Here is a 54,023-nt window from a genome sequence, read left to right as displayed (position 1 = left end):
TCACCTCGGCACCGCCATGCCTGAGATGCCGGTCGAGGACCGCGCCGCCGACACCTGGGAGCCCCTGATCGCCCTGGCCGACCTCGCCGGAGGTGTCTGGCCCGACATTGCCCGAGACGCGTGCATCACGTTGACCGAGACCCGCGACGCCAACGCCCAGACCACCCTGCAGACCCGTCTCCTGACCGACTGCAAGGCCGCGTTCGGTGACGCTGAGGCACTGCCGACCACGGTTCTTCTCGAACGGCTCCACGCGGACCCTGAGGCCCCCTGGGCGACCTACCAGAACGGCGGTCTGACCGCGATGAAGCTCGGATTCCTGCTGCGTGACTTCGACATCCGCTCCGACACCATCCGGTTCGCGGGCACTCAGGCCAAGGGGTACCGCCGCACCACGTTCGCCGACGCCTGGGCTCGCTACTGCACCACCCCAACCTGCGTCGTGTGCCACCTGCCGATGACCCACGACGACGGCACCCAAACCCACCCGACCTGTGACCCGGAGGAGGCCCACCGATGAGCACCGCAACGACGGGTATGGGGGCACAAGCCGTACCAGCCGTACCAGCCGTACCACGACGGTGTTTCCCCAGGTCGGACCGCGATTTCAGGTGGTACGGCTTGAAAAATCGGCCCGTACCAAAGCCGTACCAAATTTCCCAAGCCGTACCAGCCGTACCAAAGCCGTACCACCCCAAAACAGCATCTGACCAGCCTAAACACGTGTTCGGTACGGCTGGTACGGCTGGTACGACTTACCCCCTCCCAACCCGCTCGACCGACCGGAAGGACTCGAACCGATGAGTGGCAAGAAGGCTGTCGAGAAGCTCGAAAGGCTCTGGACGATCAGCGATGTGAGCGAGTACCTCGGCGTACCCGTCGCCACGCTCTACGCCTGGCGCTCTGCCGGGCGAGGCCCGGCCAGCCGCCGAGTCGGAAAGTACGTGCGCTACGTGCCGGACGAGGTCCGGGCGTGGGTGGAGGCCCTGCCGATCGGAGTTGCGTCTTGAGTAGGTACGAACGACTTGAGCCGGGGGAGCGCGCCGAGGTCTCGGCCACCCAGCAGGAGGACGGGCGCTGGCTGGCGATCCAGTACTACCGGGATCACTCGGGCGCTCCCCGGCGAGGAAAGGCGACCCGCAAGACGGAGACGGCCGCGAAGAAGGCCGCGCGGGCCAATGTCGATAAGGCCCTCGCGGTCGGTGGTGGGGTGTACAAGCCGAGCACTCGCTTCGAGGTCGCGGTGAGCGATTACCTCGAAGAGGTCAAGGACCTGGTCGAGCGTGGTTCGCGGTCGCCGACGACATACGACGCCTACGTGACCCACGCGGAGAAGCACGTCATTCCTGCCATCGGCGATCTGCGCCTCTCAGAGCTGACGACAGGACGGCTCGACGCATTCCTGACCAAGACCCACCGGACCAAGGGCTACTCAACGGCGAAGACCTGCCGGACCGTGCTCTCAGGAACATGCGGGCTGCTGATGCGCCGCGACGTCCTGCGGGTGAACCCCGTGCGCGACGTCGGCCGCATCGAGCAGGGCCGCAAGAAGGCCGCCCGGGCTTTGAGCGAGGAGGAGGTACACACCTTCCTCGACATGCTCGATGAGAGCGAGTACGCCACGCGGAAGGATCTGCCCGACCTGCTGCGCCTGCTGTTCGCGACCGGTGTCCGGATCGGTGAGGCGCTCGCGCTCCGCTGGTGTGACGTCAACCTGGCGACCGGCGTCATCGTCTTCGACGGGACGATCGTCTACGTGAAGGGCGTCGGCCTGGTCCGCAAGACGACCAAGTCGGTGACGTCCGATCGCATCCTCCAAGTGCCCGAGTGGTGTCGGTCGATGTTGGCTGACCGGTACGTCGGACAGGACCTCTCCGCGCCCGTCTTCCCGAACGCCGTTGGCACCTGGCGTGACCGGAGCAACGTCGGCCGCGATATCAGGAAGGTGCGGGGGAAGGTGTTCGGCTGGCTCACCTCTCACACCGCCCGGAAGACGGTGGCGACCGTGCTGGACGAGCGCGGGATGACGGCTCGCCAGATTGCCGACCAGCTCGGCCACGCGCGGCCCTCGATGACCCAGGACGTCTACATGGGTCGCAAGGTTGTGAATGGTGCCGTGCTGCACCTCGACGGCTTGTACCGGTCACAGTCGGAAGACGCTGTCTAATCTCCACTTCCAGTGGTCTCGGGAGCCGCGCCCTCGTTGGGACGCGGCTTCCGTATTGAGTCAACAAACTTGTTTATATCGCACTCGCCCTGAACTGGAGAATTCTTCTCTTGGTGGACCTCGGCGTTCGGGTATTTCTCGATGATGTTGCCGTATTTCTCATACTCGCTAGCGCACTGAATTGGGGCAGTTTCGTTGGGAATGGCCCAGTCGGTGATCGCGCCGCCAGCGCCGGTAGCTAGCGTGATCGCGCCTCCAGCGACCAATAATGCAATCGAGCGTTTGAATTCGCCCAAGCTATACCAGGCCACGGCTATCGCCACGCTCCCAACGCAATGCCGTCAGCTCTCGGTGAGTCATATCTCGTGCGGACTGCACGTTTGGAGGAATTGACACTTCGAGAAGTTCGGCCTCCGAGAATGCGCCGAGGTATCTCAGGAGGGTTACCGCTTCAATTAGCAGTTCTCCGTGCCTGGCCAGTGTGTGGGCGTCGCCGATCTCTACAAGGGTCCGGGCAAGTTCCTTGCTATGCACGGCGACGGAGATCGTTTGGTTCAGCCGCTCGCGAGTCAAGCGCTTCTTTCGAATATCTGCAAAGACGTAGTCGAAATACCCGAGGAGAGTGAGAAGTATTCCTGCTGCGGCGCCGAACCTAACCATCGGATTGTCCGCATAGGTTGATTGAAAGAAGACTCCAACAGCGGCAATCAAAATGGCGATCAGAACGACTCCTGGAAGATTAGCGGAGTTAGAAGATTCCCGCCGCTCGCGGATGTCGTCGCTTCCCCAATATTCGAGCCACGTCAACGCAGGGGAAAACAAGAAATGGAGCCACAGGCCCAGTGTAACTGCGGCTGTTATAGACCCGACCCCAATGGTGCTCGTGAATTCAAGGGCCGGGTCTATGACGCGGATCGTTGCTCCTGTTGACAGGACAGCAAGGATCGCAAGCAAGGCGAAGAGTACGCCGACGAATATGGCACGTCTGACCCGTCGAATTTTTCGAGGGGATTCGACTGGCGCTTCCGTGCCCCGATAGGCGTCGGAGTCTCTATGAAGGGCGTCGTAGAGGGATGTTGCTGGCGGTCGCGGCAGATCGACTGACATGAGAGCGCGCAACTTGGCCGCTTGGGCAGCGGCATTGGCCAGCGCGGCAGTTTGGGTTGACTCGCGATCCATGGTGGTCAGCATAGGACTGGGCAGCGGGCCTCGCTGGGGATCAGGCGAGGCGGTAGGAGTGGCGCCAGCGAGTCCGCAGGTTGTGGCCCCCGCGGTCAACATTGCTGCGGAGCGGATTGAGTGCCCGATTGAATGCCCGCGTCAAATCCAACGAATCGGCCCCCCACCTGTTTGTGCAGGTGAGGGGCCGATTTCCTGTACGCCATGTAGGACTTGAACCTACAACCCGCTGATTAAGAGTCAGCTGCTCTACCAATTGAGCTAATGGCGCATGTCATCCGGCCCGTCAGGCGCGCTCGGCGACGAGAAGAACATTAGCAGCGGGCTCGGATGCGCCCCAAATCGAGGCTGCGCTGGATCAACGGGGTCAGCGGAGCTCCAGGACGGCTTGGGCGGCGTTGTGGCCGCCGAGGCCGGAGACGGCGCCGCCGCGCACGGCACCCGAGCCGCACACGAGCACAGTGCCGACGTCGGTGGCGACGCCCCAGCGGGCGGCGGGAGTGGTCAGGTCGGCGTCGTCGGGGGCCCAGGGCCAGGCGAGGTCGCCGTGGAAGATGTGGCCGCCGGGCATGGCCAGGTCGGCCTCGATCTCCTGGGGGATCTTGGCCTCGATGCACGGCTCGCCATCCACAGTCCGGGCGACGACGGAGGAGATCGGGTCGAGCAGGTGGCGGTCCAGGGAGGCGATGGCGCGCTCGACCGCCTGGGCCTTGCGCTCCTCGCGCGTGGCCGGGTCCTCGAAGAGGGTCGCGGGTGCGTGCAGGCCGAAGTAGGTGAGGGTCTGGGTGCCGGGCGGGACGTCACCGAGGATGGAGGGGTCGGTCAGCGAGTGGCAGTAGACCTCGCCCGGCATCTCGGTCGGCACCGAGCCGGCGGCTGCTTCGGCGTACGCCTTCTCGAGTTCCGAGTAGGACTCGCCGAGGTGGAGGGTGCCGGCGAAGGCGACCTTCGGGTCCTCGCCGGAGCGCAGCCGGGGGAGGCGCTCGAGGAGCATGTTGATCTTGAGCTGGGCACCCACCGGCTTGTCGGAGGCGGAAGGGGTGCGGCCGAGGAGGCCGTCGAGGACGTACGGAGCCAGGCCGGAGAGGACGTAGTCGGTCGCCACGGTGTGGGAGCCGGAGGCGTCGGTCCAGGTGACCTCGGCGCCCTCGCCGACGGCACCACCGCGGATCGAGGTGACGGTCGCGCCGGTGAGGACCTGCGCGCCACCTGCGTACGCCGCCTTGGCGATCGCCCCGGTGACCGCGCCCATGCCGCCGACCGGGACCCGCCACTCGCCGGTCCCGTTGCCGATCAGGTGGTAGAGGAAGCAGCGGTTCTGGATCAGGCTCTCCTCGCCGAGGCCCGCGAAGGTGCCGATCAGGGCGTCGGTGGCGACCACGCCGCGGACCAGGTCGTTGCCGAAGCGGCGCTCGATCGCCTCTCCGAGCGGCCGCTCGACGATGTCACGCCAGATCGGCGCACCCACCTCCGAGCGGATCGCGGCACCGGTGGGAAGCGGAGAGGTGAGCGTGGGCGCGACGGCCCGGGCGAGGTCGGAGACCTCGTCGTAGAACGACTGCCACGCGGCGTACTCCTCGTCCGACCCGGTCACCGCGCGGAAGCTCGCCGCGGTCGCCTCGCCCTCGGGCGTCTCCACGAGGAGGCCGGTGGCCCGCGAACCGTCGAGGTAGGGGGAGTACGACGCGGTCTGCCGTGACGCGAGCTCGATGTCGAGCCCGAGGTCGGTGCGGATCTGCTCGGGGAGCAGCGAGACCAGGTAGGAGTAGCGCGAGAGCCGGGTCGGGAAGCCCTCGAACGCCTGCGCCGAGATCGCGGCACCCCCGACGTGGTCGAGCCGCTCGAGCACCAGGACCGAGAGGCCCGCCCGGCTGAGATAGGCCGCGGCGGTGAGGCCGTTGTGACCGCCGCCGGCTACCACTACGTCGTACTTCTCCTGTGCCATGGCCCCGATACTAGGAGGTGGCCAGAGCGGCGTTGGCCCGTTCGGTGAGGGTGGCCAGGACGCGCGCGGTCACGACCAGGTCCTCGGCCGGGATGTCGGCGAAGAACGACCTGGTCAGCGGCTGGACACGCTCGGTGATCTGCTGCTGGAGACGGTCACCCTCCTCGGTCAGGGTGAGGCCGTCGGCGATCAGGCCGCGGGCGATCGCGGCATCGAGATGCGACTCGACCTCGGCCGCGGAGATCTTGATGTTGTCGGCCGTCGCCGCGACCAGATCGGCACGCGAGGCGTCGCCCTGGCGCAGGTAGTTGAGCAGGAGCGACTGCTCGAAGGTCAGGTCGTGGTCGTCGAGCACGTTGAGGAGGTTCTTGCGCAGGGCGAAGTAGGCGACGCCCAGGTTGGCGCCGGTGAGTGGGGGCGTGGCAACGGTCATGATCAGTCTCCAGGTGTGGGATCGGTGTCGATGGGTGCGGCGAGCATCGCTTCGAGCGCTGCTTGCGCCTCGGCGGCGCGACGGCTGTTGCGGCCGCCGAGCGGTGCGGTGAGCTGGTCGAGCAGCCGCCCGGTCACCGCGATCGCCTTGCGGGTCACCGCGGTGCCCTCGGGCGTGATGACGAGGCGTACGGCTCGGGTGTCCTTGGTGTCGCGGACGCGCTCGATCCAGCCCCTCGTCTCGAGCTGTCGGGCGAGCTTGGAGACGTACATCGGCTCGAGCCCGGTGAGGTCGGCCAGCTGCTTCTGGGTCGGCGCCTCCGAGGCGCTGAGGCCGTGGAGGGAGGCGATGAGCGTGTACTGCGCATGGGTCAGCCCCAGGGGCGCGAGCGCTCTGTCCATCGACACCCGCAGACGCATGGCGAGGCGCCACGCGACGTATCCGATCGTCTGCTTCTTCATGAGAGAAACCGTACATGTTGATCATAAACATGTATAGCAATTAACGCTGTCGGTGGTGCCTGGCAGGATCGGGAGCATGGCTGAGCGTCCTGATGTCCCCGAGGCGATGGTGGTGCGGCTGAGGGAGATCCTCACCGCGTTCCCGAAGTGCCTCGAGGACGACGCCTGGGTCGGGGTGCGCTGGCGGGTCGGCCAGGCGACGATCGCGCACGTCTTCGGCGGGGAGGACCAGCTCTTCCGGATCGTGTTCCGGGGCGAGCCCGATGAGGTGGTGGCCTTCGAGCACCTCGGCCACCCCTACTTCAAGGCCGGCTGGGGCGGCAACGTGGTCGGGATGATCCTCGACGACGACACCGACTGGGACGAGGTCGCCGAGCTGCTGACCGACTCCTACTGCATCCAGGCTCCGGTCAAGCTGGCCGCTCTCGTCGAGCGTCCGGCCGTGACGACGGAGTAGGGTCCGCTCGTGCATGTCGAGCAGGTCAAGAGGTACGTCGCTTCCTCGCTGCTCTGCTCCGTCGTGATGCTGCACTCCCTGGCGATGGCCGCGCTCGGTGCGACCGGCGCCGACAAAGGTGGCGCGCGCGAGGGTCTTTTCGTGATCTCGGTGCTGCTCGGAGCGGGTGCAGTGGCCGGCGTACGTCTGATCAACAAGCTTCCGCTGGTCACGCCTTGGTTTCTCGTGGCGCCGGTGATTCCGGTCCTGGTCTACTACTTCGTGCTCTGGAAATAAACCCCGGGAGATATCGCCTGATTGGGACTTTAGACCCTAGGCCTTCGGCTGGGACTCCGGCATGTTGCCATGGTAAATCTGAAGCAACAGATTTACTCATGTCGGGAACAAGTTCATATGAAGGAGTTCGTGTGCGTCGTATGGCCATGCTGATCCTCGGGGGAGCCGTCGCGGCGGCCGGGGTCGGCTGCGGTTCGGACAGTTCCATCGACTACGGGTTCTACAGCAACAACCACGCTGAGAACCCCGCGATGGAGAAGAAGGTGATCACCGTCGACAGCACCGAGAGGATCCAGCAGAACCAGCAGCTCGGGTTGACGGCTGAGGGCACCATCAAGGGCGAGGCACCCGGAATCCTGTTGAGGGTGATCGTGCAGGACGTCTTCGAGACGTCGTTCACAGACGGCACCCCGACCCCGCCGGGGTCGCGTGTGATGGCCGTCGAGATCCAGGTCATCAACGCCGGGTCGAGGGTCTTCAACGACACTCCGGCCACCGGCACGACGGTCATCGATGCCTCGGGCAAGAAGTACAAGAGCCAGCCCAGCACGGTGACGGTCGACGGCGGCGAGGTGTTCCCGAATCCGTTCGGGCTGCAGCCGCGGGACCAGCGCACGGCCTTGGTGCCGTTCGTCGTTCCGGTCGGGGTGAACATCAAGCAGGTCGGGTTCCAGATCGACAAGGGCGGCGAGAGCGGCCTGTGGCGGGTTCCGTAAACCAGAACCTTTAAATCTGGATTCAGCACCAGCCTCCAGGCAACCTTCTGGCGGCATTACGCGTCACCATCTCTGTGGTGATGAGACGATGTGTCTTCTCGGACGTAATGCTGCGTGGTCAATTGGAGGTGTGGTGCGGGTCCGGGTCCTAGGCGCCGTCGAGTTGGTCTGTGACGACGGCACGGTGCAGAAACTGTCGCGTACGCGGCGGACTCTGCTCGCCCTGCTGGCGTCCGCGCGTGGGGCGCCGGTCTCGTCAGACCTCCTGGTCGATGAGCTGTGGAGAGGTTCACCCCCGGCAACGGGGGTGAACCTGCTTCACCAGCGCGTCCGTGACCTGCGCCGGGCGCTTGGCGAGGACCGCCGCCACCTGCAGAGCCGGGCGAACGGCTATGCGCTGGTCGGCGCGGACATCGACCAAGTTCGTTTCGAAGACCTGGTCGAGCAGGGCCGTGCCTCGATCGAGGCCGGAGACCACGAGCGGGCCAGCATGCTCTTCGATGCTGCGCTGGCGCTGTGGACCGGCGGTGCGTACGGCGCGGTCGGTGAGTCGCCGATGATCGCGACCGAGGCCGCGCGGCTCGAGGAGCTGCGGCTGGTCGCCGTCGAGTCCAGGGCCGCCGCTGACCTGGCGCTCGGCCGGCAGGCCGCCGTGGTCGGTGACCTGGGACCGGTCGTCCGGGCCAACCCGCTCCGCGAGGGCCTGTGGCTGCTGCTGATGACGGCGCTGTGGCATTCCGGCCGTACGGCGGAAGCCCTGGACGCCTACCAGCGACTCTTCCGCGTCCTGCGCGAGGAGCTCGGGGTCGAGCCGTCCAAGGACGTACGCGACCTGCAGCTGCGGATCCTCGAGGGAGACGATCCCGAGCCCGCGCCGGCACGGACGTACGAGGAGATCGTGCCGCGCCAGCTGCCGCCGGTCGTCTCCGCCTTCGCCGGCCGCGAGGACCATCTGACGATGCTGGACGAGCTGGTGGCGAAGGACGATGGCGGGGCTGTCGTGATCTCGGCGATCGCGGGCACGGCGGGGATCGGCAAGACGACCCTGGCGCTCTACTGGTCGCATCGGACCGCTACCCGTTTCCCGGACGGACAGGTGTTCGTGAACCTGCGCGGCTTCGACCCGTGCGACGCCCTCGATCCGCTGGATGCGCTCGGCGTGGTGCTCGAGGCGTTCGGGGTGGAGCGCTCCCGTCAGCCCCAGGACATCGACGGCCGGGCAGGGCTGCTCCGCAGCAAGCTCGCCGGCAAGCGGGTGCTGCTCGTGCTCGACAACGCCCGCGACAGCGAGCAGGTACGCAGCCTGATCCCCGGCAGCCCGGGGTGCGTGACCCTGGTGACCAGCCGAAACAGGCTCTCCGGCCTGGTCGCGGAGGCCGGCGCGAGACCGATGGAGCTGGGCCTGCTCGACGACGCCGAGGCCTATGAGCTGCTGGCCGGGCGGCTCGGCAAGGACCGACTCCTGGCCGAGCCGGAGGCCGTGGAGCGGATCATCGAGCTGTGCGCCTCGCTGCCCTTGACCCTGTCGGTCGTAGCCGCCCGGGCGGCGATCCGTCCGGCCTACTCCCTCGCCGACCTGGCCGAGGAGCTCGGCGAGTCCCGCCTCGACGGGTTCGGCGGCGGGCGGGGTGACCTCCGGGCGACCTTCTCGTGGTCGGTCCAGCACCTGCCCGATGCCGCGGCCGAGCTGTTCCGGCTGATCGGCCTGCATCCCGGGCCGACGCTCACCTGCGTGGCCGCGGCCAGCCTGGCCGGGATCTCCCGCGTGCGGGCCCGACGCCTGCTCGACGAGCTCACCGAGGCCAACCTGCTGACCGAGGTCGCGCCCGGTCGGTTCGTGCTGCACGACCTGCTCCGGGAGTACGCCGCCGACCTCGCCACCCACGAGCCCGACGAGGTCCGCGAGGCCGCCGAGCTGCGCATGATCGACCACTACGTCTTCAGCGCCCGGGCGGTGCACAGCGCCTACGACCCGCACCAGCGCCACCTCGATGCGCTGGAGCCGATGCTCGAGGGGGTCACCCCCGAGATCGTCGGAGACAGCGTCGAGGCACTGGCCTGGATCGGCAGCCAGCTGCCGGTGATCTCCCGGGTGATCGACGTCGCCGTCGCCCGCGGGATCGCACCCGATCGGATCGTGCTGCTCGTCGGCGCCCTCGAGCGCCTGCTCGACCTCCAGGGACGCTGGATCGAGCTCGCCGCGCTGGCCGAGGCCGCGCTCCCGGGTGTGCGCCGCAGCGTCTCCCAGGGCGGCGACCCTGCGGGGCTCGGAGTCATGCATCGCGCCGCCGGGGCGGCCTGCGGGCGGCTGGGCCGGGTCGACGACGCTCTCGAACACCTGGGCCGGGCCCTCGACCTGGCCATGGAGTCCGCCGACCTGGTGGGCGAAGGAAAGACCCTGCACCGGCTGGCCACGGTGGCCACGGCCTCCGGCGATCATGCCGGGGCTGCCGTGTACGCGGCTCGGGCGGCGGAGGTCTTCGCTCGCGCGGGCGACCCGATCCGGGCGGCCTGGACGACCGGGCGGCTGGGTCTCTACGAGGCCCTCAACGGTGCCTACGAGGCCGGGCTCCGCCACTGCGAGGCGGCGCTCGCGGAGCTGCGCCGGGTGGCGCCCGGCTACCGCAGCGAGGGCAACGTCATCGCCACCATCGGCTGGATCCACCAGCAGCTCGGCTCTGTCGACGAGGCTGCCGGTCACTTCGAGGAGGCCGTGACCAAGCTCCGTGCCGCCGGTGACCTGCCTGGTCTGGCCGACGCGCTCGGCCACCTGGCCGAAGCCCGCGCCGCCCTCGGCAAGGACGAGGACGCCCGCTGCGCGAGGGTCGAGTCGGCCTCGATCCTCGCGCAGCTGGGCTGATCGTTCTGGCTACGCGGTGGGCAGCTTGTAGTCGGCGTACTCCTCGCGCAGGGTCTTCTTGGAGAACTTCCCGACCGAGGTCTTGGGCACCTCGTCGATGAAGACCACGTCGTCGGGGACCTGCCATTTGCCCAGGTTGTCGGCCAGGTAGCCGAGCAGCTCCTCCTTGGTCACCGACTCGCCGTCCTTGACCACCGCGAAGGCCAACGGCCGCTCGCCCCACTTCGGGTGCGCAACCGCCACGACGGCAGCCTCGGCGATGCTCGGGTGGCCCATGATGAGGTTCTCGATCGCGACGGTCGAGATCCACTCGCCACCGGACTTCACCAGGTCCTTGGTGCGGTCGACGATGCGTACGTAGCCCAGCGGGTCGATCGCGGCGATGTCACCGGTGCGCAGCCAGCCGTCGGGGGAGAAGGAGGTCGGTGCGTCGACCTTGTAGTAGCCCGACGCGATCCACGGGCCGCGGCACTCGAGCTCGCCGGTCGTCTCGCCGTCCCAGGGAAGCTCGTCGGTCGTCCCGGGCTCCACGATGCGGAGCTCCACGCCGACGGCGGGGATGCCAGGAGACGTACGGTAGTCGGCCTTCTCCTCCTCGGAGAGGTCGGTGATCTCGGCGCGCTCGTTGTACACGCTGCCGAGCGGCGACATCTCGGTCATGCCCCAGGCCTGGGTGATCGGCAGGCCGATCGCCTCGCGCCAGGCCTCGGAGAGCGACTTCGGCACCGCGGAGCCCCCGCAGATGACCACGCGCAGCGAGGAGAGGTCGGCGTCCTTCAGGAGCGGGACCATGCCCATCCAGATCGTGGGTACGCCGGCCGCGATCGTCACCTTCTCGGCCTCGAGGAGCTTGATGATGCCGGCGGGCGAGAGGTCGGGGCCGGGCAGGATCAGGTTGGCGCCGGCCAGCAGCGAGGAGTGGGCGAAGCCCCAGCCGTTGGCGTGGAAGAACGGCACCACCGGCAGCACCCGGTCGCGGTCGTTGGTGCCGAACAGCGTGCCGGCCAGGGAGGCCAGCGCGTGCAGGTACTGCGAGCGATGGGTGTAGACGACGCCCTTCGGGTTGCCGGTGGTGCCGGAGGTGTAGCAGATCCCGGCGGCGGTGCGCTCGTCGGTGACGCGGCCCTCGATCACCGCCTCCTCGGCGTCGGCCATCAGCTCCTCGTAGGAGACGACTCGCGGGTCGTCGGGGAGCGGGGTCGGCGCCCCGTCGTCCATCACGACGACGTGCTTGAGCGTGGTCAGCTGGGGGAGGAGCGGAGCCAGCAGACCGAGCAGCGACCGGTCCACGAAGACGGCCTCGTCCTCGGCGTGGTTGAAGGTGTAGACGAGCTGCTCGGGGAAGTAGCGGATGTTTCCGGTGTGCAGCACCCTGCCGGTGCAGGGGACGGAGTAGTAGAGCGCGAGGTGGCGCAGGGTGTTCCACGCGAAGCTCGCCACCCGGCCGTCCTCGGAGATGCCGAGCCGGTCGAGGACAGTGGCCTGCTTGCGTACCTCCACGGCCAGGTCCTTGAACGTGTTGCGCTCCAGACCTGTGGCGGTCTTGGTGACGATCTCCCGCGTCGGGAAGACGCGCTCGGCGCGCCGGATGATCGTGTCGATGGTCAGCGGTGCGTCTTGGATCAGTCCTTGCATGCTGCACATCGTTACCCAACGTGGCGTGGGTCACAACGAGTTCGCGCGAACTTCTTGCCAGGCGATGCGGTCGACCTGTGGCGCGCCGGATGCGCAGCGGTCAGAATCGACTGCGTGAGCACTCTCTTCGTCGCGGCCGGTGGTGGGGGTGATGCGCTCGGCGTGCTTCTGGCGCGCCGGGTCCTCGAGCCCGAGATGGACGACGGCGACGTGCTCGTCTCGACCTGCGCCTGGGAACGGCTTCGCATCGACCCGGTCCCGGGCCCGCGCTCGCGGGGCGACTTCGTCGGACTCCGCCTGGTCGACGGCGTCCGGGCAGAGATATCGACCACGACCGACACCCTTCCTCCGGGCCGGTCCGTCCTGCCGCGGCTGGCCGGTGACGTCGCCGCGCGCCTCTTCCTGCACGACCTCTCCGACGGTGCGGTCGGGCTCGCTCAGCAGCTCCAGCATCTCGCCCGGGCCCTCGGCGCCGACTCGCTCACGGTCGTCGATGTCGGTGGCGACGTGGTCGGGCGAGGCGACGAGCCCGGCCTGCTGAGCCCGTTGGCCGACTCGCTGACGCTGGCCGCTGCGTTGCGCAGCGATCTGCCGGTGCGGCTCGCCGTCGTCGGCCCCGGTGTGGACGGAGAGATCCCCGGAGAGCAGGTGATCGCCATCCTCGGCGGGCTCGGCGCGCGTCATGCGGGAACGCTGGGAACCGCGGATGTGGACCTGGTCAGCGACTCGCTCGCCTGGCACCCCACCGAGGCGACGACGCTGGCCGCGGCCGCCGCGCGCGGCCTTCGAGGTGCCGTGGAGATGAGGCGAGGACAGACTCCGGTCCCGGTGAGCGAGATGAGTGCCACCGTGTGGCGCCTCGATGTCGTCGAGACGTACGCCTTCCCGCTCGCCGAGGCGCTGATCAACACCCGCTCCCTGGGGAGCGCCGAGACGATCATCCGCGGCATCACCGTCGACGAGCTCGACTACGAGCGGCGACGGGCGAGGGAGCGTCGCGAGATCCCGTCGCGGACCGTGACCGCTGCCGACATCGCGAACGCGAGCCTCGCCCGCGGGGCTTCACACATCACCACCCGCCGCCTTCTGGAGGCGACGAGCGGGGACGTACCCAGCTACGAGACGGCGCGCTTCGACGGGCTCGGGCTGTGGGCCTTGGAAGCGCTCGCGCGGGGCTGAGACCGCTCAGACGACGGCCTCGGAGGTGGTGAGGGCCAGGGCGGGCGTGGAGGCGGCGCGCGGCCAGACCTCGGCGAGGATCTCGACTCCGCGGCGGACGAGCTCGGGCCGGGGCGTGATCGCCAGCCGCAGGTGACGCTCGTACGCGCCATCGACCCCGAACCGGGGCCCGGCGGTGACGAGCAGCCCGTGGGGTCTGGCGGCGAGGGTGAGCTGGGAGCTGACCGGCGCGGGCAGGCCGACCCAGGCGGAGAGACCACCGTCAATGCGCGGCGGCAGCTCCCAGTCAGGAAGGTGCTCCCGCATCGCGTGGTAGAGCGCCGCACGGCCGGCGGCGAGCTGGTCGGCTCGCTCGCGCAGGATCTCGGGGAGGTGCCGGAACAGGATCGTGGTGACCAGCTGCTCCCAGATCGGGGTGCCGAGGTCGGTGGCGGAGCGTCCGCTGGCGATCTGGGTCAGCAGCACCGGGTCGGCGCGGATCCAGCCGACCCGCAGCCCGCCCCACAGCATCTTGCTCGCCGAGCCGATGTGGACGACGCGGGCCCCGTGCTCGCCGGCCATCGCGGCCAGCGGCGGGAAGGTGTGAGGTCGGTCGATGTTCAGCTCGGCGGTGGTGTCGTCGGCCACGAGGAGGGTGTCGACCTTCGCCGCGGCGTGCAGCAGTCGGAGCCGGTCCTCGGTCGACATCGAGCGAGACGTCGGGTTGTGGAAGTCGGGCATGACGTACGCCATCACGGGGGTGGTCCGGGAGATGGCCGCCTCCATCGCGGGCATGTCCCAGCCGGCGTCGGTGGTTACCGGACTCGTGATGATCCGGGCGCCGGCGAGGCTCAGGGCGTCGTACGCGTTGGGGTAGGACGGGCTCTCCGCGTAGGCCCGGTCGCCGCGGCTGATCACGGTGCGGGCGAGCAGCGCGATCGCGCTCTGGCCGCCGGTGGTCACCATGATCTGGTCGGGATCGGTCGGCAGACCGCGATCGGTGTAGCGAGCCGCGATCTCGGCGCGGAGCTCCTCGATGCCCCACAACGTGTAGCCGGGTCCGGTCATGTGGTCGGCCAGCCGTCGGGTCGCCTCGACGGCGGCCTCCGGCAGCCGCCGGGTGGCCGGCAGAGTGGCTCTGACCAGGTCGATCTCGCCGCCTTCGGTGAACGAGTCAGGTGCTGTGGGTGGGAGCTTCGTCGTCGTACCCGACCCCTGGACGCTCAGCGCGTAGCCGTGCTCGCGCAGTCGCCGGTAGGCGGCCGTGATCGTGGTGCGGCTCAGCGTCAGCCGCTCGGAGAGCTCGCGCTCGGAGGGGAGACGTACGTCGGCGGAGAGTCGTCCGTCGATCAGCAGCAGCTGGATCCGTTCGGCGAGGTTCTCGTACGCCGGGCCTTCACCTTGCCACTGACCGAGCAGGCCAGCGAGCGCAGTGGCACCGATTCTTCCGCGAGGCATGAGGCCACCTTACCGCGATTGGCTTCTTTACCTTCGATTGGACCCGTGATTGGCTTTGCCATCGTGAAGGATCTCTCTGTGAAGTCGCTCTCCTGGTTGATAACTGGACTCTTCCTCTACGGCATCGCACTCGCCATGCTCGTGCAGGGCTCGCTGGGCCTGGCGCCCTGGAACACGCTGGCATCGGGACTCGTCGAGATCACCGGGATCTCCTTCGGGATGATGACCAACCTGATCGGGCTGGTCGTCCTGCTGCTCTGGATCCCGCTGCGGCAACGGCCCGGCGTCGGCACCGTGCTGAACGTCCTGCTCGTCGGCACCTCGGCGGAGATCGGCCTCTGGCTGCTTCCCCAACCGACGGAGCTGATGCCCCAGGTCGCGCTCTTCACCGGCGGCCTGCTCCTGCTGGCCGCGGCGACCGGGATCTACATCGCGCCCGGCCTCGGCCCGGGCCCGCGCGACGGCCTGATGACCGGCCTGCACGAGCGGACCGGCGCCCCGGTCTGGCTCTGCCGTGCGGGCGTCGAGATCACCGTCCTGGCGATCGGCTGGCTCCTCGGCGGAATGGTCGGCATCGGCACGGTCGCCGAGGCGCTGCTCATCGGTCCGATGGTGCACCGCACGCTGCCGTTCTTCCGGACGATGTACGCCGGGCGGGCGGCCGCCGCGGCGGTCGCCGCCGAAACACGCGCGAGTGCATGATTTAACCCACACGAATTTCCTGTGGCGCCCCCGACAGGATTCGAACCTGTGACCGTCGGATTAGAAGGCCGATGCTCTATCCAGCTGAGCTACGGAGGCGTGGCCCGAGTGAGCACCCCGCTGGAAGGGGGTTTGCGCAGGCCGCGCACGATCTTACCGGTGCCCGTATCCCCTGTGTGCATCGGAATCCGAAACGCTGGCCGGAGTGTTACCAAGGTGTGGGGGGTATTTGGGTGCACTGTCCCCACACTGTCGACGTGAGTGTCCGATTGGCGGACCACGAGGGTTCGAGACTGGACCCGATCATCGGTAAGGTCCCCGGACATGACTATGGAGTCCATGTGCACCTCGTGCGGTGCAGCCGTCACCGGTATGCGCTTCTGCACAGGTTGTGGGACCCCCGTCAGAAGCGCTCATCAGCCGCCGTCGCAGGGTGCACCGGAGCCGGTCGCACCCCCGCGACTGCCGCAGCGGGGTGCCGATCCTGAGCAGGGTGGTCTGTCGTTGCCGAGGCGTGGGCAGGAAGTCGCTACGCCCGCGCCCGAGGCCGACACGGAGCCGGCCCCGTTGCCGCTCGAGCAGGTCAGGCGTACGCCGGGGGCCTCGATGGCGCCCCAGCTGAGCATGACCGCGCCCAGCGGTGAGCAGCCGGCCTTCGGTGGTGGCATGGCGCCGCCGCCGGCGGGTTCGGACGGTGGGGGCCTGTTCGGGCTGGCGGCGCGTACGCCGAAGTTCGAGCCGGAGCTCGCCTCCCAGTCGCAGTCGCTCTTCCTGCCCAAGCGCAAGAAGGTCGAGGAAGAGCCCGAGCCGACCCCGGAGCCGATCCCGGAGCCGGAGCCGCAGGCACAGGCGGCCGCACCGACGCCGCTCCCTGATCTGCCGACACGGCCGCCGGCACAGGAGCGCGCACCCGAGCCGCCCGCGCCCGCGCCTGCCCCCGCCCCGCAGATGCCGGAACCGCAGGCGCCCCCGACCCCGGAGCCGATGGCCGCGCCTCCGCTGCCCGAGCGCCCGGCCGCGGCGTACCACCAGAGCGCGGAGCACCCGACCTTCGTCGAGCCGGCTCCGCAGTTCGGTAGCCCGGTTCCCGAGGCGACCTACGAAGCGACCCACGAGGCGATGCCGCCGGTCGAGCGACGCCAGCCCGAGCCGCTCCGTCCCGACGAGACCCAGGTCGCGATGAGCCCTCGGTTCGACGCCGTCGACGAGGAGGCCGGCGGGGGCACCCGTCCGCGTGACGAGTTCGAGCAGTTCGCGCCGCCGCAGCCGCAGTTCGACGCCCCGGCGCCCGAGTCGCGCTATGACGACGGCCAGCCCGATCTCGGCCAGCCCGACCAGGGCCAGCAGGCCCCGGCGTACGGCGACCCTGCCTACGCCCCGCTCGCGCCGCAGCTGGAGCCGGACCAGGCCCAGTGGTCCCCGGGCTACGACCAGCCCTATGGCCAGCCCTACGACCAGCCGTACGACCAGGGCTACGAGCAGTCCTTCGGACAGCCGCAGGACCGGTCCCAGGACGAGTTCGGCCAGCCGTACGGTGACCCCTACGGCCAGAACCCCTACACCGACGCCACCCTCGTGGGGCAGCCGCCGGTCGGCGGTGGGCCCAACACCCCGGCGCCGCCACCGATGGCGCCGCAGGGCTACGACCCGTACGGGAACGGCTACGACGCCCGCTACGAGCCGCAGCGCGGTCAGGGCGGTCAGGGCAAGGGACCTGGTGGTCTCGACCTGAAGCGCTGGGGCCTGATCGTCCTCGCGCTGGCCGTCGTGGTCGCGATCATCGCCTTCGTCATCGGCCTGATCAACAGCAACGGCGACGACGCCAACGCCGAGACCGGCTCCGCCACGGGCGCCACCACGGCCGAGGGCGGTGCCGCGGCCGAGGCCAAGAAGATCGATGACCTCATCAAGACCTCGGCCAAGGACAAGGCGGCCATCGGTGCCGCTCAGGCCGACCTCAAGGCGTGCGAGAACATCGACGAGGCGATCCAGACCTTCCAGGACGCCGCGGCCTCCCGCGAGAAGCTGGCCGCGGATGTCGCCAAGATCGACACCGCCGTCCTCCCGGGGTCGCGGAAGCTCGTCAAGAACCTCGAGTCCGCGTGGATGACCTCGCAGAACGCCGACCTGGCCTTCGCTGCCTGGGGCGAGAAGCGCAAGGTCAACGCCGACGGCGAGTGCGTCGGTGGCAAGGGCAAGCTGGAGAAGGCGACCACGCTCAGCCTGGCCAGTCACGACCCGAAGAAGGCCGCCGCCAAGGCATGGGGGCCGATCGCGGAGGAGTACAACCTCGAGCCCGTCGAGTGGACGAAGCTCTGAACTGATCTGGGCCTCGAGCTCAGCGTGAGCGGAGGTACGCCGCCATCGCCCGTTTGATGGCGGCGGCCGTCCGCGCCTGGAACCGGTCGGACTTCAGCAGGCGCGCGTCCTCGGCGTTGCGCATGTTGCCCGTCTCGAGCAGCACCTGCGGCACCGTGGTGAGGTTTAGGCCGGCCAGGTCGTCGCGCTCCACGAACCCGCCCTCACCGAGGTAGGAGGCCACCGGCATCCCGGTCTTCCGCATCTCGGTGCGGAGCAGCTGGGCGTAGCGTCGCGAGGGTTCGACGACTTCGTCGTTGGTGCCAGACGGCACCGGGATCAGCAGCGAGTAGCCCCGCTCGGACTCGGCTGCCCCGTCGGCGTGGATGTCGATCGCCACGTCGGCCTTCGCGTCGTTGATGATCTTCGCGCGCTTGTCGATGCACGGCCCGACCCCGTCGTTGCTGTCCCGGGTCATGACCACCTTCGCGCCGGACTCGCGCAGATCGGCGGCGAGCTTCGTGGCCACGGCCCAGGTGAAGTCGGTCTCCGGGTAGCCGTCGTCGGTCGCGGTGCCGGTCGTGTTGCACGGGCTCGGCGAGCGCCCGTTCCACACCGGCTCGTTGATCACCTCGGGCGCACCCGCGTTGCCGCCGTTGTGACCCGGGTCGATCCCGACCACGGCTCCCGCGAAGATGTCGTCCGAGCCGCTCGAGGCGGAGGCGGACGGGGACGCCTCTGCCGATGGCGATGCGGCGGGCTGCTGTCGTGGCGTACGTCCTGGACTGCACGCCATCAGGGCCGAGGCCAGGGCGAGGCAGCCGGCCACGGCGATCGCTGACCGAGGCAACTCGGTGAGCAGCCGCTTCCCTCGTGGAACTCCACGAGGGAAGCGCGACCCGACTGAGTCACCTCGGTCAGCATTCACGTCACAGATGCTGGCCCATCCACGCCTCGACGTCGTCGGCCGTACGCGGCAGGCCGGCGGAGAGGTTCACGGAGCCGTCCTTGGTGACGACGATGTCGTCCTCGATGCGGATGCCGATGCCGCGCAGCTCCTCGGGGACGAGCTTGTCCTCCTTCTGGAAGTAGAGGCCAGGCTCGACGGTGAGCACCATGCCCTCCTGCAGCGGGCCCTCGATGTAGGTCTCCTTCGACGCGGAGGCGCAGTCGTGGACGTCGAGGCCGAGCATGTGGGAGACGCCGTGGAGGGTCCAGCGGGAGTAGGTCTTGTTGTCCTCGGAGAGCGCTTCGTCGACCGAGACCGGCAGCAGACCGAGATCGTCGAGGCCGTGGGCGAGGATCTCCATGGCGGCGAAGTGGCCGGCCCGGAAGGTCACGCCCGGGCGGATCGCCTCGATGCCGGCCTGCTGGGCCTTGTATACGAGCTCGTAGAGGTTGCGCTGCAGCGGCGTGAACTTCCCGGAGATGGGCAGGGTGCGCGTGATGTCGGCGGTGTAGAGGTTGTGGCCCTCGACGCCCATGTCGAGCAGCACCAGCTCACCGGGGACGATCGGGCCGTCGTTGTCGATCCAGTGCAGCGTGGTGGCGTGGGAACCGCCGCCGACGATCGAGTCGTAGCCGAGGTCGTTGCCTTCCGCGCGGGCGCGGCGGAAGAAGGTGCCCTCGATCCAGCGCTCGCCGTGCTTCAGGACCTGGTCCCACTCGCGCACAGCGTCGGTGAAGCCGCGCACGGTGATGTCGCAGGCCTCCTTGAGCTCGCCGAGCTCCCATTCGTCCTTGATCAGGCGCAGCTCGGAGAGCGCCTTGGCGAACTCCTCGTCGCGGGAGGCCTCGGCGGGGGCGATCAGCTTGTCGACGTCGGCAGAGACTCCGCGGAGTACGCGGGTCGGGGTGCTGCCGGAGAGGTCGGACTCGAGCTGGTCGACGTGGCGTACCTCGATGCCGAGCGAGTCGGAGAGCTCACGGGCCGAGGGGCGCGCCCCGGCCCAGAGCGCGCCGTACTGACGGTCGCGGAAGAACTCGTCGGTGTCGCGACCGCTGCGCGGGCGGGCGTACAGGACCGAGCTGCCGTCAGGCTCGATCACGACGACGGCGTCGGAGGTCTGGTTGCCGGTCAGGTGCACGTGGGCGGTGTCGGCGCGGAAGCGGTAGTCGGTGTCGTTGGCGCGGACCTTGTAGGTGCCGGCCGGAACGACCAGCCGCTCACCCGGGAAGATGCCCGAGAGCCGCTGCCTGCGTGCGGCCGCCCAAGGCGTGATCGGATGCTCGGGAACCTCGACCTCGCGGTCGTCCCAGCCCTCCCTCATGAACTTGGACCACGCCTCCGGAACCGTCTGGTCGTGGCTCTCGGTGTGGTCGTCTGCAGGAGTGGGGGCGCCTTTGTCCGTCATACCGGAATCGTACGCCGCGCCGGATCCACAACGCTCGTGAGTTCCCAGGCCACGCGGGTCGCGAGGACGTCTCGATCGGTGTCTGGTCGCGCGTGCGGTCCGCCCGCCCGATAGTCTGGCGCGCATGGGGGCGATCCCGAAGGATCCGACGAGAAGCAACCGCACGTTCACCATCGTGGTGGGCGTGCTTGTCGTGCTGACCTCGCTGCCGGTGCTCGGCATCGTGCTGCTGAGCACCAGCGTCGTCAACGACCATCTTGCTCCGACCGGCGCGATCCTGGGAGTGCTCTTCGCGGCCATCCCGGTGGTGCCGCTGGTCTATGCCTTCCTGTGGCTGGACCGCTACGAACCCGAGCCGAAGTCGCTGCTGGCGCTCGGCCTGGGGTGGGGCGCCTTCGTCGCCGTTGCCGCCGCGCTGATCGTGCAGAGTGTGGGTGCGCTGCTCGCCGGGTGGAGCGAGCCGACCCAGCTCGCGATCGTGGCGCCGGTCACCGAGGAGGCGGCCAAGGGCCTGTTCCTCCTCGTGCTGCTGGTCTGGCGCCGCCACCTCCTCGACGGGGTGCTCGACGGGATCGTCTACGCAGGCATGGTCGGCATCGGCTTCGCCTTTACCGAGAACATCCTCTACCTGGGCGGCACCTACAACGGCACGCCCGGCATGGGCGACAGCTCGACAGGACACATCGGTGAGTTCACCGCCGTCTTCGTGATGCGCTGCCTGTTCAGCCCGTTCGCCCATCCCTTCTTCACCGCCGGCATCGGCATCGGCATCGGTGTCGCGGTGGTGACGCGCAAGCGCTGGTTGAAGGTCGTGGCGCCACTGCTGGGCTACGCCATCGCGGTACTCGCTCACGCCACCTGGAACGGCTCGACACTGCTCTATGACGGGGCCGGGTTCCTGCTGGCGTACGTCGTGGTGATGGTGCCTGCGTTCGTGTCCTTGGTCGTCTTCGCGGTGTGGCGGCGAAAGTCCGAGCGGATCGTGCTGACCCGGTCGCTGACCGACGCCGCCCAGCGCGGGCTGATTCCTTACACCGACATCGGCTGGGTGGTCGATCTGCGGCGCCGGGAGCAGGCGCGGAAGTTCGCGTCGACTCACGGAGGGGCTCAGGGGGTTGCGGCCATGCGTGAATACCAGCAGGCTGCCATCGAGCTCGGATACTTGCACTGGCGATTCCTGCGCGGCAACCCGCCGCCAGACTTCGCCGCCCGGGGGAGGGCATACGTTGACCGCATCAGTGAGGTACGTCCACACATCGCGTTCCCGAGCGGGCAGGTGATGATCGGATGAGTGAAGACCACAACCACGACGACACCGCTGCGAAGCCTGCCCCGGAGCCGGCTCCAGAGGCTGCTCCAGAGGCTGCTCCGGAGCCCCGGCCGGCCTACGAGGCGCTGACGGCGGGGATGCTCGCGGAGAAGCCGACCACCGAGTTCGAGGCCGTCCGGGCCGAGATCGAGGCGTCCGGCGGCGAGAGCAACCGGATGGTGACCTCTCTCATCCAGCTCCACCAGGCGCTGACCGAGGTCACCCTGCCGCTGGACCTGCCCGGCACCGACGAGCAGCGGGCCGCCAGGCAGAACATGGTCGAGCAGCTCGAGGACTACGTCATCCCGCGGATGATGACCATCGACGCGCCGCTCCTCGCGGTCGTCGGCGGCTCCACGGGCGCCGGCAAGTCGACGCTGGTCAACTCGCTGGTCGGCACCAAGGTGACCACGCCGGGGCTGCTGCGGCCGACGACCCGTTCGCCGGTGCTGGTGCACAACCCCGAAGACGGCCGCTGGTTCGGCCAGGACCGCCTGCTCCCCGAGCTGGAGCGGGTCAACCACCCGACCAACGACCCCGGCGCGCTGCAGCTGGTCGCCAGCGACCGGCTCCACCCCGGCCTGGCGATCCTGGACGCGCCCGACGTCGACTCGGTCGAGGAGGCCAACCGGGTCCTCGCGGCCGAGCTGCTCGCCGCGGCCGACCTGTGGGTCTTCGTCACCTCGGCCGCGCGGTACGCCGACCAGGTGCCCTGGGAGTTCCTCCAGCTCGCCGCCAACCGCTCCACCGCAGTGGCCGTGGTGCTCGACCGCACTCCGACCGAGGCCGTACAGACCGTCGCCGGCCACCTGGCCCGGATGCTCGCCTCGCGCGGGCTCAAGGATTCACCGCTCTTCATCGTCCACGAGGGCGAGGTCTCCGAGCACGGGATGCTGCCGGCCGAGCACGTCGCAGAGGTACGCGCCTGGCTCGACATGCTCGCCGACGACGCCACCGCGCGCCATCAGGTCGTCACCCAGACGCTCGACGGTGCGGTCCGGGCGCTGACCCTGGAGGTCCACCCGATCGCCGACACCGCGGACGGTCAGGGAGAGGCCGCTCAGCGGCTGCGTGCCGATGCGGACATGGCCTACGACGAAGCGCTCAAGTCGATCATGGCGGCGACCGCCGACGGGACGCTGCTGCGCGGCGAGGTGCTCGCGCGCTGGCAGGAGTTCGTCGGCACCGGGGAGATCCTCAAGGCGCTCGAGACGCGGGTCGGCATGCTGCGCGACAAGATCCTCGGCTCGATCAAGGGCAAGCCGCAGCAGGCCGAACGGGTGACCGAGGCCGTGCAGGGTGGCCTGGAGATGCTGATCCTGGAGCAGTGCGAGGCGGCTGCCGAAAGGGCCGAAGCGGCCTGGCAGATGAGTCCCGCCGGGCGCGGGCTGCTCGCCACCGGCCCTGCCGACCTCGGCCGAGCCTCGCGTGCGCTGCGGCCCAAGGCCGAGCGTGCGGTGCGCGACTGGCAGCAGGACGTGCTCGACATGGTGCGCAGCGAGGGCCAGGACAAACGTACGACCGCGAAGTTCCTCTCCTACGGGGTCAACGGCCTCGGCGTGGCGCTGATGGTGGTGGTCTTCGCCTCGACCGGTGGAGCGCTCGTCGGTGCCGAGGTGGGCATCGCCGGCGGCACGCTCCTGCTCGGCCAGAAGCTGCTGGAGGCGGTCTTCGGCGACCAGGCCGTTCGCGGGCTCGCGTCTAAGGCGCGCAAGTCGCTGGAGGTACGCATCGTGGGGCTCGTCGACGAGGAGCGTGCGCGCTACACGGGTCAGGTCGACGCGCTGCAGATCGACCACGGTGCACCGGAGCGACTGCGGCACGCCGCGCGGAAGGTCGGCGACGCTCGTTTCGCCAGCCAGCGCGGCGATGACTGAGACTTGTCAGGAACTGAAGGGGGATCATTGAGCGGCCTGCTCGAAGGTGCAAAGAACCTGGTCAGCCGAGGTGGAGACCTCGGTGATCGGCTGGACGGACTGACCGCTGCGACCGTGGCGGCGACCGGGCGCCTCGACGACGGACTCGTCGAGGACGCGCGCTCGGTGGTCAACAAGGCTCAGGGACGCCTCAAGCTCTCCGCCGACCACACGGTCGTCGGGGTCGCCGGGGCGACCGGGTCGGGCAAGTCGTCCACGTTCAATGCCCTGACCGGGCTGGAGCTCTCTGCCGTCGGGGTCCGGCGGCCGACCACGTCGTGGGCGACCGCCTGCGTGTGGGGTTCGGAGGGCGCTCAGGAGCTGCTCGAGTGGCTCGGCATCCCCGAGCGTCACCAGACCACCCGCGACTCGATGCTCGACACCCGCCGCGAAGGGCACGAGCTCGACGGCGTCGTGCTGCTCGACCTGCCCGACCACGACTCCACCGAGGTCTCCCACCATCTCGAGGTCGACCGGTTGGTCGAGCTCGCCGACATGCTGGTGTGGGTGCTCGACCCACAGAAGTACGCCGACGCGGCCATCCACGACCGCTACCTTCAGCCGCTCCGGACCCACTCCGAGATCATGGTCGTGGTGCTCAACCACATCGACCGCGTTCCCGAGGACCGTCGTGAGTCGATGCTGGGTGACGTACGCCGCCTGCTCGACCAGGACGGCCTGCGCAACGTCCCGGTGATCCCGGTCTCGGCCAAGCTCGGCTGGGGGATCCCGCAGCTCAAGACCGAGATCGCTCAGCGGGCCGCGGCGAAGCGGGCCAACAAGTCCCGGCTCTCGGCCGACATCAAGACCGCTGCCGTGAAGCTCGCCAAGGCGTCCGGCGACGCCAAGCCGCGCTCCCTGGCCAAGCCCCGGGTGGAGGCCCTCGAGGACGCGATCTCGGAGGCCGCCGGGGTGCCGACCGTGGTGGACGCGGTCGAGCGATCCGTACGCACCCGGGCCCGTGCGGCCACGGGCTGGCCGCTGGTCTCGTGGGTCTCCCGGTTGAAGCCGGATCCCTTGAAGCGGCTTCACCTGGCGCTGGGGGAGGAGGCGACCCAGCTGGCTGGGCGCGCCCGGACCTCGCTGCCGCAGACCACCGCCGTCGAGCGCGCGCGGGTCGACACCGAGGTGCGTCAGCTGGCCGACGAGGCCGGCGCCGGGCTCGCCTCGCCGTGGCGCGACGCGATCCGGCGGGCATCGGTATCGCGGATGGGTGACCTCGCCGACCGGCTCGACGCCTCGGTCGGAGGAGTCGACCTGAACGCCGAGCGGCTGCCGCTGTGGACCGGGCTGGTCAAGGCCCTCCAGTGGCTCCTGATCATCCTCGCCACCGTCGGCCTGGTGTGGTCGCTGGCGCTGCTTCTCTCGGGAGCCGCTCAGGTCGGCGACGTGACGCCTTCTGTCGCCGGGGTCGAGCTGCCGTACGTCCTGTTCATCGGGGGTGTCGGGCTCGGGCTGGTGCTGTGGGCCGTCTGCCATCTGCTGGTGATCACCACCGCTCGACGTCGGGCGCGCGCGGCCGATGCGCGGCTGCGTACGGCGGTCGCCGACGTCTCACGTGAGCTCGTCGTCGACCCGATCGAGACCGAGCTGGCGGCCTACACCGCCCTGCGGCACGGGGTGGCCAAGGCGCTGCGCTGATCGGTCGGCGGGCCGATCACTGTCCACAGGGACGGTTCGATCCGGGGTTGTCCACAGGCGGACGTACGCCGCCCGGAACTGTCGGTGGTCGAGCGCAGGGTTGTCTCCGAGGCCCGCATCAGGCGGGCGCGAACTCTGAGGAGACAACGATGAACGACTCGATCATCACCCTGCGCGGCAACGTCGGCGCTGACCCCGTCGTGCGGAGCGTCGGTGAGTTCTCGGTCGCGAACTTCCGGATGGCGTGCACACCGCGGAAGCTCAACCGGTCCACCGGAGAGTGGAGCGACGGCGTGACGCAATGGTTCTCGGTGAGTGCTTGGCGTCAGCTGGGGGAGAACGTCGGGCGCTCGCTGCGAAAGGGCGACCCCGTGGTCGTCCAGGGACGGCTCTCGACCCGCAGCTACGTCAACAAGGACGGGCTCGAGGTCAACACTTTCGAGGTCGAGGCGACCGTAGTCGGTCACGACCTCAACCGCGGCATGAGCAGTCTCTCGCGCAACCCGCGCTCCCTGGCCGCGGTCGCCGCCCCCGCCCCTGGACCCCGCGACGACGACCCCGAGCGCGACCCGCTCTCCGACTGGCGGGCGCCGGGCGCGGACCCGTGGGACCAGAAGCCGGCAACCGCGGACGATGGCGAGGCGACTGATGAGACGGAGACGTCCGTGGCGGCCTGAGGTGAGCCGGGCGTGCGGCGGGGTGCGCCGGTTGTACCGGCGTGCCTCTCCCTCATTAGGGTGGGCACCATGGCCGACTACATCCTTTCCCTGCGCAATGTGCGCAAGGCCCATGGCGACAAGGTCGTCCTCGACAACGTCACCCTCTCGTTCCTGCACGGTGCCAAGATCGGCGTTGTCGGCCCGAACGGCATGGGTAAGTCCTCGCTGCTCAAGCTGATGGCGGGGCTGGACCATCCCAACAACGGTGACATCGTCCGCGACCAGGACGCGACCGTCGGGATGCTCCAGCAGGAGCCGCCGCTGACCGAGGGCAAGACCGTCCTCGAGAACGTCGAGGAGGCCGTCAGCGAGATCAAGACGAAGATGAAGCGCCTCGAGGACGCCTACATGGAGATGGGTGACCCCGATGCCGATCAGGACGCCCTGATGGCCGAGACCGGTGATCTCCAGACCTTCCTGGACAACATCAACGCCTGGGACATCGACTCCAAGCTGGAGCAGGCGATGGACGCGCTGCGCTGCCCTCCGGGCGACGCGATCGTCGACAACCTCTCCGGTGGTGAGCGCCGCCGCGTCGCGCTGTGCAAGCTGCTCCTGCAGGAGCCCGACCTGCTGCTCCTCGACGAGCCCACCAACCACCTCGACGCCGAGTCGGTGCAGTGGCTCGAGGGCCACCTGAAGAGCTACAAGGGCGCCGTCCTGGCGGTCACCCACGACCGTTACTTCCTCGACAACGTCGCCGAGTGGATCGCCGAGGTCGACCGCGGCTCGATCCACGGCTACGAGGGCAACTACTCCACCTACCTGGAGACCAAGAAGGACCGTCTCAAGGTCGAGGGCCTCAAGGACGCCAAGCGCGCCCGGATGCTCGAGAAGGAGCTGGAGTGGGTCCGCTCCAACGCCAAGGCCCGCCAGACCAAGTCGAAGTCGCGTCTGGCCCGCTACGAGGAGCTCGCCGCCGAGGCCGACAAGGCCCGCAAGATCGACACCGCCGACATCAACATCCCGCCGGGCCCGCGCCTGGGCGACGTGGTGATGGAGGCCAAGGGTCTGGTCAAGGGCTTCGAGGGCCGCACGCTGTGGGACGACATCTCGTTCTCGCTCCCGCGCGCGGGCATCGTCGGCATCGTGGGCCCCAACGGCGTCGGTAAGACCACGCTGTTCCGGATGATCACCGGCTCCGAGAAGCCCGACGCGGGTGAGCTCAACGTCGGCCAGACGGTGAAGATCTCCTACGTCGACCAGAGCCGCGGCGGCATCGACCCCAACAAGAACGTCTGGGAGGTCGTCTCCGATGGCCTGGACTTCATCAAGGTCGCCAACTTCGAGATGAACTCGCGGGCCTACGTCGCCTCGTTCGGCTTCAAGGGTCCCGACCAGCAGAAGAAGGCCGGCGTGCTCTCCGGTGGTGAGCGCAACCGCCTCAACCTCGCGCTCACCCTGAAGCAGGGCGGCAACATGCTGCTGCTCGACGAGCCCACCAACGACCTCGACGTCGAGACGCTCTCCTCCTTGGAGGACGCGCTGCTCGACTTCCCCGGCTGTGCCGTGGTCACCTCCCACGACCGGTGGTTCCTCGACCGCATCGCCACCCACATCCTCGCCTGGGAGGGCACCGAGGAGAAGGAGGGCGAGTGGTTCTGGTTCGAGGGCAACTTCGAGTCCTATGAGGCCAACAAGATCGAGCGCCTCGGCCAGGAGGCCGCCCGCCCCCACCGCGTCACCCACCGTCGCCTCACCCGCGACTGACCAACCGCCGAGTCGGCGCGTTCTGACCAAAACCCACGCCGAGTCGGCTCGTTACAACGAGCCGACTCGGCGTGTTTGTCACAGGGTTGCGGGCTCGTGCGTCTCTGCCGGGCGTACGCCGTTCACGGCGGGGGTGATCCGGCGCTCGAGGCGCATCGAGGCGGCGACGATGCCGACACAGCCGACCACCATCAGCGCGATGAACATCGTCGACTGGCCGTGCTCGAGCAGGAAGCCGGCCAGGATCGGGCCGACGATCGCCCCGGTCTGGAACGAGGCCGAGTTGATCGCGTTGTAGCGTCCGCGCAGATGGTCGGGCGCCATGTCGTTGGTCAGTGCCGGGTAGGCCGACTGCATCAGCGTCTCGCCGAGCGCGAAGAAGAGTCCCTGGAAGGCGACCACGCCGACGATGGCCGCGACGGAGCCGGGAACCAGGCCGGTCGCCCCGAACACCACCCAGGCGACGGCCCAGATGGCAGCCGTGGCGACGAGCACCCGAGTACGCCGCTTGCCGCTGACCCGGTTCATCACCCAGAACTGGGCGAGCACGATCACGGCGCAGTTCACCACGAACGCGAACCCGATGACCCGGGTGGAGACCTCGGCGATCTGACGCGAGTAGGCCGGGAACCCGCTCTCGATCTGGCCGTAGCCGAGGGTCGAGAGCAGAACCCCGATCACCACCAGCCAGACGACCTCGGGACGACGCAGGATCTTGGCGTACGACGCGGTGGCGTCGGGCTCGTCGGCGGCAGGTCGCGCGGCGCGGCCGTGCAGATGACGCAGCGGGCCGAGCAGGACCAGGGCAGGGATCGTGAAGGTGGCGGCGTTGGCGAGGAAGGCGTAGGTGAAGGTCTCGGGCCGGCTCACGTCGATGAAGAGACCACCGATGACACCGCCGACGCCGATGCCGAGGTTGATCAGCGCGAAGTTCACGCCGTAGTAGCGCTGCCGGAGCTCACCCTCGACCACGGTGGCGACCAGCGCGTTCGCGGCCGGCCACGACACCCCGGCCTGGACGCCCAGAAGGCACAGTGCCGCACCGGCGAGCACCGGGGTGGTGGCGAAGGCAAGCATGACGTCGCCCGCGATCGCGCAGACCAGACCGCCGAGGATGACGGGACGGGCTCCGTACTTGTCGATCAGGCTGCCCGCCGGGCCAGTGACGATGAAGCCGGTGATGGCGATCAGGCCCATCAGGGTGCCGGCGAGGCCGAGGTCGAAGCCGCGTACCTCGTGCAGGTAGATGATCGTGAACGGCAGCGTCATGCCGCGACCGAGGAGCTGGATCGCAACCGTCGACAGGAGCCAGCGGCCCTCGCGTGGAAGTGCGGCTATGAAGTCACGGAGACCGAGAGCAGGGGGAGTCGACACCGCACAATCTTCGCCTTTACCTGGAGCCGTGGCGAATTGTTTCTAGGGGCTTGTGACGGCTCGGGGCGACACGATTGCCGGGCTTAGGTCCCGGCTCATTCTGCCGTTGGTCCCGACTGTTTCAGGGCTCTTGTCCCGGGTGCGGATCGAACCTTCGGTGACAACTTCCTTGCCGTTAAGGGGTGCCAGTGCATGGAACAGCTCGTAGACAGGGCTAACGTAATGCCCCGTGGGTGATGAGACTCGGTGGCTGGATGAAGAGCAACAGCGCTCCTGGCGTGCGCTGATGATGGGGATGACCCTGCTCGATGACCGCCTGGATGCCGATCTACGCACCCGCTTCGACATCTCGCTGCCGGAGTACGAGATCCTCGTACGCCTCTCCGAGAACGACGGCGCGATGCGGATGGCTCAGCTCGCCGACTCCCTGGCCCACTCGCGCTCCCGGATCACGCACACGATCACCCGGATGGAGCGTGCCGGACTGGTCGAGCGCCGCAACTCCGCCGACGACGGCCGGGGTGTCGTCGCCACCCTCAGCGAGCGCGGCTTCGGGCTGCTGCGCGAAGCGGCCCCCGTCCACGTCACCGGCGTACGCGACTACCTCATCGATCTGGTCAGCGAGGACGACTTCGCGGCTCTGGGTCGCGTGATGAACGCCGTCTCCGACCACCTCATCAGCGACCGCCCCGGCATCGAGATGCGCTGAAACGCCGACTCGGCGCGTTATAACGCGCCGACTCGGCGCGCCTGCCTGGGGCAGACGCGCCGAGTCGAGGAGTGTGTCAGATGCGCTCGAGGATCATCGCCATGCCCTGGCCGCCGCCGACGCACATGGTGATCAGACCGGTGGTCTTGTCGTGCCAGTCAAGGCTGTTGAGCATGGTGTTCTGCAGGCGCGCGCCGGTCATGCCGAAGGGGTGACCGACGGCGATGGCGCCACCGTTGATGTTGAGGCGGTCGATGTCGATGCCGAGGTCCTGGTAGGACGGGATCACCTGGGCCGCGAAGGCCTCGTTGATCTCGACCAGGTCGATGTCGCCGATCGACATGCCGGCGTACTTCAGCGCATTCCGGGTCGCCTCGACCGGGCCGAGGCCCATGATCTCGGGGGAGAGGCCGGAGACGCCGGTGGACACGATTCGCGCCAGCGGGGTGACGCCGAGCTCGGCGGCCTTGGCGTCGGACATGACCACGACAGCGGCGGCGCCGTCGTTGAGGGCGCAGCAGTTGCCGGCGGTGACGGTGCCGTCCTCGCGGAAGACCGGCTTGAGGCCGGAGATGGCCTCCAGGGTCACGCCCGCGCGGGGGCCGTCGTCGGCCGAGACGACGGTGCCGTCAGGAGTGGTGACCGGGGTGATCTCGCGGGCCCAGAAGCCGTCGGCGATGGCCTTCTCGGCGAGGTTCTGGGAGCGTACGCCGAACTCGTCCATCTCCTGGCGCGAGATGCCGCGCGAGGTGGCGAGGTTCTCAGCGGTCTGGCCCATCGCGATGTAGACGTCCGGCAGCAGGCCGTCCTCGCGCGGGTCGTGCCACTTCTCGTTGGTGCCGGCGGTCGCGGTGGTCCGCGACTGGGCGTCGTCGAAGAGGTGGTTGACGGTGTCGGGCAGGTGGTCCGAGGTGCCCTTGACGAAGCGGGACACGGTCTCGACGCCGGCCGAGACGATGATGTCGGCCTCGCCGGCCTTGATCGCGTGCAGCGCCATCCGCGAGGTCTGCACCGAGGAGGAGCAGTAGCGGGTGATGGTCGCGCCGGGCACCTTGTCCCAGCCGTTCAGCACGGAGACCACACGGCCCATGTTGTTGCCCGACTCGCCGCCCGGCAGACCACACCCGAGCAGCAGGTCGTCGATGTCGTTGGGGTCGAGACCCTCGACCTTGCCGACTGCTTCCTTGGTGATGAGTGCCGCAAGGTCGTCGGGACGGAAGTCCTTCAGAGATCCCTTGTTGGCTCGCCCGATCGGAGTGCGGGCGGCGGCGACGATGACTGCCTCAGGCATGAAGACTCCCGGTTACTGATGAGTAGGTTGAACTGTGGTCGACACCATACTCGCCCGGACAGCGTCTGGTCGCCAGGCCCAGTGCCCAAGATCATCTGGAAGGATCGGCCACGTGCGCCACCTCTACGAATGCCCCATGCGTTGGGCCGACCTCGACATGCTCGGCCACGTCAACAACGTCGTCTACGTCGACTACCTCCAAGAGGCGCGCGTCGACATGCTGCGCACGCACGCCCGGAGCCCGCAGACCCAAGGCCTGGCCGAGGGTGTCGTGGTGGCCAGCCACCAGGTCACGTACGTCGCCCCGCTGCTCTTCGACTTCACGCCGGTCTACGTCGAGTCGTGGGTGACAGACATCCGGGCGGCCAGCTTCACGATGGCCTACGAGATCTTCCGCGACCAGCCCGACGGCACCCGCAAGGTCTTCCTGCGGGCGAGCACGGTCCTGGCACCGTACGTCTTCGCCACCGAGTCGCCGCGCCGGCTCAAGCCTGAGGAGAAGGCCAACCTCCAGCCGTACCTCGAGGCCTACCCGGAGGAATGGGCGCCGAAGCCGCTCGCGCTGGGCGAGACGAAGCGGCTCGAGGACGGGCGCTTCCCGCTCTTCGTCCGCTTCTCCGACGTCGACGCCTACGGGCACGTGAACAACGTGAAGTACTTCGAGTACTTCCAGGAGTCGCGACTGGCGCTGATGAAGCGGCTCAGCTCCCACAACGAGATCAACGGCTGGCCTTCGGTCGTGGTCGCGCAGACCGACGTCACCTACCACGCGCCCGTCCTCGCTCGCTCGGAGCCGTACGACGTGTGGAGCTACGTCTCCCGGCTGGGCACCAAGTCGATGACGATCGAGTCCGAGATCGCCGACGGAGACCTCAGGCTGGCCCGCGGGCAGGTCACGCTGGTCTTTTACGACCTGGAGTCGGGGAAGGCCATCGAGCCCAGCCCGCAGGTGCGTGCGGCCGTCGAGAGCGTGCTCTAGACAGCCTCAGTCGCGCCGGTCGTCATCGTCGCAGTCGTCGCGGCGATCGTAGCGGTGCTCGTCGTGGTGGTCGCGCCGGCAGCCGTCGCTGTCGCGGTCGCCGTACCAGCCGTCCGCGTCGGCCCACTCGCTCCAGTCCCAGCCGTCCTGGGTCGCGGTGAAGTCCTGGCTGGGCATGGACGGGACGCCTGAGGTCTCGTCCGACTTCTCCCCGGCGCGCGTCTTCCGGGCGCTCAGCGTGCTGCCCTCGGCCGGGGATTGCGCGCTCGGCGCGGAGTCGGGTGGCGCGAGCAGGTCGCGGGAGGCGAGCTGGGTGGCGAGCGAGGCGTCGGCCGGAGGGGGCAGCGTGCCGACCGAGGTGTCCTCGGCGGCGTCGATGGGCTCGGGCGGACCGGTCGGGCCATCAGCGAGCGGAGTCTGCGGACCGGTCGCCTGCTGCGCGGGCTGGCTCGACTGGTCCGGTCCGATCGACCGTAGACCCCCGATGAGCAGTGCCATCGCGACGATGGCGACGACTGCAAGCCCGATGCCGACGATAGCCCGCTGAATTGCCCGCATGCGTCCTCCGAGAGCGCTCTGGTCAACTAAATGTTCTGCTTGAGTCCAGTAGCCTCCCAGTGCTTACGTCAGTTGTCGAGAAGCGGGACCTTTGTCAGCGTTTCATGACCCGGCCCCCATCGGGTCACAGCCAGCGTCGGGCCTTGAGCAGCACGTACAGGACGATGGCGGCGACCACGATGATGCCGCTCGAGACGATGAAGCCGCTGAGCTGACCGAACCCGGGGTAGGGGACGTTCTGTCCGAAGAAGCCGGTGACCAGGGTGGGCGCGGCGATGATGGCCACCCACGCCGAGATCCGGCGCATGTCGTCGTTCTGCCGCACCGAGGTCGCGGCCAGCTCCTCGGTGGCCAGCGCCAGGTGAGTGCTGGTGCGAGCCTGATAGAAGTCGATCACTCCGCGGACGAACTCGCCCTGCCCGTCGGCCATCGTGCGCACCATGTCGAACCGGTCGGCCAGCTCGGCCGCTCGGGCCGCCAGGCCGGCGACCGGCCCGGTCCCGCGTCTCGCCAGCGCGCGACACGTCTCCGCGCTGTGCGTGGCGATGGTGCGTACGGTCAGCAGCGCGTGACCGACCTGGAACAGGTCCTCCAGCAACGTCGCCGGATCGTCGTCGGGGTCGTCATCGGTGACCTGCTGCTCGATCCGCCCGGACTCGCGGGCCAGGTCGGCGACGAGCTGTGTCTCGCGGCGGATCATCGACGAGGCGATGGCGTAGGACAGGTCCCAGGACGTACGCAGGGCGACGTCGCCCTTCAGGATCCGCTGCCGCACGCGGTCGGTGTCGATGTGCGCCACCTCGGGGGCGACGACCGGGTTGACCGGCCCGTGCACGGTGACCAGGTAGTTCGCGCCGATGAACTGGTCGAGCTCGACGTAGTGCACGTGCCCGCCGGTCCCGAGCTTCGGGGCGTGCAGCACCGTGAAGACGTGGTCCTCGTAGAAGTGGAACTTCGAGATGTGGTTGCGGGCCATGCAGTCGCCCAGCGCGAGCGTGTGGAAGGGAAACCACTCTCCGAGCTGCTCGGACGCCTCCTCGTCGCACTGCGGTACGTCGATCCACACCACGGTGTCCGGCTCGTCGAGCAGATCGGGGACCTCCTTCGGGACGTGCTCGGTGAGCCCGGTCGGGCGTAGTGCGTAGACGATCATGTGTGGGGGGCCTCTTCTCAGATCCAGTTGCGGCGGCGGAAGAGGATATAGAGGACGACGTTGACAGTCAGCATCAGCCCGAGCGCCATGAAGTATCCGTAGCGCCATTGCAGCTCGGGCATGAAGTCGAAGTTCATCCCGTAGACCGTGCCGACCAGCGTCGGAGCGAACAGGATCGCCGCCCAGCCGGAGATCTTCTTGACCTCGTCGTTCTGCTGCACGCTGAGCTCGCTGAGCGCCTTCATCTCCTCGTTCTGCTGCTGGGCGACGAGGGTGGCGTTGACGGTCAGGATGTCGCGCAGCAGGTTGCGGAACTCGTCGATCTGCTCGACGGTCCCGATCACGTGGTCCTCGACGTCGCGCAGGTAGCGCTGGAGCTCCTCGTCGGTGCGGTACTTGGAGAACCCGGCGGCCAGGGAGCGTACGACGCCCAGCAGGGGCCGGGTCGCCCGCTGGAACTCGACCACCTCGCGGGAGAGCTCGTAGATGCGGCGGGAGACCTGGGTGTCGCCGCGGAACATCTCGGTCTCGATCTCGTCGATGTCGTTGGCGAGTCCGGCCACGACCGGCGCGTAGCCGTCGACGACGCGGTCGAGGATGGCGTACAGCACCGCCTCCGGGCCGAGCCGGAGCAGATCGGGGTTGCTCTCCATCCGGCGCCGGACCGGCGAGAGGTCGGGCTGGGTGCCGTGGCGGACGGTGAGCACGAAGTCGGGGCCGACGAAGAGGTGCAGCTCACCGAAGTCGATGTCCTCCGTCTCGTCGACGTACCAGGCTGCCCGCAGCACCACGAACAGCGTCTCGTCGTAGCGCTCGATCTTCGGTCGCTGGTGAGCCAGGATCGCGTCCTCCACGGCGAGCTCGTGCAGGCCGAACTCCTCGGCCAGCGAGGCCAGCTCGTGCTGGTTGGGCTGGTAGAGACCGATCCAGGCCATCGCGTCGTCGTGGTCGTGGAGCGAGCGGTACGTCTCGGCCAGGGTCGAGGGCGAGTCGACCCGGTCGCCGCCGACGTAGACGGCGCTGTCGATCATGCTGCCGCGAGTCGCAGGCTCAGGCTTCGAGGACCGGCCGCCTCCGCCATGCAGCGGCGGAATCGTCGGCGGGTCGGAACGGCGCTGCTTGGTGAAGGGGCGCAGGAACGGGTGCTCGGACATGATGGCCTCCGGTGATGATGCGAGCGGGATCGCGACGCGGGAACGCGACGCACCAGCCCGGCACGCTCTCCAGGTGGGCCGGACCGGTCAGGGCGAGGTGGTACTCGGAGGTTGGCCGTCCATCTCAGCCACCTCCTCTTCCCTCGCTCGCGATAGCAACCGAATGCCTGTATGTCCGCGCGGAGCCACGTCCGCACCCGGACATGGTAGTGACACCCGGTCAAGGATGCGTCAATCGCGAGGCGTACGCCGTCAGGGAACCGTCAAGGCCGGCCCTCACCGGCCTCGGGCGGGGCTGCAATGGAGTCGTGCTAGATCTCGTCTACATCCTCATCACGCTGGTGTCCTTCGCAGGGCTCGCCGCGCTGGTCGGAGTCATCGACCGACGGTTGGGCCAGCCCTCCGACATCGACACCGGCGCCGCCCCCACCGAGACCGAGCCGCGGGCGGTGAGCCGATGAGCTCCGTCACCGCCGCCGTCCTGCAGATCGTCGTCCTGATCGCAGTGCTGGCCCTCGCGGTCCCTCTCTTCGGCCGCTATCTCGCCCACATCTACACCAGCCCGAAGCACCTGCGGGCCGAGGCCGTGGCGTACCGGGCGCTCAAGGTCGACGCCGAGGCCGACCAGCACTGGCGCTCCTACGCGATGTCGGCGCTGGGCTTCTCGCTGGCCGGGATCCTGTTCCTGTTCGCCTTCGGCCGCCTACAGAACCTGCTGCCGCTCGATGGCGGCTTCGACCCGCTGCCCAGCGACGGGGCCTGGAACACCGCAGTCTCGTTCGTGACCAACACCAACTGGCAGTGGTACTCCGGCGAGGCGGCCACCGGCCACCTGATCCAGATGGCCGGGCTCGCGGTGCAGAACTTCGTCTCCGCCGCGGTCGGCCTCTCCGTCGCTGCGGCCTTCGCGCGCGGGCTCGCCCGCACCCGCAACCAGGGACGGATCGGCAACTTCTGGGTCGACCTGGTGCGTACGACGGTCCGGGTCCTGCTGCCGGCGGCGTTCGTGGTCGCGATCGTCCTGGTCGCGGCCGGGGCGGTGCAGAACCTGCACTCCGTGCACGAGATGACCACGCTGACCGGCGGCACCCAGCCGCTCACCGGTGGCCCGGTCGCCAGCCAGGAGGCGATCAAGGAGCTCGGCACCAACGGCGGTGGCTTCTACAACGTCAACTCCGCCCACCCCTTCGAGAACCCCAACCCGTTCACCAACCTGCTCGAGATCTGGGCGATCCTCGTGCTGCCGTTCTCGATGGCCTGGGCCTTCGGCCTGATCGTCAAGGACAAGCGCCAAGGAGGCGCGGTGGTGGCCACGATGGGCACTCTCCTCACCGTCGGCATCACCCTGCTGACCTGGGCGGAGATGGCCGGTCCCGGCACCGCCCCGCAGCTCGCCGGAGCCGCGATGGAGGGCAAGGAGACCCGCTTCGGCGAGGCCGCCACGGCGCTCTTCGCCGCCGCCACCACCGGCACCTCGACCGGTGCCGTCAACGGCATGCACGAGAGCCTGACCGCTCCCGGTGGCGGCGTCGCGATGTTCGGGATGATGCTCGGCGAGATCGCACCCGGCGGTGTCGGCTCCGGTCTCTACGGCGTGCTCATGCTCGCCGTGGTCACGGTCTTCCTGTGCGGCCTGATGGTGGGACGTACGCCTGAATACCTCGGCAAGAAGATCAGCCGTGACGAGATGGTGCTGGTCGCGGTCTACATCCTGACCACGCCGATCCTGGTGCTGGTCGGCGCGGCGATCGCGCTGACCGCTCCGGCAGGGTTGGCCGGCCTCTCGACCGACGGCCCGCACGGCCTCTCCGAGGCGCTGTACGCCGTCACCAGCGCCGCCAACAACAACGGCTCCGCCTTCGCCGGCATCACCTCGGGCACCCCGTTCTGGAACACGCTGCTCGGGATGCTGATGCTGCTCGGCCGGTTCGTCCCGATGGTCTTCGTGCTCGCCCTCGCGGGCCGGTTCGCGACCGCCAACCGGCTGCCGGACAACGCCGGCACCCTGCCCACCCACCGCCCGCTCTTCGTAGGCCTGCTGACCGGCGTCGCGCTGGTCGTCGTCGGCCTGACCTTCGTCCCGGCTCTCATGCTGGGCCCGATCGTGGAGTCCCTGTCATGACCCAGACCCCCGTACGTACCCCTGAAGAACACACCGAGCACACCAGCCACGTCGAGGCGGCACCGTCGGTGCTCACGGCCAAGCAGATCGCCGAGGCGGTGCCTGGTGCGCTGCGCAAGCTCGATCCCCGCAAGCTGGTGGCGACGCCGGTCATGCTTGTGGTCGAGATCGGTGCGGCCGCCACGACCGTCATGTCGGTCCTCGACCCGTCGGTGATGGGCTGGCTGGTCACCGCCTGGCTGTGGCTCACCGTCGTCTCCGGTTCCCTCGCCGAGTCGGTCGCCGAGGGCCGTGGCAAGGCCCAGGCGGCCAGCCTGCGTTCCCTGCAGACCGAGACCACCGCCCGTCGTCTGCGTGGGGGTGCCGGTGGCGCCGAGGAGCTCGTCGCCTCCACCGACCTGCGCGCCGGCGACGTCGTCGTGATCGAGGCCGGCGAGCGGATCCCCGGTGACGGCGACGTCATCGAGGGAGTCGCGAGCGTCGATGAGAGCGCGGTGACCGGCGAGTCCGCTCCGGTGATCCGCGAGTCCGGCGGCGATCGGTCAGCGGTCACGGGCGGCACGCTGGTCCTCTCGGACCGGATCGTCGTCCGGATCACCTCCGACCCGGGCCACTCCTTCGTGGACCGGATGATCGCGCTGGTCGAGGGCTCGGAGCGGCAGCGTACGCCGAACGAGATCGCGCTCAACGTGCTCCTGACCAGCCTGACCGCCATCTTCGTGGTCGTCTGCTGGAGCCTCTACTACCTGGCGGACTACTCCGGCGCGCACCAGTCCTGGCTGGTCCTGACCGCGCTGCTGGTCTGCCTGATCCGACCACCATCGGCGCGCTGCTGAGCGCCATCGGCATCGCCGGCATGGACCGCCTCGTACGCCGCAACGTCCTGGCGATGTCGGGAAGGGCCGTCGAGGCGGCCGGTGACGTCGACGTGCTCCTGCTCGACAAGACCGGCACGATCACGTACGGCAACCGGCAGGCGTACGAGATCATCCCGGTCACCGGGGTCACCCTGACCGGTGCCGAGAACGCCGCGGTCCTGGCCAGCCTCTCCGACCAGACGCCGGAGGGCCGCAGCATCCTCACGCTCGTCGGCCGTTCCATGGGTGGGCCGGCGGAGGCCACGATGGTGGAGTTCTCCGCCACCACCCGGATGTCCGGCCTGGACAGCCCCGGCCTGAGCGTACGCAAGGGCGCCGCCTCCGCGGTGACGGCCTGGGTCAAGGAGAACGGCGGGCAGGTTCCCCCGGAGACCGGGGTGATCGTCTCCGAGATCGCCGAGACCGGTGGCACCCCGCTCGTCGTCGCCGAGCACCGCAACAGCGACCCGGCGCGGGTCCTGGGCGTCGTACATCTCAAGGACGTCGTCAAGGACGGCATCCGCGAGCGGTTCGAGGAGCTGCGCGCGATGGGCATCAAGACGGTGATGATCACCGGCGACAACGCGGCCACCGCAGCGGCGATCGCCAAGGAGGCGGGCGTCGACGACTTCCTCGCCGAGGCGACCCCGGAGGACAAGCTGGCGCTGATCCGCAAGGAGCAGCGCGGGGGTCGGATGGTCGCGATGTGCGGCGACGGCACCAACGACGCGCCCGCGCTCGCGCAGGCCGACGTCGGTGTCGCGATGAACACCGGGACGACTGCGGCCAAGGAGGCCGGCAACATGGTCGACCTCGACTCCGACCCGACCAAGCTGATCGACGTGGTCGAGATCGGCAAGCAGCTGCTGATCACCCGGGGCGCGCTGACCACCTTCTCGGTGGCCAACGACGTCGCGAAGTACTTCGCGATCCTGCCGGCGATGTTCGTCGGCGCCTTCCCCGCGCTGGACGTCCTCAATGTCATGCGGCTCTCCTCACCGGAGTCGGCCATCGTCTCCGCGGTGGTCTTCAACGCGCTGATCATCGTCGCGCTGATCCCGCTGGCGCTGCGTGGCGTCCGCTATCGGCCGTCCTCGGCCTCGGCCCTGCTGCGCCGCAACCTGCTGGTCTACGGGGTCGGCGGCCTGATCGTGCCGTTCGTCGGGATCAAGCTGCTCGACCTCGTCATCTCCCTCATCCCAGGACTGTGAACATGTCAGATCTCTATGCGCTTCTTCGCCACTCCCTCGCCGGGCTCCGTGTGCTCGTCGCCGCGACCCTGCTGTGCGGGATCGTCTACCCGCTCGTCGTCACAGGTGTCGCCCAGGCCGCCTTCGGGTGGCGTGCCGACGGCTCCCTGGTCACCGAGTCCGGTGCGCACACCAACGACCCCGCCGAGGCGGTCGGCTCGGCCCTGATCGGGCAGGGCAACGACGACGAGGGCCTCTTCTACCCGCGTCCCAGCGCGGCCGGCGACGGCTGGGACACGCTGTCCACCTACGGCTCCAACCTCGGCCCGGAGGACCCGGACCTGGTCAAGGCGATCACGGAGCGCCAGCGCGAGATCGCCGCGCGCGAAGGCGTCTCGGTCGACCAGGTTCCCGCCGACGCCGTCACCACCTCCGCATCCGGCATCGACCCGGACATCTCACCGGCTTACGCAGCCCTCCAGGTGTCCCGGGTGGCCCGCGCCAACGGGCTCTCCGAGGAGGAGGTGACGGCGCTGGTGGCCGAGCACACCGACGGCCGGACCTTCGGGATCCTCGGTGAGCCGCGGGTCAATGTGCTCGAGCTCAACATCGCGGTGCGCGCGCAGAGGGTTGAATAGGGACGTGCAGACCACGTCAACGGACGGACGGTCCCCGCGGAAGCGGGGTCGTCTGACCGTCTATCTCGGAGCCGCGCCAGGCGTCGGCAAGACGTACGCCATGCTCGGCGAGGCGCAGCGGCGCCAGGCGCGGGGGACCGATGTGGTGGTCGGGTTCGTCGAGACCCACGACCGCAGCAACACCGCGCGCCAGATCGAGGGGCTCGAGGTGATCCCACGCCGGGAGATCGACTATCGCGGGACGACCTTCACCGAGCTCGACGTGGAGGCGGTGATCGCCCGCGACCCTAAGGTGGTCTGCGTCGACGAGCTCGCGCACACCAACGTCCCCGGCAGCCGGCACACCAAACGGGCCCAGGACGTCGAGCAGATCCGCGCGGCCGGGATCGACGTGATCACCACCGTCAACATCCAGCACCTGGAGTCGCTCAACGACGAGGTCGAGCGGATCACCGGCGTACGCCAGCGGGAGACCGTGCCCGACGATCTGGTGCGGACCGCCGACATGATCCATCTGGTCGACATGGCGCCGGAGGCGCTGCGGCGACGGATGGCTCATGGCAACGTCTACAAGCCCGAGACCATCGATGCTTCACTGACCTCCTACTTCCGGGTCGGCAACCTCACCGCGCTGCGCGAGCTGGCCCTGCTGTGGTTGGCCGACCGGGTCGACGACGCTCTGGGCGACTACAGGCGCGAGCACCAGATCGCGCACCCGTGGCCCACCAAGGAGCGCATCGTGGTCGCGGTGACGGGTGGGCCGGAGACGGAGACCCTGCTGAGGCGCGGGGCGCGGCTGTGCCAGCGCGCCAAGGGATCAGAGCTCCTGGCCGTGCACGTGATCTCTGCCGACGGGCTGGCCCGGCCCGCGGGCAGCGACGTACCCCGGAGCCAGGAGCTCACCCGGTCGCTGGGAGGGACGTTCCACACGGTCATCGGCGACGACGCGGCCGCGGCGATCGTGGACTTCGCCGTCGGCGCCAACGCCACGATGATCATCGTCGGTGTCTCCCGGCACGGCCGGGTTCGGCGGCTGTTCACCGGCAGCACGGGCGATCGGATCGCCATCGCCGCGGGCAGCATCGACGTACACCTGGTGACGCACGAGCATGCCGGAGCAGGCGTACGTCTGCGGCGGCCGCGCTCCGCGCTGGGCCGCTCCCGACGCGTGGCGGGCTGGTTGGCCGCGGTGGTGCTGCCGTTCGCCGTCCTCGGCGGTCTCTTTCTGGTGCCCTCCGACGAACGCAACGCCCAGCTGCCCGTGGCGAGCCTGCTGATGACCGGGGCGATCGTCGCGGCGGCCCTCATCGGTGGCCGCTGGGCGTCGGCGGTAGGCGCCCTGATCGGCGCCGGCCTGCTGAACTTCTTCTTCACCCAGCCGTACTTCGAGCTGCGTGTGCAGAGCCTGCACAACATCCTGGCCCTGGCGGTCTTCCTGGCCATGGCGCTGGCGGTCGCCGGGGTCGTCGACCAAGTGGCACGGCGCTCGGAGGAGGCGGCCCGGGCGCGGGCCGAGGCGGCGACGGTGAGCGCTTTGTCGAGGTCGGTCCTCACCGGTCAGGACACGGCGGAGGCGATCGTTCATCGCGTACGTGAGAGCTTCGGGCAGCGGTCGGTCGCGCTGCTGAGCTCGAGCGCCACCGGGTGGCACGCGCTGGCCGCGGTCGGCGAGGACCCGGCGCGAGAGCCCGGGGCGGGCGACACGGTGGTGAGGGTCGACGACGACCATGTGATCGTCCTCCGCGGCGAGCCGCTCCGGGCGGCCGACCAGCGGGTCCTGGATGCGTTCGCGGTCCAGACCTCGTTGGTGCTCGAGTATCGCCGGCTGCGCGACCAGGCCGACCGCGCCCTCGTGCTGGAGAAGGCGGAGCAGACCTCGACCTCGCTGCTCCGCGCCGTCTCCCACGACCTGCGTACGCCGCTGGCCACCATGCGGGCATCCCTCGACGGCCTGCTCGGTGGGCGGGTCCCGGAGTCCGACCGGATGGAGCTGGTCGAGTCCGCGGCCGGGTCCGCCGAGCAGCTCGAGTCCCTCATCGACGACCTGCTCGATCTGTCCCGGGTGGACGCCGATCTGGTCCATCCGGTCATCCGCACCGTGAGCCTGGACGAGTCGTTGCCGCTGGCTATCGCCGGGCTGCCGCCCGGGTCGGTCGCCCTGGAGGTGGGTGAGGACGCGCCCCTCGTACGCACCGACTCTGCCCTGCTGGAGCGGGTGGTCGCCAACGTGGTCGGCAACGCCGTCCGCGCCAGCAGTCAGGGGCACGGCAAGGGCGAGCCGGTGCGGGTCCTCGCCCATGTGACCCCGGAGACTGTGGAGGTGATGATCGTGGATCGTGGCCCCGGTGTGCCCGCGGCGCAGCGGGAGCGGATGTTCGAGCCGTTCCAGCGTCTCGACGACACCTCCCCGGGCGGGTTGGGCCTCGGCCTGGCCGTGGCGCGCGGGCTCAGCGAGACGCTCGGTGTCAGGATCACCGCCGAGGACACGCCCGGCGGCGGGCTGACGATGGTCCTGGCCGTGCCCCGCGCCGTTCCCGGTCAGGAGTGACGGCGAGATGAGCCGGGTGCTGGTGATCGACGACGAGCCCGCCCTCCTGCGTGCGCTCGCCATCAACCTTCGTGCGGCCGGCTGGGAGGTCGAGACCGCCGCCGACGGCCGATCAGGTCTCGCGGCGGCCGCCGCGACCCACCCCGACGTGGTCCTCCTCGACCTCGGTCTGCCGGATCTGGACGGGACTGAGGTCATCGAGGGGCTGCGCGGCTGGACCCAGGTGCCGGTGGTCGTGCTCTCCGCCCGGCAGCACGGCGACGACAAGGTCGAGGCGCTCGACCTCGGCGCCGACGACTACGTGACCAAGCCGTTCGCCATGAACGAGCTGATGGCCCGTCTGCGAGCGGCCGTCCGGCGCTCGCAGGACTCCGCACCCCCTGCCGCCGCCGTCGTCACGGTCGGAGACCTGGAGATCGACTTCGCGCGCAAGCGGGTCCACAGGTCGGGGGAGGACGTACGTCTCACCCCGACCGAGTGGTCGTTCCTGGAGCTCCTGGCCCGCAACCTCGGCAGGCTGGTGACACGTGAGCAGATCCTCAACGAGGTGTGGGGGCCGGCGTACGCCAAGGAGACCCACTACCTGCGCGTCTATGCCGCGCAGCTGCGGCGCAAGCTCGAGGACGACCCGGCTCACCCGCGCCTCCTGGTCACCACGCCCGGCGTCGGCTACACCCTCGAGCCGGGCGCGTGAGCCGTCAGAGCCGTGCGAAGGCCTCGACCTTGTACTGGGGCCCGGAGACGACGATCTCGTCGTCGGCGCGGATGACGGTCTCGGGTGTCGTGTAGGTGAACTTGCCTCCGGCGGGTTTGACCCCGACGACGGTGACGCCGTAGTTCTGGCGGACGCCGACGCCGGTGAGGCTGCGGTTGTGCAGCGCGGCCGGCGGCCGGGTCTTGACGAAGACGTACCCGTCGTCGAACTCGATGTAGTCCAGCATCCGTCCTCGGACCAGATGGGCGACGCGCTGCCCCATGTCGTGCTCGGGACGTACGACGCGGTGGACCCCGATCTGGGTGAGGATCCGGGCGTGCGGTGCGCTGATCGCCTTCGCCCAGACGTTGCGTACGCCGAGGTGGACGGCGACGGAGGCGGTGAGGATGCTCGCCTCGATGTCGGTGCCGATGCTGACGACGACGGTGCCGAACTCGTTCAGGCCGAGCTCCCGCATCGCGTCCTCGCTCGTGGTGTCGGCCTCGACCACATGGGTGAGCAGGCCGGCGTGCTCCTGCACCGTCCGAGCGTTCATGTCGGCGGCGAGCACCTCCTCGCCCTCCTCGACCAGCTCCAGGGCGAGTGCGCTGCCGAACCGGCCGAGGCCGAGCACAGCGACGCCGCCGTGGGTGGTGCTGTCTTTCCTAGCCAATGAGAGGCCGTCCTTCCGGGAAGCGGTGGAGGCGCTCGCGGTCGCGGAGCGCCAGTGCGGAGACGAGGGTGATCGGGCCGATCCTGCCGACGAACATCATCGCGATAAGGACGAGCTGACCGCCCGAGGGAACGTCGTAGGTGAGGTTGGCCGACAGGCCCACCGTGGCGAAGGCCGAGACCGCCTCGAAGAGCACCTGATGGGTGGGTGCCTCGACCAGATGGAGCAGGGCGATGGTGCCAGTGACCACGAAACCGACCGAGAGCAGCGCGACCGTGAGCGCCTGACGGATGGCGCGCGGGTCGATGCGCCGGTCGAACGCCTCCACCTCGGCCTGGCCACGCACCTCGGCGAGGATGACGAAGAAGAGCAGCATGAACGTGGTGATCTTCAGGCCGCCCGCGGTGCCCGCCGACCCGCCGCCGATGAGCATCAGCACGTCCACGCCGAGCAGGGTGCCTTCGTGCATCTGCTCGTAGTCGAGGCTGTTGAACCCGGCCGTACGCGTCATGGTGCTCTGGAAGAAGCCGGCCAGCACCTTCCCGGGAGCGCTCAGCGCCCCGAGGGTGTCGGGGTTGCGCCACTCCGTGGCGATGAAGAACACGGTGCCGATGAGCAGCAGGCCGATGGTGCCGGAGACGGTCATCTTCGTGTGGAGGCTCCACATCCGTACCTTCGTACGCTGCAGCAGCTCCAGCCACACCGGGAACCCGAGACCGCCGGCGATCACGGCGACGACGATGGGCAGACAGATCCAGGGGTCGTCGACGTAGCCCATCAGGTTGTCGGACCTCAGCGCGAAGCCGGCGTTGTTGAAGGCGGAGATCGAGTGGAAGACGCCGTCGTAGGCGGCCCGCGCGAGGGAGGAGTCGTAGCCGAGCCAGAACCGCAGCGTCAGCGGTATCGCGATGATCAGCTCGATGACCAGGCTGATCCCGACCACGCCTTTGACCACGCTGCGTACGTCGCCGAGTCCCGAGCTGGTGTGCTCCACGGCGGCGGTGAGCCGGAAGCGCAGCCCGAGGCGGCGGAAGACGATCAGCGCCAGCAACGAGGCGAGAGTCATGATCCCGATCCCGCCGACCTGGATCAGCCCGAGGATGGTGACCTCGCCGAACGTCGACCAGTAGGTCGGGGTGTCGACCACGACCAGACCGGTGACGCAGACCGCGCTGGTCGAGGTGAACAACGCGGTCAGGAACGGCGCGTGGCCGGGTTCGGTGCGCGCCACCGGAAGCATCAGGAGCAGCGTGCCGATCAGGATCGCGACCGCGAACCCGACGACGACCACCTGGCCCGGATGGCGCAACAGCGGTCGCGGACGGCGCGCCCGGCGGGTAGGGGAGCTCATCGACACGGGCGCCACTCTAGAGGCACGGCGCGCGCGGTCGTGGCGAGCGGGCCCGCCGGAGGGTCAGCTGGGAGTGTTGATCATGAAATTGGCCGCATGCTCGGCGTACGCCCAGAACTGCGCGTCCTGCTCGGGGGTGAGCCCGGCGGCGTCGAGGCCCTCGCGGAAGTGCTGGAGCCAACGATCACGAGCCTCCGAGGTGACCTCGAACGGGGCGTGACGCATCCGCAGCCGCGGGTGGCCGCGCTGCTCGGAGTAGGTCGTCGGGCCGCCCCAGTACTGAGCCAGGAAGAGCGTCAGCCGCTCCTGCGCCGGACCGAGATCCTCCTCGGGATACATCGGCCGCATCAGCTCGTCGGTCGCCACGCCCTCGTAGAACTTGGCCACGATCGTGCGGATGGTGTCCATCCCGCCGATCTCCTCATAAAACGTCACTGAGCCATTCTTCCACGCGGGTCCGCGCTCGCCTGCCGTGGCAGGATCGGGGGCGTACGCACTCACACGAACTTTGGGAGATAACGATGGCCACCACCCGCACCGCCACCACCGTCTGGGAGGGCTCGCTCTTCGAGGGCGCCGGCAAGGTGACGCTCGACTCCTCGGGCCTGGGGACCTACGACGTCTCGTGGCCGGCCCGCACGGAGGGGCCGGGAGGCAAGACCAGCCCCGAGGAGCTCATCGCCGCCGCCCACTCCTCCTGCTTCTCGATGGCCTTCTCCAACGGCCTGGCCGAGAACGGCACCCCGCCGACCAGCCTGCAGACCAGCGCCGAGGTCGAGTTCACCCCCGGCAAGGGCATCACCGGCATCAAGCTGACCACCCGCGGTGTGGTCGACGGCCTCGACAACGAGGCCTTCGTCCGTCTCGCCGAGGCCGCCAAGGCCGGCTGCCCGGTCAGCCAGGCTCTCACCGGCACCACGATCACCCTCGACGCCGCCCTCGCCTGAAATGTGGTGATGCCCCGGCTTCAGCCGGGGCATCACTGGCGGCGTTACGTCAGGCGTACTTCAGGCCTTGGCCGTCTCTTCCTCGGCGGCCTTCTCCTCGCGGTGCCAGATGACCCGCTGCGGGAAGGGCATCTCGATGCCCTCGTAGTCGAGACGGGCCTTGATCCGCTGGCGCATCTCGCGTGCGATCGCCCACTGCTTGAGCGGTAGCGTCTTGATCAGCACCCGCACGGTGATGGCGTCGGCGGCCAGCGCCTCGACGCCGGTGACCTCGGGCTCCTCGATGATCTGGCCCTTGAAGTCCTCGTCGACCCACAGGTCGTGGGAGACCTCGCGCAGCACGCGCTGCACCTTGTTGAGGTCCTCGTTGTAGCCGACGCCGACGTCGATGACGGCGCGGGCCCAGTTCTGGCTGTGGTTGCCGACGGTGAGGATCTCGCCGTTGGGGATGTACCAGACCGTGCCGTCGAGCGAGCGCAGCCGGGTGATCCGCAGCGTCACGGCCTCGACGGTGCCGCTGATGTTGTTGACCTCGATGCTGTCACCGACGCCGTACTGGTCCTCGATGATCATGAAGATGCCGGACAGGTAGTCCCGCACCAGCGACTGGGCGCCGAAACCGAGCGCCAGACCGACGATTCCGGCCGAGGCGATGATCGGGGCGATGTTGATGCCGAGCTGGTCCAGGATCATGGTGGCGAAGATCGCGACCATGACGCCGGTGACGACGCTCTTGAACAGTGAGCCGATCGCCTGGGCGCGCTGACTACGGCGCGATGACGCGACGCTGGTATCGCCTCCCTCGGCCATCTTGGTGATCTTGCCGCTCAGCCCGGGGGCCTCCACGGCGCGGACGACGACCTTGTCGATCACCCGGTGCAGTATCCAGCGGAGCACGATCGCCAGCAGGATCAGGCCGGCGATACGCAAGGGGATGCCGATCACCCATTCGCCGAGCGTCGACCAGGAGACCGAGATCAGTGGGGGGTTCGGGGGGATGGACATGGGTTCCAGTATCCAAGCCGTTCAAGGTCGACGGCCAATCCCCGGCAGGGCATCGACTCCCGCCGCGGCGACGAGGGGCAGAGATGAGAACCAGGACGTACGCCGGTTAGTATCTGCCCCGTGAGCAACCAGATCCTGCGCCGCGCCGGCCTCCTCGGCGCCTCCGCCTCCGCCGCCGTCGTCGCCTCTGTTGCTACCGCCGGCCCCGCCAGCGCCGAGGTCCCCAACGGCTGGCCGGTCGCCGAGGACATGACCGCCTCCGGTCTGCTCCTGCTCATCCTGCTCATCCCGGTGATCCTGATGGTGATCATCTCCCTTCTGGTGCTCCTGCCCGGCGTCTTCCGCGGCGAGGGGCTGCTGCCCAAGGCCCACAAGGACGAGGACGACAACCTCCCCGCCGCGACGCACTGACCTTCCGGTCGGTCGAGGCCGTCTCAGGTGAGAATGGCCAGCTGCTGGGTCGCCCGCGTCATCGCGACGTAGCGGTCCACGGCACCCTCGATCCCGGTCCCGTACGTCTCGGGGTCGATGAGGATGACCAGGTCGAACTCGAGCCCCTTGGCGTGCACGGGGCTCAGCCGGCGTACGCGGCCTTCGTTGATGTCCGGTGAGCCGGCGGCGATGACACAGGCGACACCCTCCTCGTTCTCGGCGAGCCAGGTGTCCAGGATCACGTCGAGATCTGCGACGGCGCCGTGGACCACCGGGAGGCCGGAGGCACGGATCGACGTGGGCACGTTGGCGTCAGGAAGCGCCGCCCGGATGACCGGCTCGGCCTCGGTCATCACCTCCTCGGGCGTGCGGTAGTTGATGCTCAGGCCGGCCATCTCGATCCGGTCCAGGCCGACGCGCTCGAGTCGCTCCTGCCACGACTCGGTGAACCCGTGCCGCGCCTGGGCGCGGTCGCCGACGATCGTGAAGCTGCGCGAGGGACAGCGGCTGATCAGCATCTGCCACTCGGCATCGGTCAGCTCCTGCGCCTCGTCGACGACGATGTGCGCGAACGGGCCGGCGTACGGGTCGAGCTCCTCCGGTTCCCGCACCGAGTCGTCGAGGAGCGCGGTGCGCAGGTCCTGGCCGCGCAGCATCGACATCACCTTCATGTCGGAGTCGTCGTGACTGATCAGGTCCGAGACGACCGCCGCCTTCGCCTTCCGGTCGGCGGCCGCGGCTGCCTTCTGGGCGCTCCGGCGCCGCGAGGCGTCAGGGTCGCCGAGCCGGCGATGGGCGGCATCGAGCAGCGGCAGGTCCGCCTCGGTCCAGGCTTGGGGGTCCTCGCGCTGCAGCGTCTTCACCTCCTCGGGAGTCAGCCATGGCGCGCACATCCGCAGGAACGCCGGCACCTCCCACAGGTCCCCGACGATGTCGGCCGTCCGCAGCCGCGGCCAGACCTCGCCGAAGGCGTCGAGCAGCCCGGCGTTGGTCTCCAGCGAGGCACGCAGGGCGTCGGTCGAATCCTCATCGACGAGGCCGTACGCGTCGAACTCGTCCTCCTCCTGGTCCGAGTCGCCCCAGTCGTCGAGGTCGGCCTCGGCGTCATAGTCGCGGTCGGGGTCGGCGCCGGTGTTCGCCTGGATCCTCTCGGTCACGATCCTCAGCAGCGCCTCCCAGACCTGGTCGCGGGCGTCGTTGTGCGGCGTACCCTGCTCGGCCGCGGCGATCGCCTCGGCCCAGTCGCCGGTGCTGATCACCGCGTCGCCGTAGGGCGTCTCAACCAGGGTCGGCTTCGACGGAGGCTTCTCGTAGAGCGCCACCGCCGGCTCGATCGCCGCGACCATCCGGGCGTCGGCCTTGAGCCGGGCGACCTCCGCGTCCATCTCCGGCGCCAGCGAGGCACCCTCGGGCACCATCCGGCGCAGCGTGGTGGTGCGTACGCCCTCCTCGCCCAGGCTCGGCAGCACGTCCGCGACATAGGAGAGATACGGCTCGTGCGGCCCCACGAACAACACCCCGCCCTTGCCCTCGCCCAGGCGCGGGTCGGAGTAGAGGAGGTACGCCGTGCGGTGCAGGGCCACCACGGTCTTGCCCGTCCCCGGTCCGCCGTCGACGACCAGGGCGCCCCGCGAGGACGCTCGGACGATGGCGTCCTGGTCGGCCTGGATGGTGCCGAGCACGTCGCGCATCCGCGGCGAGCGGCTGCTGCCGAGCGTGGCGATGAAGGCCGACTGGTCATCGAGCGCGGCATGCCCCTCGAGCCCCTCGGCGGTGAAGACCTCGTCCCAGTAGTCGGTGATCCGCCCGTTGGTCCAGCGGTAGCGGCGCCGGCTCAGCAGCCCGTGCGGGTCGCCATGCGTGGCCGCGAAGAACGGCTCCGCGGCCGGCGAGCGCCAGTCGACCAGCAGCCGCTGCCCGTCGCTGGCGGTCAGTCCGAGCCGCCCGATGTAGATGGCCCGGCTCTGACCATCGAGCCCCGACTCCGTGACGATCCGCCCCAGGCACAGATCCAGACTGAACCTGCGCAGCATCCGCAGCTGCCCACCGATCCGGTGCACCTCCAGATCGCGGTCCATCGCCTCCTGCCCATGCCCACCCGGTCGGCGGCGTACGTCGTCCAGCCGTTCGTTCAGCTCGGAGATCTGCTCCTCGAGGCTCTTCGCGATGGCAGTGAAGTGCTGCTCGTCCTCAGCGATCAATGCCGGGTCCGCCTTGGCGTCGTGACGGCCCGCGAGATCGAATGCTTGCAACGTTGAATCCCCTGTCTGATCAGGCCTTTTACCTGTTCGAGGAGGAGATTCTGCCCCAAGCCGGGGGCCTTGCGGCAAGCCCCTATATGCGCTATAAAGTTGTTAGTGGAAGGGGAGATCTCCCCTTCTTTCTTGGTTTTCGAGCAGATACGAAGGACCCCGGAAGCACGTGCTCCCGGGGTCCTTCGTGTGTGGTGCTACTGCGCGTCGCGCTCCTGGGCGGCGAGGGCGCGAGCGACCTCGTCACGTCCCTCGCGGACGTACCGCTTGGCGGCGGGCTCGGCGGGGGAGGTCTCGAGCCACTTGTCGGCCTTCTCGAGGAGCTCGGGGGAGGCGGCCGGCTTGGGGAAGATGAACTCCAGCACCGTCGAGGCGCGGTGGGTGCCGAGGTGGTCCCAGAGGGTGTCGGCGGCTTCGAAGTAGCGGTCGACGAAAGGCGCGAGCACCTCGTCCTGCCCGCCACGCTGGAACGAGAGCACGATCGAGCGGGCGGTCTCGTTGGCCACGTCGGTGCGGACGACGACCGACTCCCAGGCGGCCTCCTTGGCCTCGGCGGTCGGCTGCGCGGCGCGGGCGGCGGCTGCCTTCTCCTGGCCGGAGATGGTGTTGTCGCGCTCGAGCTCGGCGGCGATCTCGGTCTCACCGAAGGTGCCCGAGGCGGCCAGGCCGGTGACGAGCGCCCAGCGCAGGTCCTGGTCGATGTCGAGACCGTCGAAGGCCAGGTCGCCGGAGAGCAGACCCTGAAGGTCGGCGATGGCGGCCTCGGAGCGGGCTGCCGCGGCGTACGTCCGGGCGAAGGTCAGCTGGTGGTCGCTGCTCGGAGCGGCTGCCGCCAGCAGGTCCCTGAGGCCGCTCTCCCAGCGGGCCTTGAGGGCGTCGCGGTTGGCCGGAGCCGAGAACGAGCCCACCGCCTGGGCGGCGAAGACCGGGATCCGGGTGACGCCCCAGGCGTCGGTCTCCTGGCCGATGTTGGCGAGCACGAGCTCGACGAAGTCGCTCGCCCGCATCTCCGCGTCGCGGGTCATGTCCCAGGCCGCACCCCAGATCAGCGCGCGCGAGAGCGAGTCGCCCAGCACGGACAGCGACGACAGCGCGGTGGACAGCGAGCGCTCGTCGAGCCGGATCTTGGCGTACGTCAGGTCGCCCTCGTTCAGGAGGAGCAGGTCGGGCTGCTTGACGCCTTCGAGCTGGGGAACCGAGGTCAGCTCACCGGTGACGTCGATCTCGAACGCGTCGCGGCGCACCAGCGAGCCGTCGACCAGGTCGTAGAGGCCGAGGCCGATGCGGTGGCGGCGGAGCGTCGGGTAGTCGGCAGCCGCCGACTGACGGACGGAGAAGGAGGCGTAGGAACCGTCCTCGGCCAGCGTGAACTCGGGAGCGAGGGTGTTGACGCCGGCGGTCTGCAGCCACTCCTGGGCCCAGCCCTGGAGCTCACGCCCGGAGGCGGCCTCGAGGTGGCGCAGCAGGTCCTTGAACTCGGAGTTCCCGTAGGCGAACTCCTTGAAGTAGGCCTTCAGCCCCTCCAGGAACGGCTCGAGCCCGACCCACGCCACGAGCTGCTTCAGGACGGAGGCGCCCTTGGCGTAGGTGATCATGTCGAAGTTGACCTCGACGGCCTGCAGGTCGTAGTTGTCCGCGGCGATCGGGTGGGTCGTGGGCAGCTGGTCCTGGCGGTAGCCGGTCTGCTTGCGCGCGTTGGTGAAGCCGGTCCAGGCGTCGGTGAACTCGGTCGCGTTGGCCTGGGCGTGGTAGCAGGCCCACTCGGCGAACGACTCGTTGAGCCACAAGTCGTCCCACCACTTCATGGTGACCAGGTCGCCGAACCACATGTGCGCCATCTCGTGCAGGATCACCGAGGCGCGGAAGTCGTAGAAGGAGCGCGGCTGCTTGGAGCGCGGCAGGTACTCGTCGCGCAGCGTCACGGCGCCGGCGTTCTCCATCGCACCCATGTTGTATTCGGGCACGTAGAGCTGGTCGTACTTCCCGAAGGGGTAGGGGAAGTCGAACGCGTCCTCGAAGAACTCGAAGCCCTGCTTGGTGATCTTCACGAGCTCGTCGCGGTCGAGGTGGGGGACCAGCGACTGGCGGCAGTAGTGACCCAGCGGGATGGTGCCGAACTTGCCCTCGTAGACGTCCTGGACCTCGTGGTACTCACCGGCGATCAGCGCGGTGATGTAGGTCGACATCTTCTTGGTGGGCTCGAAGTCCCAGGTCGCGCGGCCGTCGCCCAGCGGCTTCGGCTCGGGCGTGACCGCGTTGGAGACGACCTTCCAGCCCTGGGGAGCGGTCACGTGGAAGGTGAAGACGGACTTGAGGTCGGGCTGCTCGAAGGTGGTGTAGACGCGGCGCGCGTCGGGGACCTCGAACTGGGAGTAGAGGTAGACGCGGTCGTCGGCGGGGTCGACGAAGCGGTGCAGCCCCTCACCGGTGTGGGAGTAGGCGCAGTCGGCCTTGACGACGAGCACGTTCTCGGCCGCGAGGCCGTCGAGGAGAATCCGGGAGTCCTGGTACGCCACCGCGGGGTCGAGCGCCACGCCGTTGAGCGTGATCTCGTGGACCGTCGCGCCGACCAGATCGGCGAAGGTCGAGGCTCCGGCCTCGGTGGAGGTGAAGGTGATCGTCGTCGTCGAACCGAAGGTCTCAGCACCCGTGGTGAGGTCGAGATCGATGTCGTACGAGAGGACGTCGAGTAGTGCGGCCCTAGCGGTGGCTTCGGCGCGCGTCAGATTGGTTCCAGGCATGGCTGGATCCTCTCACTGCGCCCGGATTTCGAGACATTTATATCGCCGTTGTTGCCCGTTCTTGGGAGTCGCTGAGCGTGAAAAGTAAAAATACAGTGTTGTAATTCCGACACACCGGTATCAATGGTTGACAACTTTCCCTAGGGTACTCATGTGCCCCTCAAGTCACAGAAACACCAGTATTCACAGGAGTCGCGCCGGGTGGGGAAGCCTGGCGGGGCGCTGCGCCGGACCTTGGTCACCGGCGCGGTTCTGCTGCTCGTTGGCCTCGGTGTGCAAGTCATCCCCAAGTTGGCATCACCGGCGCACGCGGGCTCGATCACGCTCTGCTCCGGCTTCTCGGACTGCCGCAGCAAGGGCTACTCCACCGGCGGCTACGAGAGTGCGTGGGGAAGCATGTACTGGCGGATGTACGCCGGTCGCAACTGCACCAACTACGTCGCGTACAAGCTGATCCAGACCGGCCTGCCGAACGCTCGCCCCTGGTCGGGTGAGGGCAACGCCACCAACTGGGGCGTCGCGCTGAGCCGGATGACGAACCGGACGCCGACCGTCGGCTCCGTCGCCTGGTGGCACTCCTCGCACCCGAGCGCGAGCCGCTTCGGGCACGTCGCGATGGTCGAGAAGGTCGGCGCGGACACGATCACGATCTCGGAGTCGAACTACGGCAGCGACATCAGCTGGCGCCGGATCGGCAAGGACTCGGTGAACTACCCGAGCGGTTTCATCCACTTCAACGACCAGCGCCTCTCGGTCACCAAGCGGCCCACGGTCGAGGGCACCGCACAGGTCGGCAAGGCGGTCACGGTCAACACCGGCTCGTGGAGCCCGAACCCGAACAAGATCCGCTACCAGTGGATCGTCGACAAGAAGCCGATCCCGGGCGCGACCAACAAGACCTTCCGCATCCCCGGCCACCTCGCCGGCAAGCAGATCGCGGCGGTGCTCACCGGCACCCGCCGGGACTACAGCGAGGCCAGGACGATGAGCGAGATCCTGCCGCCGATCAAGCAGGGCACGTTCAAGGTCCTGGCGCAGCCGAAGATCAGCGGCACCCAGAAGGTCGGCTCGACGATCTCCGTCGGCGGCGCCGACTACGAGCCGTCGGCCAAGATCGGCGAGGTCAGGTGGTACGCCGACAAGCAGCTGATCACGCGCACCAAGTCCCGCTTCCTGAAAGTGCCCGCAACGGCCTCCGGGAAGAGGATCGGCGCGGTCGTCGTCGGTGTCCAGGAGGGCTACCGACCGAAGAACTCGTACGCCTTCGCAGGCACGCTCGTCGGCGGTGGCAAGGCTCCGCAGCAGCCGGCGGAGCCGCCGAGCGGTGGCGAGCTGTCGCAGACCGAGGCCGGCTTCGTGAAGGGCGGGACTCGTCTCGGCGGCCTGATGCAGGTCGACCCGGGCGGCTTCAGCGAGGCGGTCGACCTCTCCTACCAGTGGACGCGCGAAGGCACGCCGATCTCCGGAGCGACGACCGAGAAGTACCGTCCGACCGAGGCCGACGTCGGTCGCCGCCTCAGCGTCACCGTGGTCGCCCGGTCCAGCAGCGGGACGCTGACCAAGACGTACGGCCCCAGCGGCCGGGTCCGCGTCAAGCCGAGCGTCAAGGTCACTGCGACCGGCGGCTCACGGGAGGCGAAGGTGGCCGTCGAGGTCATCGCGCCGGGCTACCAGCCGACTGGGACGGTCAAGATCACGACCAACGGCGGACGTACGGTCACCAAGACGCTCAGCGGTGGGAAGGCCGGCGTCACCTTCGTCAAGCTCCCCGCGGGCGAGTACGCCGTCACCGCCGCCTACAGCGGCGACGAGGTCGCCTACTGGGCCAGCGGGGGTGACTTCACCACGGTCAACTGACCGGGCGGGCCGCAAGCGTCACCGTCACATGGCCGTGGGCCGGAGCGATCTGCGTACCTGGAACGGGCGCGGGAGATCCTCGGTGCCGTGGACGCCGCCGCCCA

The 54,023-nt window shown here is 68.9% G+C and carries 45 protein-coding genes, 2 tRNA genes and 1 pseudogene; 26 read left to right on the top strand and 22 right to left on the bottom strand.

Translation table 11 applies throughout. From position 1 onward, the window contains the following. The 3 genes from AB0F44_RS25340 to AB0F44_RS25330 all read left to right on the top strand — a co-directional run. Positions 1-520, top strand: a 520-nt coding sequence (locus AB0F44_RS25340; protein ID WP_357359441.1) for a DUF3631 domain-containing protein, incomplete at its 5' end; no start/stop codon positions are given. 280 nt (positions 521-800) lie between these two features. Then, positions 801-1,010 carry a helix-turn-helix domain-containing protein gene (locus AB0F44_RS25335; RefSeq protein ID WP_357359439.1) on the top strand — a complete coding sequence of 70 codons (210 nt, stop codon included), beginning with the start codon at positions 801-803 and terminating at the stop codon, positions 1,008-1,010. Continuing rightward, entirely contained in the window at positions 1,007-2,167 is a 1,161-nt protein-coding gene (locus AB0F44_RS25330; protein WP_357359437.1) for a tyrosine-type recombinase/integrase, read from the top strand. Before AB0F44_RS25335 ends, AB0F44_RS25330 begins: the two co-directional genes overlap by 4 nt. Here the strand turns inward: AB0F44_RS25330 and AB0F44_RS25325 are convergent. The 6 genes from AB0F44_RS25325 to AB0F44_RS25300 all read right to left on the bottom strand — a co-directional run bounded on the left by AB0F44_RS25325 (position 2,164) and on the right by AB0F44_RS25300 (position 6,185). Then, on the bottom strand, positions 2,164-2,490 hold the full coding sequence (locus AB0F44_RS25325; protein WP_357359435.1) for a hypothetical protein: 327 nt from the start codon (positions 2,488-2,490) through the stop codon (positions 2,164-2,166). The genes AB0F44_RS25330 and AB0F44_RS25325 overlap by 4 nt on opposite strands. After that, positions 2,465-3,346: a hypothetical protein gene (locus AB0F44_RS25320; RefSeq protein ID WP_357359433.1), complete on the bottom strand. Its 882-nt coding sequence runs from the start codon at positions 3,344-3,346 to the stop codon at positions 2,465-2,467. Before AB0F44_RS25320 ends, AB0F44_RS25325 begins: the two co-directional genes overlap by 26 nt. Positions 3,347-3,544: 198 nt before the next feature. After that, positions 3,545-3,617 (bottom strand) — tRNA-Lys (locus tag AB0F44_RS25315). Positions 3,618-3,713: 96 nt separating this feature from the next. Further along, entirely contained in the window at positions 3,714-5,291 is a 1,578-nt protein-coding gene (locus tag AB0F44_RS25310) for an NAD(P)/FAD-dependent oxidoreductase (RefSeq protein WP_357359431.1), read from the bottom strand. 10 nt (positions 5,292-5,301) lie between these two features. After that, complete coding sequence (locus AB0F44_RS25305) at positions 5,302-5,724, bottom strand: hypothetical protein (protein ID WP_357359429.1); 423 nt, start codon at positions 5,722-5,724, stop codon at positions 5,302-5,304. Positions 5,725-5,726: 2 nt separating this feature from the next. Then, positions 5,727-6,185, bottom strand: coding sequence for a MarR family transcriptional regulator (locus AB0F44_RS25300; RefSeq protein ID WP_357359427.1), 459 nt, complete (start codon positions 6,183-6,185; stop codon positions 5,727-5,729). Positions 6,186-6,261: 76 nt separating this feature from the next. Here AB0F44_RS25300 and AB0F44_RS25295 point away from each other — a divergent pair, with 76 nt between their 5' ends. The 4 genes from AB0F44_RS25295 (at position 6,262) to AB0F44_RS25280 (ending at position 10,494) form a co-directional block, all read left to right on the top strand. Continuing rightward, complete coding sequence (locus AB0F44_RS25295; RefSeq protein ID WP_357359425.1) at positions 6,262-6,642, top strand: MmcQ/YjbR family DNA-binding protein; 381 nt, start codon at positions 6,262-6,264, stop codon at positions 6,640-6,642. A 9-nt stretch (positions 6,643-6,651) separates the two neighbouring features. After that, positions 6,652-6,918 carry a transcriptional regulator gene (locus tag AB0F44_RS25290; RefSeq protein ID WP_357359423.1) on the top strand — a complete coding sequence of 89 codons (267 nt, stop codon included), beginning with the start codon at positions 6,652-6,654 and terminating at the stop codon, positions 6,916-6,918. Between the two features lie 131 nt (positions 6,919-7,049). Continuing rightward, positions 7,050-7,634: a hypothetical protein gene (locus AB0F44_RS25285; RefSeq protein WP_357359421.1), complete on the top strand. Its 585-nt coding sequence runs from the start codon at positions 7,050-7,052 to the stop codon at positions 7,632-7,634. A gap of 88 nt (positions 7,635-7,722) precedes the next feature. Continuing rightward, positions 7,723-10,494, top strand: coding sequence for a BTAD domain-containing putative transcriptional regulator (locus AB0F44_RS25280; RefSeq protein WP_357359419.1), 2,772 nt, complete (start codon positions 7,723-7,725; stop codon positions 10,492-10,494). A 9-nt stretch (positions 10,495-10,503) separates the two neighbouring features. Here the strand turns inward: AB0F44_RS25280 and AB0F44_RS25275 are convergent, their stop codons facing one another. Next, entirely contained in the window at positions 10,504-12,129 is a 1,626-nt protein-coding gene (locus tag AB0F44_RS25275; protein ID WP_357359418.1) for a long-chain fatty acid--CoA ligase, read from the bottom strand. Between the two features lie 114 nt (positions 12,130-12,243). On the opposite strand from AB0F44_RS25275, the gene AB0F44_RS25270 reads away from it, so the two are divergent. Next, complete coding sequence (locus AB0F44_RS25270; RefSeq protein ID WP_357359416.1) at positions 12,244-13,308, top strand: DUF1152 domain-containing protein; 1,065 nt, start codon at positions 12,244-12,246, stop codon at positions 13,306-13,308. Between the two features lie 6 nt (positions 13,309-13,314). On the opposite strand, the gene AB0F44_RS25265 is transcribed toward AB0F44_RS25270, so the two are convergent. After that, on the bottom strand, positions 13,315-14,745 hold the full coding sequence (locus tag AB0F44_RS25265) for a PLP-dependent aminotransferase family protein (protein ID WP_357359414.1): 1,431 nt from the start codon (positions 14,743-14,745) through the stop codon (positions 13,315-13,317). 78 nt (positions 14,746-14,823) lie between these two features. Here AB0F44_RS25265 and AB0F44_RS25260 point away from each other — a divergent pair, with 78 nt between their 5' ends. Further along, positions 14,824-15,447, top strand: coding sequence for a hypothetical protein (locus AB0F44_RS25260; protein ID WP_357359412.1), 624 nt, complete (start codon positions 14,824-14,826; stop codon positions 15,445-15,447). Positions 15,448-15,469: 22 nt separating this feature from the next. Here AB0F44_RS25260 and AB0F44_RS25255 read toward each other — a convergent pair. Then, positions 15,470-15,546: transfer RNA gene (locus AB0F44_RS25255), tRNA-Arg, on the bottom strand. 468 nt (positions 15,547-16,014) lie between these two features. Between AB0F44_RS25255 and AB0F44_RS25250 the strand changes: the two genes are divergently transcribed. Next, a complete protein-coding gene (locus AB0F44_RS25250; RefSeq protein WP_357359410.1) occupies positions 16,015-17,766 on the top strand; it encodes a hypothetical protein in 1,752 nt (583 codons plus the stop codon). A 19-nt stretch (positions 17,767-17,785) separates the two neighbouring features. On the opposite strand, the gene AB0F44_RS25245 is transcribed toward AB0F44_RS25250, so the two are convergent. Then, a complete protein-coding gene (locus AB0F44_RS25245) occupies positions 17,786-18,673 on the bottom strand; it encodes an N-acetylmuramoyl-L-alanine amidase (RefSeq protein WP_357359408.1) in 888 nt (295 codons plus the stop codon). Between the two features lies 1 nt (position 18,674). After that, on the bottom strand, positions 18,675-20,099 hold the full coding sequence (locus AB0F44_RS25240) for an aminopeptidase P family protein (RefSeq protein WP_357359406.1): 1,425 nt from the start codon (positions 20,097-20,099) through the stop codon (positions 18,675-18,677). A gap of 124 nt (positions 20,100-20,223) precedes the next feature. Between AB0F44_RS25240 and AB0F44_RS25235 the strand changes: the two genes are divergently transcribed. The 5 genes from AB0F44_RS25235 to ettA all read left to right on the top strand — a co-directional run bounded on the left by AB0F44_RS25235 (position 20,224) and on the right by ettA (position 27,394). Continuing rightward, positions 20,224-21,390 carry a PrsW family intramembrane metalloprotease gene (locus AB0F44_RS25235; RefSeq protein ID WP_350666223.1) on the top strand — a complete coding sequence of 389 codons (1,167 nt, stop codon included), beginning with the start codon at positions 20,224-20,226 and terminating at the stop codon, positions 21,388-21,390. After that, a complete protein-coding gene (locus AB0F44_RS25230; protein ID WP_357359404.1) occupies positions 21,387-23,285 on the top strand; it encodes a dynamin family protein in 1,899 nt (632 codons plus the stop codon). The genes AB0F44_RS25235 and AB0F44_RS25230 overlap by 4 nt, the downstream gene beginning before the upstream one ends. 27 nt (positions 23,286-23,312) lie before the next feature. Then, on the top strand, positions 23,313-24,965 hold the full coding sequence (locus tag AB0F44_RS25225) for a YfjP family GTPase (protein ID WP_357359402.1): 1,653 nt from the start codon (positions 23,313-23,315) through the stop codon (positions 24,963-24,965). A 149-nt stretch (positions 24,966-25,114) separates the two neighbouring features. Next, positions 25,115-25,642 carry a single-stranded DNA-binding protein gene (ssb, locus tag AB0F44_RS25220; RefSeq protein ID WP_357359400.1) on the top strand — a complete coding sequence of 176 codons (528 nt, stop codon included), beginning with the start codon at positions 25,115-25,117 and terminating at the stop codon, positions 25,640-25,642. Between the two features lie 69 nt (positions 25,643-25,711). After that, a complete protein-coding gene (gene ettA / locus AB0F44_RS25215; protein WP_350666230.1) occupies positions 25,712-27,394 on the top strand; it encodes an energy-dependent translational throttle protein EttA in 1,683 nt (560 codons plus the stop codon). A gap of 78 nt (positions 27,395-27,472) precedes the next feature. Here the strand turns inward: ettA and AB0F44_RS25210 are convergent, their stop codons facing one another. Beyond that, complete coding sequence (locus AB0F44_RS25210; RefSeq protein ID WP_357359398.1) at positions 27,473-28,768, bottom strand: MFS transporter; 1,296 nt, start codon at positions 28,766-28,768, stop codon at positions 27,473-27,475. A 229-nt stretch (positions 28,769-28,997) separates the two neighbouring features. Here AB0F44_RS25210 and AB0F44_RS25205 point away from each other — a divergent pair, with 229 nt between their 5' ends. Further along, the gene (locus AB0F44_RS25205) at positions 28,998-29,477 is read left to right on the top strand and encodes a MarR family transcriptional regulator (RefSeq protein ID WP_357359396.1); all 480 of its coding nucleotides are present in this window, start codon (positions 28,998-29,000) and stop codon (positions 29,475-29,477) included. A gap of 76 nt (positions 29,478-29,553) precedes the next feature. On the opposite strand, the gene AB0F44_RS25200 is transcribed toward AB0F44_RS25205, so the two are convergent. Further along, complete coding sequence (locus tag AB0F44_RS25200) at positions 29,554-30,768, bottom strand: acetyl-CoA C-acetyltransferase (protein ID WP_357359394.1); 1,215 nt, start codon at positions 30,766-30,768, stop codon at positions 29,554-29,556. A 136-nt stretch (positions 30,769-30,904) separates the two neighbouring features. Between AB0F44_RS25200 and AB0F44_RS25195 the strand changes: the two genes are divergently transcribed. Continuing rightward, positions 30,905-31,747 (top strand): thioesterase family protein, encoded by an 843-nt coding sequence (locus tag AB0F44_RS25195; protein ID WP_357359393.1) that lies wholly within the window; start codon positions 30,905-30,907, stop codon positions 31,745-31,747. Between the two features lie 6 nt (positions 31,748-31,753). Here the strand turns inward: AB0F44_RS25195 and AB0F44_RS25190 are convergent, their stop codons facing one another. The 3 genes from AB0F44_RS25190 to corA all read right to left on the bottom strand — a co-directional run bounded on the left by AB0F44_RS25190 (position 31,754) and on the right by corA (position 34,612). After that, a complete protein-coding gene (locus AB0F44_RS25190; RefSeq protein ID WP_357359392.1) occupies positions 31,754-32,305 on the bottom strand; it encodes a hypothetical protein in 552 nt (183 codons plus the stop codon). A gap of 124 nt (positions 32,306-32,429) precedes the next feature. Next, entirely contained in the window at positions 32,430-33,458 is a 1,029-nt protein-coding gene (locus AB0F44_RS25185) for a magnesium transporter CorA family protein (RefSeq protein WP_357359391.1), read from the bottom strand. Positions 33,459-33,475: 17 nt separating this feature from the next. Further along, on the bottom strand, positions 33,476-34,612 hold the full coding sequence (gene corA / locus AB0F44_RS25180; protein ID WP_357359390.1) for a magnesium/cobalt transporter CorA: 1,137 nt from the start codon (positions 34,610-34,612) through the stop codon (positions 33,476-33,478). A gap of 308 nt (positions 34,613-34,920) precedes the next feature. Between corA and AB0F44_RS25175 the strand changes: the two genes are divergently transcribed. From AB0F44_RS25175 to AB0F44_RS25150, 6 genes and pseudogenes are all read left to right on the top strand, one after another. Next, positions 34,921-35,073, top strand: a complete 153-nt coding sequence (locus tag AB0F44_RS25175; protein WP_357359389.1) for a hypothetical protein — start codon at positions 34,921-34,923, stop codon at positions 35,071-35,073. Further along, on the top strand, positions 35,070-36,734 hold the full coding sequence (gene kdpA, locus AB0F44_RS25170; RefSeq protein ID WP_357359388.1) for a potassium-transporting ATPase subunit KdpA: 1,665 nt from the start codon (positions 35,070-35,072) through the stop codon (positions 36,732-36,734). Before AB0F44_RS25175 ends, kdpA begins: the two co-directional genes overlap by 4 nt. Before the next feature lie 152 nt (positions 36,735-36,886). Next, a pseudogene (kdpB, locus tag AB0F44_RS25165) lies at positions 36,887-38,802 on the top strand (potassium-transporting ATPase subunit KdpB). 2 nt (positions 38,803-38,804) lie between these two features. After that, positions 38,805-39,419, top strand: coding sequence for a potassium-transporting ATPase subunit KdpC (kdpC, locus tag AB0F44_RS25160; RefSeq protein WP_357359387.1), 615 nt, complete (start codon positions 38,805-38,807; stop codon positions 39,417-39,419). Positions 39,420-39,423: 4 nt separating this feature from the next. Next, positions 39,424-41,967 carry an ATP-binding protein gene (locus tag AB0F44_RS25155; RefSeq protein WP_357359386.1) on the top strand — a complete coding sequence of 848 codons (2,544 nt, stop codon included), beginning with the start codon at positions 39,424-39,426 and terminating at the stop codon, positions 41,965-41,967. Positions 41,968-41,974: 7 nt separating this feature from the next. After that, complete coding sequence (locus AB0F44_RS25150; RefSeq protein WP_355226776.1) at positions 41,975-42,661, top strand: response regulator transcription factor; 687 nt, start codon at positions 41,975-41,977, stop codon at positions 42,659-42,661. Between the two features lie 4 nt (positions 42,662-42,665). On the opposite strand, the gene AB0F44_RS25145 is transcribed toward AB0F44_RS25150, so the two are convergent. The 3 genes from AB0F44_RS25145 to AB0F44_RS25135 form a co-directional block, all read right to left on the bottom strand. Next, positions 42,666-43,334 (bottom strand): TrkA family potassium uptake protein, encoded by a 669-nt coding sequence (locus AB0F44_RS25145; RefSeq protein WP_357359385.1) that lies wholly within the window; start codon positions 43,332-43,334, stop codon positions 42,666-42,668. Then, positions 43,327-44,685 carry a potassium transporter TrkG gene (locus tag AB0F44_RS25140; protein WP_357359384.1) on the bottom strand — a complete coding sequence of 453 codons (1,359 nt, stop codon included), beginning with the start codon at positions 44,683-44,685 and terminating at the stop codon, positions 43,327-43,329. Before AB0F44_RS25140 ends, AB0F44_RS25145 begins: the two co-directional genes overlap by 8 nt. Before the next feature lie 63 nt (positions 44,686-44,748). Next, positions 44,749-45,120, bottom strand: coding sequence for a globin (locus AB0F44_RS25135; protein ID WP_160025142.1), 372 nt, complete (start codon positions 45,118-45,120; stop codon positions 44,749-44,751). Between the two features lie 86 nt (positions 45,121-45,206). On the opposite strand from AB0F44_RS25135, the gene AB0F44_RS25130 reads away from it, so the two are divergent. Continuing rightward, entirely contained in the window at positions 45,207-45,632 is a 426-nt protein-coding gene (locus tag AB0F44_RS25130; protein ID WP_357359383.1) for an OsmC family peroxiredoxin, read from the top strand. A 60-nt stretch (positions 45,633-45,692) separates the two neighbouring features. On the opposite strand, the gene AB0F44_RS25125 is transcribed toward AB0F44_RS25130, so the two are convergent. Then, positions 45,693-46,637 (bottom strand): mechanosensitive ion channel family protein, encoded by a 945-nt coding sequence (locus tag AB0F44_RS25125; protein WP_357359382.1) that lies wholly within the window; start codon positions 46,635-46,637, stop codon positions 45,693-45,695. Between the two features lie 120 nt (positions 46,638-46,757). Between AB0F44_RS25125 and AB0F44_RS25120 the strand changes: the two genes are divergently transcribed. After that, entirely contained in the window at positions 46,758-47,048 is a 291-nt protein-coding gene (locus AB0F44_RS25120) for a hypothetical protein (protein ID WP_357359381.1), read from the top strand. 23 nt (positions 47,049-47,071) lie between these two features. Here the strand turns inward: AB0F44_RS25120 and helR are convergent, their stop codons facing one another. Continuing rightward, a complete protein-coding gene (gene helR / locus AB0F44_RS25115) occupies positions 47,072-49,321 on the bottom strand; it encodes an RNA polymerase recycling motor ATPase HelR (protein WP_357359380.1) in 2,250 nt (749 codons plus the stop codon). Positions 49,322-49,518: 197 nt separating this feature from the next. Further along, the gene (pepN, locus tag AB0F44_RS25110) at positions 49,519-52,062 is read right to left on the bottom strand and encodes an aminopeptidase N (protein ID WP_357359379.1); all 2,544 of its coding nucleotides are present in this window, start codon (positions 52,060-52,062) and stop codon (positions 49,519-49,521) included. Positions 52,063-52,263: 201 nt separating this feature from the next. Between pepN and AB0F44_RS25105 the strand changes: the two genes are divergently transcribed. Next, positions 52,264-53,919, top strand: a complete 1,656-nt coding sequence (locus AB0F44_RS25105; RefSeq protein WP_357359378.1) for a CHAP domain-containing protein — start codon at positions 52,264-52,266, stop codon at positions 53,917-53,919. The last annotated feature ends 104 nt before the right edge of the window (positions 53,920-54,023 follow it).

It is taken from the genome of Nocardioides sp. NPDC023903, from assembly GCF_040639295.1.
GTDB lineage: Bacteria > Actinomycetota > Actinomycetes > Propionibacteriales > Nocardioidaceae > Nocardioides.
The sequence above is the reverse complement of the archived record's forward strand: the minus strand, read 5'-3'. Positions and strand labels throughout refer to the sequence as shown.

Excerpts from the sequence above, each read along its gene's own strand:
- AB0F44_RS25335 (WP_357359439.1), top strand. The coding sequence starts at position 801 with ATGAGTGGCAAGAAGGCTGTCGAGAAGCTCGAAAGGCTCTGGACGATC.
- AB0F44_RS25320 (WP_357359433.1), bottom strand. The coding sequence starts at position 3,346 with ATGGATCGCGAGTCAACCCAAACTGCCGCGCTGGCCAATGCCGCTGCC.
- AB0F44_RS25310 (WP_357359431.1), bottom strand. The coding sequence starts at position 5,291 with ATGGCACAGGAGAAGTACGACGTAGTGGTAGCCGGCGGCGGTCACAAC.
- AB0F44_RS25305 (WP_357359429.1), bottom strand. The coding sequence starts at position 5,724 with ATGACCGTTGCCACGCCCCCACTCACCGGCGCCAACCTGGGCGTCGCC.
- AB0F44_RS25300 (WP_357359427.1), bottom strand. The coding sequence starts at position 6,185 with ATGAAGAAGCAGACGATCGGATACGTCGCGTGGCGCCTCGCCATGCGT.
- AB0F44_RS25295 (WP_357359425.1), top strand. The coding sequence starts at position 6,262 with ATGGCTGAGCGTCCTGATGTCCCCGAGGCGATGGTGGTGCGGCTGAGG.
- AB0F44_RS25280 (WP_357359419.1), top strand. The coding sequence starts at position 7,723 with ATGTGTCTTCTCGGACGTAATGCTGCGTGGTCAATTGGAGGTGTGGTG.
- AB0F44_RS25275 (WP_357359418.1), bottom strand. The coding sequence starts at position 12,129 with ATGCAAGGACTGATCCAAGACGCACCGCTGACCATCGACACGATCATC.
- AB0F44_RS25265 (WP_357359414.1), bottom strand. The coding sequence starts at position 14,745 with ATGCCTCGCGGAAGAATCGGTGCCACTGCGCTCGCTGGCCTGCTCGGT.
- AB0F44_RS25240 (WP_357359406.1), bottom strand. The coding sequence starts at position 20,099 with ATGACGGACAAAGGCGCCCCCACTCCTGCAGACGACCACACCGAGAGC.
- AB0F44_RS25235 (WP_350666223.1), top strand. The coding sequence starts at position 20,224 with ATGGGGGCGATCCCGAAGGATCCGACGAGAAGCAACCGCACGTTCACC.
- AB0F44_RS25230 (WP_357359404.1), top strand. The coding sequence starts at position 21,387 with ATGAGTGAAGACCACAACCACGACGACACCGCTGCGAAGCCTGCCCCG.
- ssb (WP_357359400.1), top strand. The coding sequence starts at position 25,115 with ATGAACGACTCGATCATCACCCTGCGCGGCAACGTCGGCGCTGACCCC.
- ettA (WP_350666230.1), top strand. The coding sequence starts at position 25,712 with ATGGCCGACTACATCCTTTCCCTGCGCAATGTGCGCAAGGCCCATGGC.
- AB0F44_RS25200 (WP_357359394.1), bottom strand. The coding sequence starts at position 30,768 with ATGCCTGAGGCAGTCATCGTCGCCGCCGCCCGCACTCCGATCGGGCGA.
- AB0F44_RS25195 (WP_357359393.1), top strand. The coding sequence starts at position 30,905 with ATGCGTTGGGCCGACCTCGACATGCTCGGCCACGTCAACAACGTCGTC.
- AB0F44_RS25190 (WP_357359392.1), bottom strand. The coding sequence starts at position 32,305 with ATGCGGGCAATTCAGCGGGCTATCGTCGGCATCGGGCTTGCAGTCGTC.
- AB0F44_RS25185 (WP_357359391.1), bottom strand. The coding sequence starts at position 33,458 with ATGATCGTCTACGCACTACGCCCGACCGGGCTCACCGAGCACGTCCCG.
- corA (WP_357359390.1), bottom strand. The coding sequence starts at position 34,612 with ATGTCCGAGCACCCGTTCCTGCGCCCCTTCACCAAGCAGCGCCGTTCC.
- kdpA (WP_357359388.1), top strand. The coding sequence starts at position 35,070 with ATGAGCTCCGTCACCGCCGCCGTCCTGCAGATCGTCGTCCTGATCGCA.
- kdpC (WP_357359387.1), top strand. The coding sequence starts at position 38,805 with ATGTCAGATCTCTATGCGCTTCTTCGCCACTCCCTCGCCGGGCTCCGT.
- AB0F44_RS25150 (WP_355226776.1), top strand. The coding sequence starts at position 41,975 with ATGAGCCGGGTGCTGGTGATCGACGACGAGCCCGCCCTCCTGCGTGCG.
- AB0F44_RS25140 (WP_357359384.1), bottom strand. The coding sequence starts at position 44,685 with ATGAGCTCCCCTACCCGCCGGGCGCGCCGTCCGCGACCGCTGTTGCGC.
- AB0F44_RS25130 (WP_357359383.1), top strand. The coding sequence starts at position 45,207 with ATGGCCACCACCCGCACCGCCACCACCGTCTGGGAGGGCTCGCTCTTC.
- AB0F44_RS25125 (WP_357359382.1), bottom strand. The coding sequence starts at position 46,637 with ATGTCCATCCCCCCGAACCCCCCACTGATCTCGGTCTCCTGGTCGACG.
- pepN (WP_357359379.1), bottom strand. The coding sequence starts at position 52,062 with ATGCCTGGAACCAATCTGACGCGCGCCGAAGCCACCGCTAGGGCCGCA.